Annotated in this window: 52 protein-coding genes and 2 riboswitches (1 of these 54 running past the window's edge); of the genes, 25 read left to right on the top strand and 27 right to left on the bottom strand. The window is 26.4% G+C overall.

The features are described 5' to 3' along the window. The 9 genes from PWP28_RS04140 to PWP28_RS13805 form a co-directional block, all read left to right on the top strand. Positions 1-64: the end of an ABC transporter ATP-binding protein gene (locus tag PWP28_RS04140; RefSeq protein ID WP_109606105.1), read on the top strand. 701 nt of this gene lie to the left of the window's left edge; only the last 64 of its 765 coding nucleotides appear in the window; its start codon lies beyond the left edge, outside the window; the stop codon is at positions 62-64. Continuing rightward, the gene (locus PWP28_RS04135; RefSeq protein ID WP_308644302.1) at positions 51-1976 is read left to right on the top strand and encodes an ABC transporter permease; all 1926 of its coding nucleotides are present in this window, start codon (positions 51-53) and stop codon (positions 1974-1976) included. The genes PWP28_RS04140 and PWP28_RS04135 overlap by 14 nt, the downstream gene beginning before the upstream one ends. 207 nt (positions 1977-2183) lie before the next feature. Next, positions 2184-3473 (top strand): extracellular solute-binding protein, encoded by a 1290-nt coding sequence (locus tag PWP28_RS04130; protein WP_308644301.1) that lies wholly within the window; start codon positions 2184-2186, stop codon positions 3471-3473. 61 nt (positions 3474-3534) lie between these two features. Next, positions 3535-4443, top strand: a complete 909-nt coding sequence (locus PWP28_RS04125) for a carbohydrate ABC transporter permease (RefSeq protein WP_109606111.1) — start codon at positions 3535-3537, stop codon at positions 4441-4443. Positions 4444-4452: 9 nt separating this feature from the next. Further along, on the top strand, positions 4453-5307 hold the full coding sequence (locus PWP28_RS04120; RefSeq protein WP_109606113.1) for a carbohydrate ABC transporter permease: 855 nt from the start codon (positions 4453-4455) through the stop codon (positions 5305-5307). 23 nt (positions 5308-5330) lie between these two features. Further along, positions 5331-5903 (top strand): HAD family phosphatase, encoded by a 573-nt coding sequence (locus PWP28_RS04115; protein ID WP_308644300.1) that lies wholly within the window; start codon positions 5331-5333, stop codon positions 5901-5903. Positions 5904-5928: 25 nt separating this feature from the next. Continuing rightward, positions 5929-6381: a hypothetical protein gene (locus PWP28_RS04110; RefSeq protein ID WP_264149471.1), complete on the top strand. Its 453-nt coding sequence runs from the start codon at positions 5929-5931 to the stop codon at positions 6379-6381. Positions 6382-6442: 61 nt separating this feature from the next. Then, the gene (locus tag PWP28_RS04105; RefSeq protein WP_308644299.1) at positions 6443-7069 is read left to right on the top strand and encodes an ankyrin repeat domain-containing protein; all 627 of its coding nucleotides are present in this window, start codon (positions 6443-6445) and stop codon (positions 7067-7069) included. Positions 7070-7087: 18 nt separating this feature from the next. Then, positions 7088-7660: a type II CAAX prenyl endopeptidase Rce1 family protein gene (locus PWP28_RS13805; RefSeq protein ID WP_374045480.1), complete on the top strand. Its 573-nt coding sequence runs from the start codon at positions 7088-7090 to the stop codon at positions 7658-7660. A 26-nt stretch (positions 7661-7686) separates the two neighbouring features. Here the strand turns inward: PWP28_RS13805 and PWP28_RS04100 are convergent, their stop codons facing one another. Continuing rightward, on the bottom strand, positions 7687-8184 hold the full coding sequence (locus tag PWP28_RS04100) for a transcription repressor NadR (RefSeq protein ID WP_206050602.1): 498 nt from the start codon (positions 8182-8184) through the stop codon (positions 7687-7689). Next, positions 8185-9453, bottom strand: a complete 1269-nt coding sequence (locus PWP28_RS04095) for an MFS transporter (RefSeq protein WP_109606124.1) — start codon at positions 9451-9453, stop codon at positions 8185-8187. It lies immediately after the preceding gene. A 199-nt stretch (positions 9454-9652) separates the two neighbouring features. Here PWP28_RS04095 and PWP28_RS04090 point away from each other — a divergent pair, with 199 nt between their 5' ends. From PWP28_RS04090 to PWP28_RS04040, 11 genes are all read left to right on the top strand, one after another. Then, a complete protein-coding gene (locus tag PWP28_RS04090; RefSeq protein ID WP_109606126.1) occupies positions 9653-10105 on the top strand; it encodes a MarR family winged helix-turn-helix transcriptional regulator in 453 nt (150 codons plus the stop codon). Next, on the top strand, positions 10102-12312 hold the full coding sequence (locus PWP28_RS04085) for an ABC transporter ATP-binding protein (protein ID WP_308644298.1): 2211 nt from the start codon (positions 10102-10104) through the stop codon (positions 12310-12312). The genes PWP28_RS04090 and PWP28_RS04085 overlap by 4 nt, the downstream gene beginning before the upstream one ends. Next, on the top strand, positions 12312-14165 hold the full coding sequence (locus tag PWP28_RS04080) for an ABC transporter ATP-binding protein (RefSeq protein WP_308644297.1): 1854 nt from the start codon (positions 12312-12314) through the stop codon (positions 14163-14165). Before PWP28_RS04085 ends, PWP28_RS04080 begins: the two co-directional genes overlap by 1 nt. A gap of 58 nt (positions 14166-14223) precedes the next feature. Next, positions 14224-14287, top strand: a riboswitch (Fluoride riboswitch). 40 nt (positions 14288-14327) lie between these two features. Continuing rightward, positions 14328-15503, top strand: a complete 1176-nt coding sequence (locus PWP28_RS04075; RefSeq protein WP_264149478.1) for a sodium:proton antiporter — start codon at positions 14328-14330, stop codon at positions 15501-15503. A 129-nt stretch (positions 15504-15632) separates the two neighbouring features. Further along, positions 15633-17099 (top strand): ABC transporter substrate-binding protein, encoded by a 1467-nt coding sequence (locus tag PWP28_RS04070; RefSeq protein WP_308644296.1) that lies wholly within the window; start codon positions 15633-15635, stop codon positions 17097-17099. A gap of 9 nt (positions 17100-17108) precedes the next feature. Beyond that, complete coding sequence (locus PWP28_RS04065; RefSeq protein WP_308644295.1) at positions 17109-18044, top strand: ABC transporter permease; 936 nt, start codon at positions 17109-17111, stop codon at positions 18042-18044. 8 nt (positions 18045-18052) lie between these two features. Continuing rightward, a complete protein-coding gene (locus PWP28_RS04060; RefSeq protein ID WP_308644294.1) occupies positions 18053-18856 on the top strand; it encodes an ABC transporter permease in 804 nt (267 codons plus the stop codon). A 4-nt stretch (positions 18857-18860) separates the two neighbouring features. After that, on the top strand, positions 18861-19829 hold the full coding sequence (locus PWP28_RS04055) for an ABC transporter ATP-binding protein (RefSeq protein ID WP_308644293.1): 969 nt from the start codon (positions 18861-18863) through the stop codon (positions 19827-19829). Beyond that, a complete protein-coding gene (locus PWP28_RS04050; RefSeq protein WP_308644292.1) occupies positions 19822-20778 on the top strand; it encodes an ABC transporter ATP-binding protein in 957 nt (318 codons plus the stop codon). Before PWP28_RS04055 ends, PWP28_RS04050 begins: the two co-directional genes overlap by 8 nt. A 3-nt stretch (positions 20779-20781) precedes the next feature. Further along, a complete protein-coding gene (locus PWP28_RS04045; protein ID WP_308644291.1) occupies positions 20782-21591 on the top strand; it encodes a metallophosphoesterase in 810 nt (269 codons plus the stop codon). Between the two features lie 76 nt (positions 21592-21667). Beyond that, positions 21668-23050, top strand: a complete 1383-nt coding sequence (locus tag PWP28_RS04040) for an MATE family efflux transporter (RefSeq protein WP_158274891.1) — start codon at positions 21668-21670, stop codon at positions 23048-23050. Here the strand turns inward: PWP28_RS04040 and PWP28_RS04035 are convergent. The 6 genes from PWP28_RS04035 to PWP28_RS04010 all read right to left on the bottom strand — a co-directional run bounded on the left by PWP28_RS04035 (position 23047) and on the right by PWP28_RS04010 (position 29083). Continuing rightward, positions 23047-25188: a BglG family transcription antiterminator gene (locus PWP28_RS04035; RefSeq protein WP_308644290.1), complete on the bottom strand. Its 2142-nt coding sequence runs from the start codon at positions 25186-25188 to the stop codon at positions 23047-23049. The two genes, PWP28_RS04040 and PWP28_RS04035, sit on opposite strands and share 4 nt — an antisense overlap. Before the next feature lie 62 nt (positions 25189-25250). Next, positions 25251-25688: a PTS sugar transporter subunit IIA gene (locus tag PWP28_RS04030; protein WP_308644289.1), complete on the bottom strand. Its 438-nt coding sequence runs from the start codon at positions 25686-25688 to the stop codon at positions 25251-25253. Positions 25689-25720: 32 nt separating this feature from the next. Next, entirely contained in the window at positions 25721-26665 is a 945-nt protein-coding gene (locus PWP28_RS04025) for a transketolase C-terminal domain-containing protein (protein WP_308644288.1), read from the bottom strand. 12 nt (positions 26666-26677) lie between these two features. Beyond that, on the bottom strand, positions 26678-27475 hold the full coding sequence (locus PWP28_RS04020; protein WP_109605975.1) for a transketolase: 798 nt from the start codon (positions 27473-27475) through the stop codon (positions 26678-26680). Between the two features lie 38 nt (positions 27476-27513). Then, positions 27514-28782 (bottom strand): PTS ascorbate transporter subunit IIC, encoded by a 1269-nt coding sequence (locus tag PWP28_RS04015; RefSeq protein WP_308644287.1) that lies wholly within the window; start codon positions 28780-28782, stop codon positions 27514-27516. Positions 28783-28798: 16 nt separating this feature from the next. Then, entirely contained in the window at positions 28799-29083 is a 285-nt protein-coding gene (locus PWP28_RS04010) for a PTS sugar transporter subunit IIB (RefSeq protein WP_109605951.1), read from the bottom strand. Positions 29084-29418: 335 nt separating this feature from the next. Between PWP28_RS04010 and PWP28_RS04005 the strand changes: the two genes are divergently transcribed. Genes PWP28_RS04005 through PWP28_RS03995 form a run of 3 tightly spaced genes read left to right on the top strand, consistent with a single transcriptional unit; the run spans position 29419 to position 33948 of the window. After that, positions 29419-30396 (top strand): AraC family transcriptional regulator, encoded by a 978-nt coding sequence (locus PWP28_RS04005; RefSeq protein WP_308644286.1) that lies wholly within the window; start codon positions 29419-29421, stop codon positions 30394-30396. Between the two features lie 14 nt (positions 30397-30410). Continuing rightward, a complete protein-coding gene (locus tag PWP28_RS04000; RefSeq protein WP_308644285.1) occupies positions 30411-32216 on the top strand; it encodes an ABC transporter ATP-binding protein in 1806 nt (601 codons plus the stop codon). Further along, a complete protein-coding gene (locus tag PWP28_RS03995; protein WP_308644284.1) occupies positions 32209-33948 on the top strand; it encodes an ABC transporter ATP-binding protein in 1740 nt (579 codons plus the stop codon). Before PWP28_RS04000 ends, PWP28_RS03995 begins: the two co-directional genes overlap by 8 nt. 166 nt (positions 33949-34114) lie before the next feature. Here the strand turns inward: PWP28_RS03995 and PWP28_RS03990 are convergent, their stop codons facing one another. Both PWP28_RS03990 and PWP28_RS03985 read right to left on the bottom strand, forming a co-directional pair. After that, positions 34115-34318 (bottom strand): hypothetical protein, encoded by a 204-nt coding sequence (locus tag PWP28_RS03990; RefSeq protein WP_308644283.1) that lies wholly within the window; start codon positions 34316-34318, stop codon positions 34115-34117. Between the two features lie 14 nt (positions 34319-34332). Further along, a complete protein-coding gene (locus PWP28_RS03985; RefSeq protein WP_308644282.1) occupies positions 34333-34515 on the bottom strand; it encodes a hypothetical protein in 183 nt (60 codons plus the stop codon). Positions 34516-36407: 1892 nt separating this feature from the next. On the opposite strand from PWP28_RS03985, the gene PWP28_RS03980 reads away from it, so the two are divergent. Beyond that, positions 36408-37022: a hypothetical protein gene (locus PWP28_RS03980; protein ID WP_308644281.1), complete on the top strand. Its 615-nt coding sequence runs from the start codon at positions 36408-36410 to the stop codon at positions 37020-37022. Positions 37023-37156: 134 nt separating this feature from the next. Here the strand turns inward: PWP28_RS03980 and PWP28_RS03975 are convergent, their stop codons facing one another. From PWP28_RS03975 to PWP28_RS03915, 13 genes are all read right to left on the bottom strand, one after another. Further along, the gene (locus PWP28_RS03975) at positions 37157-37921 is read right to left on the bottom strand and encodes an ABC transporter ATP-binding protein (RefSeq protein WP_308644280.1); all 765 of its coding nucleotides are present in this window, start codon (positions 37919-37921) and stop codon (positions 37157-37159) included. After that, positions 37918-38970: an iron ABC transporter permease gene (locus tag PWP28_RS03970; protein WP_308644279.1), complete on the bottom strand. Its 1053-nt coding sequence runs from the start codon at positions 38968-38970 to the stop codon at positions 37918-37920. Before PWP28_RS03970 ends, PWP28_RS03975 begins: the two co-directional genes overlap by 4 nt. After that, positions 38967-39902: an ABC transporter substrate-binding protein gene (locus tag PWP28_RS03965; RefSeq protein WP_308644278.1), complete on the bottom strand. Its 936-nt coding sequence runs from the start codon at positions 39900-39902 to the stop codon at positions 38967-38969. The genes PWP28_RS03970 and PWP28_RS03965 overlap by 4 nt, the downstream gene beginning before the upstream one ends. A 120-nt stretch (positions 39903-40022) precedes the next feature. Further along, positions 40023-40154, bottom strand: a riboswitch (cobalamin riboswitch). Between the two features lie 92 nt (positions 40155-40246). Further along, on the bottom strand, positions 40247-41059 hold the full coding sequence (locus PWP28_RS03960) for a mechanosensitive ion channel family protein (RefSeq protein WP_109605934.1): 813 nt from the start codon (positions 41057-41059) through the stop codon (positions 40247-40249). Positions 41060-41126: 67 nt separating this feature from the next. Beyond that, the gene (locus tag PWP28_RS03955; protein WP_308644277.1) at positions 41127-43379 is read right to left on the bottom strand and encodes a glycosyl hydrolase family 65 protein; all 2253 of its coding nucleotides are present in this window, start codon (positions 43377-43379) and stop codon (positions 41127-41129) included. Positions 43380-43388: 9 nt separating this feature from the next. Next, positions 43389-44030: a beta-phosphoglucomutase gene (gene pgmB / locus PWP28_RS03950; RefSeq protein ID WP_308644276.1), complete on the bottom strand. Its 642-nt coding sequence runs from the start codon at positions 44028-44030 to the stop codon at positions 43389-43391. Positions 44031-44044: 14 nt separating this feature from the next. Continuing rightward, the gene (locus PWP28_RS03945) at positions 44045-44935 is read right to left on the bottom strand and encodes a carbohydrate ABC transporter permease (protein ID WP_305081650.1); all 891 of its coding nucleotides are present in this window, start codon (positions 44933-44935) and stop codon (positions 44045-44047) included. Between the two features lie 11 nt (positions 44936-44946). Continuing rightward, the gene (locus PWP28_RS03940; RefSeq protein WP_308644275.1) at positions 44947-46116 is read right to left on the bottom strand and encodes a sugar ABC transporter permease; all 1170 of its coding nucleotides are present in this window, start codon (positions 46114-46116) and stop codon (positions 44947-44949) included. 47 nt (positions 46117-46163) lie between these two features. Next, positions 46164-47375 (bottom strand): ABC transporter substrate-binding protein, encoded by a 1212-nt coding sequence (locus PWP28_RS03935; RefSeq protein WP_308644274.1) that lies wholly within the window; start codon positions 47373-47375, stop codon positions 46164-46166. A gap of 15 nt (positions 47376-47390) precedes the next feature. Then, positions 47391-48347 carry a LacI family DNA-binding transcriptional regulator gene (locus PWP28_RS03930; RefSeq protein ID WP_109605922.1) on the bottom strand — a complete coding sequence of 319 codons (957 nt, stop codon included), beginning with the start codon at positions 48345-48347 and terminating at the stop codon, positions 47391-47393. A 284-nt stretch (positions 48348-48631) separates the two neighbouring features. Then, positions 48632-49588, bottom strand: a complete 957-nt coding sequence (locus PWP28_RS03925) for an ornithine cyclodeaminase family protein (protein ID WP_109605920.1) — start codon at positions 49586-49588, stop codon at positions 48632-48634. A 21-nt stretch (positions 49589-49609) separates the two neighbouring features. After that, positions 49610-50491 (bottom strand): sulfite exporter TauE/SafE family protein, encoded by an 882-nt coding sequence (locus PWP28_RS03920; RefSeq protein ID WP_308644273.1) that lies wholly within the window; start codon positions 50489-50491, stop codon positions 49610-49612. A 105-nt stretch (positions 50492-50596) separates the two neighbouring features. Further along, a complete protein-coding gene (locus tag PWP28_RS03915) occupies positions 50597-51412 on the bottom strand; it encodes a helix-turn-helix domain-containing protein (protein WP_308644272.1) in 816 nt (271 codons plus the stop codon). A 219-nt stretch (positions 51413-51631) separates the two neighbouring features. Between PWP28_RS03915 and PWP28_RS03910 the strand changes: the two genes are divergently transcribed. Continuing rightward, positions 51632-52306, top strand: coding sequence for a hypothetical protein (locus PWP28_RS03910; RefSeq protein WP_109605915.1), 675 nt, complete (start codon positions 51632-51634; stop codon positions 52304-52306). Between the two features lie 14 nt (positions 52307-52320). Here PWP28_RS03910 and iadA read toward each other — a convergent pair whose 3' ends face one another. The 4 genes from iadA to PWP28_RS03890 form a co-directional block, all read right to left on the bottom strand. Next, positions 52321-53484, bottom strand: coding sequence for a beta-aspartyl-peptidase (iadA, locus tag PWP28_RS03905; RefSeq protein WP_308644271.1), 1164 nt, complete (start codon positions 53482-53484; stop codon positions 52321-52323). A gap of 146 nt (positions 53485-53630) precedes the next feature. Beyond that, positions 53631-55028: a PTS fructose transporter subunit IIBC gene (locus PWP28_RS03900; protein ID WP_308644270.1), complete on the bottom strand. Its 1398-nt coding sequence runs from the start codon at positions 55026-55028 to the stop codon at positions 53631-53633. Between the two features lie 2 nt (positions 55029-55030). Then, complete coding sequence (locus PWP28_RS03895) at positions 55031-55492, bottom strand: PTS sugar transporter subunit IIA (RefSeq protein WP_109605909.1); 462 nt, start codon at positions 55490-55492, stop codon at positions 55031-55033. An 18-nt stretch (positions 55493-55510) separates the two neighbouring features. After that, positions 55511-57409 carry a PTS sugar transporter subunit IIA gene (locus PWP28_RS03890; RefSeq protein WP_109605907.1) on the bottom strand — a complete coding sequence of 633 codons (1899 nt, stop codon included), beginning with the start codon at positions 57407-57409 and terminating at the stop codon, positions 55511-55513. Between the last annotated feature and the right edge of the window lie 262 nt (positions 57410-57671).

Genomic DNA, 57671 nt, shown 5'->3' with positions numbered 1-57671 from the left:
GTTTTTTCATAAGATTCTAGATGTTCTTTCAGTAATTGGCGGTGAATCAAATGACATTATTTGACATAGCCATAAAAAATATAAAGAAGAATTTTTATAATTATTTTGTGTATTTCTTTTCAATGATTTTTAGTATAGTTATATACTATACTTTCGTTTCTTTACAGTATAATCAGCAAGTGGCGACTGCTTCTGCTGCATCGGCAACAGTTTTTTATTCTTTTCAATCATCAGCAGTTATTTTAGCTATTTTTTCAGCTGTATTTATATGGTATTCTAATTCATTTTTTACTAAAAAACGTAAAAAAGAAGTTGGATTATATTCTTTATTTGGATTGAGAAAAAGACAGATAGCAAGGATGTTATTTTATGAGAATATAGTTATGGGAATACTCGCACTTATATTTGGAATACTGTTAGGAACTCTTTTGTCAAAACTTTTTTCTATGATTCTTTTAAATATGATGGGAACTTTTGTTTATATAAAATTTGAAATAGTACCAAAGGCAATAATTCAAACTACTATAGTATTTTTAATATTTATTTTCATAGCATCTATACATTCTTATTCATTAATATATAGATTTAAACTTATAGATCTTTTTAAAGCAGATTCAAAAAAACAAAAAGAGCCGAACCCTTCATTGTTTTTCACTTTTTTAGGTATTTTAATATTAGCTTTATGTTATTATGTGGCTATAAATGCTGGGGTTAAATTAGAATTTATGTCAGCTTTTTTTGGTTCTTTATTTCTTGCAATTTTGGGTACATATATCTTTTTTAGGTCGAGTTTAATTTGGTTTCTTAAGAGAAATAAGAAAAATAAGAATAAATTTTATAAAGGTACTAATATAATAAGTACGAGCCAAGTACTCTACAGAGTAAAAACCAATGCAGTAACTCTTGCAACATTAGCTCTTTTAAGTGCTGTTACTATAACGGCTATAGGAACTGTTTTTAGCTTTGTTTATATGTCAGATACGGCTGCAAAAATAGCTTCTCCATTTTCATTCACTGTAGATTATAAAAATGAAAATGTACAAAATGATTTAAAAAATATAATAAAAGATAATAATCATAAGATTTTAAATAGTGTAGAAGGATTGGAAATATTAAAATTAGAAGCAAAATTTAATCCTAAAAATTCAAGTGGTTTTTTCTTCTTTCAAAATAAAAGTGATGTACAGCTTATAAAACAAAGTGATTATAATAAAATAGCTGATATAAAACATTTTCCAAAAATAAATTTGAAGAATGATAAAGATACTATTTTATTTGATGGTTATTATATTGGATTCGGAGATTTTTCTTTTAAAGATACTGATGTAACTTTGATGCCTAATGATAGAAATATAAATTTAAAAATAATTGAAGATCCTTATAAAAGATTTGTTATAAGTGCTTCATTTGCCGATAGAGTTTTAGTGGTAAAAGATGATATGTACGAAAATCTTAAAGATAGTTCTAAAATAATAAAAACATCTTCTTATGATATATCAGATCAAACTAATAGTGAAAAATTGACAAATGAGCTTGTAGAATTTACGAAGAATAATAATATCAAATTCGTTGATTATTATAGACCTTATAAGGGTACAATGGAGAGTAATGGAGTTTTAATATTTAGTGGAACATTTTTAGGTTTGGTTTTTTTATTGAGTACAGGAAGTATAATTTATTTTAAACAGTTAAATGAAGCCAATGAAGATAAGATGAGATATAAAATAATATCTAATATAGGAATAAGTTTTAAAGATATAAAAAAATCTATATCTTCTCAAATACTTACTATTTTTTTGAGTCCACTTATAATTGGACTTATACATAGCACTGTTGCAATAAGTAAATTATCTCAATTGTTGGGATTATCACTTGTAAAACCTTATTTGATAACTTCAATTTCATATTCGGTAATATATATAATTTTCTATTTTTTAACTGTTGCAACTTATACGAGAATAATAAAACAAAAATAAACAAGCAGATTATAAATCTGCTTGTTTTTTTATAATAAAAAAATGTTAAAATAATGACTTTATTTAAGATTTTGATAATTAAATAAGAGTATATACCCTTAAAACGCATTAATACTAAGTTTGAAGATTTAACAATAAAGAAATATAGTACTATAATATATTTAATCAATATGATTCTTTATTATAAATCACTTGGGAGGGATAGTTATGAAAAAGAAGTTTTTTATTATACTATTATTTGTATTTTTATTATCAGTTATGGGATTTTCAAAAAAAATAGAACTAATGTTTTGGACACATGAAGATCCTAATAGAAAAGAAATAGAGTTAAGGTATATAGAAGAGTTTCAAAAGGTTTATCCTGATGTTGAAATAAAAAGAGTTGAATATTCTTCTACTAAAATTCAAGAATTAATTTTAACAGCTTTTGCTGCAAAGCAAGGACCAGATATATTTAATATGTCAATCGAAGACGAATATGCATATATAGTTAATGGTAGGGTTTCTCCTGTTGATTATAAAGCTGCTGGATATAAAAATAAAGATGATCTTTTAAATTCTTATATGGAAGGAATGCTCGATCCTGTTACTTTTGATGATGAAGTTTATGGATTACCTCTTGAAATAACTAATTGGTGTATCTTCATAAATAAGAAAGTTTTTAGAGATGCAGGTCTTGATCCAGAAAAAGATTATCCAAAAACGTGGGAAGATATTGTAAGTTTATCTCAAAAAATAGCTATAAAAGATGGAGAAATAGTTAAAAGAAGAGGCTTTGATTTTAGATATCCTTATTATCTTGTAGAAATGCTTCCTTTGGTTGAACAGTTAGGTGGAAAGCTTATAAGTGACGATGGAAAAGAAGTAATAGTTAATGATGAAGCATGGTTAAAATTTTTAGATTATATGGCTGAATTTGGTCCATCGGGATTAAATTTGGGTTCGCCAACGAGTACTGCAGCAAGAAAAGTCTTTAATAAAGACAATAATGATATAGCTATGTGTTCAAGTGGACTTTATCAAATAGCAAGAATAAAAGCAGAAAATCCTGATTTTTATAATAGTAAAGAATGGATGGTAGTACCATTCCCAAAATTTGAAAATGCAAAAAAAGATGTTCCAGCAAAATATTATGGTCATTATTATATGGTTAACTCCCAAAAACCTAAAAAAAATCAAGAGATGGCGTGGAAATTTGTTTCTTTTATGTTGAGTCATCCAGAAGAATATCTTGAAAAAGTTGCTATTATTCAACCAAAAAAAGAATTATTAGAATCATTCCTCTTTAAATCTTATCCATATTCAGATGTTTTTTTGAAAGATCTTGAAAAGGCTGAAGTTGTTTTTTATCAAGCTAATTCAGCTAAAATACAAAAACATATGGAAGAAGCCGTTCAATCTGTTATGTTTGGAACAAAAACATCAAAAGAAGCCTTAGAGATATTGAAAAGAAAAGTTGAAGAATCTTATAAGGAAGGATTAGATATGATTTATTAAAAATTTAAGATGCTGTCTAATTTAATTAGATGGCATCATTTAAATAATAGGGGGAAAGATCATGAAAAATAGGGTTTATGGAATTGAAAAGAAAAAAGCCAAATGGGGATGGATTTTTGTATTTCCATCTTTGATTTTTTTTGCACTGTTTAGCTTTTATCCCATAATAAATGCAGCATATACAAGTTTTTTTAAAAAAAATTTATTATCTTTAAGACCTCCTAAGTTTGTTGGATTTGATAATTATAAATATATATTTTCTTCTCCAGATTTTTGGAATTCTTTTAGAGCAACAATAATTTTTACTATTGGTACTTTTGTTCCCATAGTTATAATAAGTTTATTGCTTGCTACTTTCATAATGTCAAGAAAAAAGTTTCAAAAATTTTTTGAAATGGCTTTTTATTCACCTGCTGTTTTGTCATCAGTTACAGCGGCAGTTATATGGTTGATGATATTTGAACCAAGGGGTCTTGCAAATCAATTTATAAATTTTATAACAGGTTCAAGTGGTAAAGATTGGAGATGGCTCTCATCAGGAGGAATGGTACAGCTTGCTACTATAATAGTATACTTTTGGAAGTATATAGGGTATTTTACAATAATCTTTATATCAGGACTTGCAAGTATACCTCAAAGTGTTCATGAAGCGGCTAAAATTGATGGAGCAACATCTTATCAAGATTTTAAATATATAACATTACCCTTATTAAAATCTACAACGGTATTGGTTTCAATTATGTCAATGCTTCAATGTCTTAAAACTTTTAGTACACAGTATTTATTTACTCAGTCTGGAGCACCTACAGAACCAATAAATGTAATTACTTTGAATATTTATAATACTGCAATAAGAGACCATTCTATTGGTAAAGCATCTGCTATGAGTATAGTTCTTTTTTTGTTGATGCTTATTTTAACTATAATACAATTTAAAATTTCAAAAAATGATGATGTAGATTTTAATTGAGGTGATTATATGAATTATAAAAAAAATAATTTTGGTGAAAAACTATCAGATACTTTAATATGGATATTTTTAATTGTTTTTGCAATAATAATAATTGCTCCAATAATATTTATGTTTAGTGCTTCATTCATGAAATCAAATCAAATATTAAGAATGCCTTTTAGTTGGATTCCGGAAGAATTTTATTTTCAAAATTATCAAAAAGCAATTGCTGGAAATTCTGGTAATTATATATATATAAGAAATATTTTGAATTCAATTATAGTTTCTACTGTAGTAACTATATCTACTATATTTTTATCTGCAATTGCTGGATATGGTCTTGCAAAATTTCCATTTAAAGGGAGAAATATAGTTTTTATATGTATAATGGCTACAATGATGATTCCTTTTGAAGCTATAATGGTTCCTTTATACTTAGTAATAACAAAATTAAATCTTCAAAATACTTATATGGGATTAATAGTACCTTTTTTAACAAATGCTTTTGGAATATTTATGATGAGACAATTTTTAATTACATTCCCAGATGAACTTTTAGATGCAGCAAGAATAGATGGAGCGAATGAATTTAAAATATTTTGGAAGATTGTTTTTCCAAATAGTCTACCTGTAATTGCAACACTTGGAATATTGACTTTTAGAGCTCAATGGGATAATATGTTATGGCCTTTACTTGTAATACAAAGTGAAGAAATGAAAACAATACCTCTTTATATAGTAAAATTTACAGCAGAAATGAATACAGATGAAGGGGCTATGATGGCAGTTGCTGCGATAGCAAGCATACCAATGTTTATTTTATTCTTTACTTTATCTAAATATTTTTTGAGTGGTGCAAATTTGCACTCTTCAAGAAAATAAAATATATTTTAGAGGTGATCATTTTGAAACTTTTTATTTTTGATATGGGCGGAGTTGTTGTAGATAATTTTAATGTTAGGTCTAAAATTGCAGAATTTTTTGGAAAAGATGAAAGTTTTTTTAAGGATAAAAAATTTCATGAGCTTTTTAATCTTATAATGGCTGGTAAAATATCAGAAGAAAATTTTTGGATAGAATTTTGTGATATTGCAAAACTTGAAAATAAAGGTAATATATGGGGAAAATTTTTTAAACCAATTTTAAAAAAAGATACTATAAATTTGATAAAAGATCTTAAGAAAAATTATAGAGTAATATGTGGAACTAATACACTACAAGCTCATTATAATATACATAAAAATAATGGAGATTATGATATTTTTGATTATGTTTATGCTTCTCATATAATTCATCTTGTAAAACCAGATAAAGAATTTTTTAAATATATTCTAAATGAGGAAAATATAGAAGCTAAAGATGTTTTTTTTATAGATGATTATGAAGAAAATGTTCAAAGTGCATCTGAAATTGGAATAAAAGCTATTCATTTTGATAATGCCAAAAATGTTAGACTTAAGCTAAAAGAGTTTATATAATTTAAATAATCTTTTAAGAGAGTTGGTGATCAAATTAAGAAAATTACTTTTTAGTTCATTTATAATGCATATTTTTGTTGGAATAGGTGCATTAATCGGGGGAATAGTAACTATTATAGATCCTGAAACCCCTTTTGGAATTACAACAGAAATTTTAAAAACAGGACCTTTTAAGAATTTCTTGATTCCAGGACTTTTTTTGTTTTTTATTTTAGGTGTTGGAAATATTATATCTGCTATTTGTATTAAATTAAAACGATACTATTATCCATATATTAGCTTTGTTTTTAGCATAATATTACCTTTTTGGATAATAATTCAATGTTTAATTATAAATACTGTAGATAAAATTCATATTGTATTTTTTATAATAGGAATATTACAAACATTCTTTTCTTTTTTAATGATATCAAAATCAGAATTATTTCCTTCTAAAATTATAAAAAGATTTTTTGAGATATTTAATGTTAAACTTTGATTTGAACCAAAACAGAGACAATAAATATAATTTATTGTCTCTGTTTTTTTAATATAATTATTTGATTGTTTTTTTTATAAAAAATAATATTAATACTAAACAAACTTATTGGAGGACTGATTTTAATATATCTTTTTTGGCATCTAATATAAGAATAATGAATTTAAATACATTAAAAAAATTTTTAAAATATGATGAAAAATTAAATATAAAAAATGAAAGTTTAGATGGTAAAAATTTATTATTTTATGTTTTAGACCAAGAAGTTTTTGATTATCTTGTAGAAGAAGGATTGAATCCTAAAAAGTTGGATAATAGTGGTAATAATATATTTATAATATATATATTGAATCTTAACGACGCAAAAATTTTAAAAACATTGGAAAAATATAATTTTGATATAAATTTTAAAAATAAATATGGAATAACTCCTTTAATAGCATCGGTTTTATCTAATAATAAATCATGTTTTAATTATATCAAAGAAAAGGGTGATCTTAATATTAGAGATAATGATGGTAAAACTGCTTTGATATATGCTGTCTTATGTAATAATAAATATTTTGTTGAATCTTTGTTAGCAGAAGGAGCAGTTAAAAATATAAAGGATTTTAAAGGAAAAACGGCTTATGATTATTCTAAAGATTTAGGTCTTGATGAAATACAAAAAATTTTAAAGAAAATATAGATTAGAAAGGTTTTTATTATGAAGTTTTCTATAAATTATTTATATTTGTCATTTTATATTATTTCTGTTTTTATGTCGATTTATTTGAACAATATATTTTATTTGATCATTATGTTATGTTTTACAATTTTTTATATGCTTAAAGATAAAAATTATATTGAATTGTTTAAATGGAATAATAAGCATTATAAAGAAAATACAAGATATATAATATTTTTTTTTGTATTATTAATATTTAGTGCTTGTTATGGATATAAAAGTTTTAGTCTTAATTATATTAAATATAAGTTTTTTGAGTTTCTATTGATAGTTTTTTTAGTGCCTTTTATTGAAGAGTTAATTTTTAGAGTGATATTATTTGAAAGTATCAAAGTAAATGAAGAATTTCATTTTATACTTTTGAATTCTTTTCAAACTTTAATTTTTATTATGATTCATTTTATTGTGAATAAAGGTTATTATGGCATATTGGTTATTAATCTTGCATATATTAATGGTCAAATTTATTTTACAGAAAAAAATTTTTTAAAAATGTATGGACTACATTCTATTTATAATTTTATAACTTTAATTTTTACAATTCAGTGGTAAAGATTTTTAAAAAGGATTTCTTCATATTATAGAAGAAATCCTTTTTTATTTAATTCAGTTATTATTTTTTTATATTGTTTTTCATCATCTACTTCTATCTTATGTAGATGAATTCCATAGTTTAATGAAGATAGTGGCTTTGCATTATTTATTTTTTTTAAAAAGAAGTCTACATCCATTTTATCTTCAACATCTAATGTTGCAGTTATTTCTCCATATATTGGATGTTCAACACTCACATCAAGAACTTTTCCACCATTTTCTACTATTGTTAAAAGTTCAGAACCTATTTCTTCAAAGGTATGTTTTACAGCAATGGTTCTTATTATTCTATTTTTTGTGCTTATATAATATCCTCTTGAATTGGATTTGATATCTTTTCCTGCAGCTTTTAAAATTGCTATGTCTTTTACAATGACTTGTCTTGTCACTTCAAACATATCTGCAAGATTGCTACCAGAAATAGGTTTGGGTGATCTGTTTAATATTTCTATTATCTTTTCAAGTCTTTTTTCTTTGTTCAACTAATTAACCTCCACATTCTTTGTCTCAGGTAAAAATATAAAATTTAAAAATCCTGTTATTATAAATAATATTGCTATTCCTATAATACCAGAAAAAATTATATTTTTTTCAAGAAAAAATGCTGTGTAATAAGGAGCTATAAAACCTGAGAATCTTGTCACTGCACTTGAAGTACCATTTGCTGTGCCTCTATATTGAGTTGGATATAATTCCGGAGTATATGCATATGTTAATCCCCAAGCACCAAGTGTAAATATTGAAACTATTAAACTCATCAATAATACAATTGTGTTCTGGGAACTATAAGCAAAAGCTATACTTGAAATTCCAGTTCCTATCATAAAGAATAATACACTTTTACGTCTACCAATTTTTTCTATAAAATATGCTGCAAGTAGATAACCAGGAAGCTGAGCTATATACATATAAAAAGTATACCAATCAGCTTTTACAAAGTCTATACCTTTATTGAAAAGAATGCCTTTTATCCAAATAAATATTCCATAATATCCGAAACTCATAGTAAACCATTGAAGCCAAACGAGTATTGTTCTTTTATAGTATTTTTTGGATAATATATTTTTTAAAGAAGATTTTTCTTGCTTTTTGAATGATATATCTTTTAAATCATATTTAAAAAGTTTTTTAAATTCTTCTTTTTTATCTTTTATTAATAGGTATTTTGGAGATTCTGGAACGAATAATAATAATATTAAAGGCAATAATCCTATTCCCATAAATATAAAATCATAATTCCAACCTAAATATCTTCCAAATATCATATGTATTATGGCCATATATATACTACCAAAAGCCCAACTTGCTTCGAGTAATACTAGATATTTTCCCCTTATGCCAACATTTAAAAATTCTGTTAAATAAGTATTTAAAACCGGTAAAAGTCCTCCAAGTCCGAATCCTGATATTACTCTAAACATTATAAAATTAAATGGAGTTGTTGCAAATCCATTTGCAAATGAAAAAAGAGTTGCAATAGTTAGAAAAAGTATTGAAGTTATTTTTCTACCAAATTTATCTGAAAGGAGTCCAGCTATTAAAGCTCCTAAAAACATTCCGATAAATCCGGAACTACTCAAAGAGGCTGCAAAGTTTCTACTTAAATTCCATTCTGTCATTACCATTGGTTGAGCGAAAGGCATTATCATAACACCTGCGGCAACATAAGCCCATCCCAAAGAAGTTATAAATAATAATAATTTTCTTTTTCCTGAACTTATACTTTCATCTATTACTTTATCAAGAGTCATTTTCTCACCTCTAATTTATAATTGTATATACAGTATATACTATATTAATAGTATAATATAAAAAACAAAATTGATTGTTAAAAAACAGAAACTAAATTTATATATTTTGTAAACATAGGGAGAGTAAAATATATTTCGTACACGAAATATTAGTAAGCGAAATGTTAGGAAGCGAAATATATTTCAAAGGAGAATATTTATGGATGAAAAATCTAAGGGGATTTTAATTTTAAAACAGATGAAAAGGATAATGGATTTATTTCATAAAAATATGAAAAATGAATTTGAAGAAATCAATTTAACGAGACCTCAAGGGATGTTAATTGGTTATTTGTTTCAAAAAGGAGAATGTAAAATAAGTGATTTAAGTGAATATATGGAACTTTCTAATAGTACTGTTTCTGGGATAGTTGATAGACTTGAAAAACAGAAAATAGTAGAAAGAAATAGAGATGAAAAAGATAGGAGGGTTGTAAAGGTAAGTATTACTGAAGATTTTAAGAAGAATTCTAATACACATTACAAAAAAATAGAAGGAAGATTCTCAGAGATCTTTGAAAATGTTGAGGAAAAAGATTTGAAATTTATCTTAAAAGGATTAAAAAAGTTGGAGAAGATAATTGAAATCAATACTGAGGAGAGCAAAGAATGATAAAACTATTAAAATATTTAAAACCGTATACCGTATTTTTATTAGTCGCTATCGCATTACTTTTTGTGCAGGCTATGAGTGAACTCGCTTTACCAGATTATATGTCTAGAATAGTTAACACTGGAATTCAACAAGGAGGAATTATTGACTCTGTTCCAGAAGTTATTAGACAAAGTTCTTTTGAAAAAATCAAATTGTTTATGACTAATGAACAGAGTAAAAAAGTTATAAATAGTTATGAATTGATATCTTCTGATGATGTTGAATATCTTAAAGATTATCCAGCGTTGAAAGATGAGGATATATATTTATTGAAAGATATTGATGAAGAATTAAAAAGCGAATTGAATATAATAATAGGAAAAGCTTTTATAACTGTTTCAGGTATTCAAAAAGCAAAAACTGAAGCTAAAAATGGATTTATGGAACTCAATGGTATGAAGATCCCAGCTAATATAGATATATTTAATATTATTAAAACTTTACCAGAAAATCAAAGAATTAAAATGATGGAAAATGTTGATAAACAAATAGAAGCTATGGGTACAAGTATGATAAATCAAATGGGTGTAGCAGCCGTTAAAGAAGAATATATGGCTATTGGTATTGATACTGATAAGATACAGAGTTCATATATAACTAAAACGGGGTTATATATGTTATTAATAGCTTTTTTAAGCGCTGCAAGTACTGTGATGGTTGGACTTTTAGCAGCAAGAATAGGTGCTGGTTCGGCAAGAGACATAAGAAGAGATGTTTTTACAAAAGTAGAGAATTTTTCTAATTCTGAATTTGTAAAATTTTCAACAGCATCACTTATTACAAGAACGACAAATGATATAACTCAGATACAATTAGTTATTGTGATGATGATAAGGATGATATTTTATGCTCCTATAATGGGTGTTGGAGGAATAATAAGAGCTTTAGACAAGAGTACATCTATGTCATGGATAATAGCTCTTGCAGTTATAATACTTCTTGGACTTATTATGATAGTATTTTCAGTTGCACTTCCTAAATTTAAAAGGATTCAAAAGCTCATAGATAAATTAAACTTAGTTACTCGTGAGAATCTTTCTGGATTGATGGTTATAAGGGCATTTAATACTCAAAACTTTGAAGAAAATAGATTTGATAAAGCCAATAAAGATGTTACAAAGACTAATCTTTTTGTAAATAGATTGATGGTTGTTATGATGCCAGCTATGATGCTTATAATGAATGGAATAACACTTTTAATAGTTTGGGTTGGAGCACATCAGATTGCAGAATCAAGTATGCAAGTTGGAGATATGATGGCATTCATGCAATATGCTATGCAAATTATATTTTCATTTTTGATGATGTCTATTATGTTTATTTTAATTCCAAGAGCTTCAGTATCTGCAAATCGTATACATGAAGTTTTAAAAGTTGAACCAGAGATAAAAGATATTGATAATCCTGTTCATATAGATAAAGTTGATGGAGAAATTGAATTTAAAAATGTTTGTTTTAAATTTCCTGGTGCAGAAGAAAACATGCTTAAAGATATTTCATTTATTGCAAAACCAGGTCAAACTACAGCTATAATTGGATCTACAGGTTCCGGGAAATCAACACTTATAAATATGATACCAAGATTTTATGATGTGACTGCAGGAGAAATTCTTTTAGATGGTGTTGATATAAGAAAACTCAATCAAAAAGAGTTAAGAGATCAAATAGGTTATGTGCCTCAAAAAGGTATATTATTTAGTGGAACAATAGAATCTAATTTGAAATATGCAGATAAAAATGCATCTCATGAAGAAATTTTAAAAGCTTCAGAGATAGCCCAAGCTATGGAGTTTATAGATGAAAAAGAGGAGAAATTTCAATCACCTATTTCACAAGGTGGATCTAATGTTTCTGGTGGTCAAAAACAAAGGCTTTCTATTGCAAGAGCTATAGTTAAAAAACCAAAAGTATATATTTTTGATGATAGCTTTTCAGCTTTAGATTTCAAAACAGATTCTATGTTGAGAAGAAAATTAAAACAGGAAACTTCTGATAGCACTTTTATAATAGTGGCACAGCGTATTTCTACTATAGTTAATGCAGATCAGATTCTTGTCCTTGATGAAGGAAGTATAGTTGGAAAAGGAACTCATAAAGAGTTGATGGAGAGTTGTAAAACATATCAAGAAATAGCTTTATCCCAATTATCAAGGGAGGAATTGTAATGAGCAAAAACAAACAAAAAAATAATAATGAAGGCTTTGGACATGGACCTGCTGTTATGAGAGGTGGTCAAAAGGCTAAAGATTTTAAAGGAACTATGAAAAAGCTTTTAAAATATATGAGTGATTATAAAGTTTCGATTATTGTAGTTTTTATATTTGCGATGGCAAGTGCTATATTTATGATAATAGGGCCTAAAATTCTTGGTAAAGTAACTACTAAACTTTTTGAAGGTATTATGACTAAAATAACTGGAACTGGTAGTGGTATTGATTTTGTATATATAGGGAATATATTACTTATGCTTGCTGGAATTTATTTAATAAGTTCTATTTTTAGTTATATCCAAGGATGGGTAATGTCTGGAGTTTCTATGGATATAAGTTATAGATTTCGTGATCAAATCTCTAAAAAAATTAATAAACTTCCGCTTAAATATTTTGATAACACAAATCAAGGTGAGGTATTATCAAGAGTTACCAATGATGTTGATACTATAAGTCAAACACTTAATCAGAGTCTTACACAATTGATTACTTCTATAACTACTGTTGTAGGTGTTTTATTTATGATGTTTTCTATAAGTTGGCAGATGACATTAGTAGCTCTTGCAATAATTCCTATTTCTATGATTTTAATAGCTTTTGTAGTTAAATATTCTCAAAAATATTTTAAACAACAACAAGATTATCTTGGTAATGTTAATGGACATATTGAAGAAATGTATGGTGGACATGTTGTTATGAAAGCTTTTAATGGTGAAGAGGAAAGTATAAAAGATTTTGATAAGTTTAATCAAAAACTTTATGGTGCAGCATGGAAATCACAGTTTTTATCTGGAATGATGATGCCTATAATGAATTTTGTTGGTAATATAGGTTATGTTGGAATAAGTGTTTTAGGAGGTTGGCTTGCAGCAAAAAGAATGATCGAAGTTGGAGATATTCAAGCTTTTATACAATATGTAAGATCTTTCACACAACCAATAGCACAGCTCGCTAATATTTCTAATATATTTCAGCAAACAGCAGCTGCGGCAGAAAGAGTTTTTGAATTTCTTGAAGAAGAAGAAGAAAGTTTGGATACTTTAAACCCAGTTAAGCCTGAAACTATAGAAGGAAATGTTGAATTTAAAAATGTACATTTTGGATATGATTCAGATAAAATAATAATAAATAATTTTTCTGCAAATATTAAGGCTGGTCAAAAAATAGCTATAGTAGGTCCTACTGGTGCAGGTAAGACTACTATGGTGAAGTTGTTGATGCGTTTTTATGATATAAATAGTGGAGAAATTTTGATAGATAATAATAATATAAAAGATTTTACAAGAAAAGATTTGAGATCTTATTTTGGAATGGTTCTACAAGATACATGGCTTTATAATGCATCTATAAAAGATAATATAAGATATGGTAATTTGAATGCAACTGATGAAGAAGTTTATGAGGCATCTAAAGCTGCTCATGTCGATGGCTTTGTTCATGCTTTACCAGATGGATATGATATGGTTTTAAATGAAGAAGCTTCAAATATATCTCAAGGACAAAAACAGTTGATAACAATTGCAAGGGCTATACTTGCAAATCCAAAAATATTGATACTTGATGAAGCGACAAGTTCTGTAGATACCAGAACAGAAGTTCAAATACAAAAAGCTATGATAAATCTCATGAAGAATAGAACTAGTTTTATAATTGCTCATAGGCTTTCTACTATAAGAGATGCAGATTTAATTCTTGTAATGAATCATGGTGATATTGTTGAACAGGGAAATCATAAAGAACTTCTTGAAAGAGATGGTTTTTATGCAGATCTTTATAAGAGTCAGTTTGAAGCACCAGTAGAAGGATAATTTTTAATATATCTTAATATTGTTTCAATCAATTTATACTATAATTCTTTTAAATGAATATATTTTAGGTGATGGAGTTCGCCTTTAACCGCAATTAAAATGCTAATGACTCCTGTCTATATTTAAATGGACAGGAGTTTTTTCATTTAAGGAGGAAAGTTTATGGCACTTAGTATAGCTACTGTAATAATTTTGGGATTGATTTTTAAATGGTTATTTGAAAAAATTAAACTTCCTGGCATACTTGGAATGCTTATACTTGGAGTTTTAATAGGGCCATATATGCTTGACTGGATAAGCCCTGAGATGATGAATATTTCTACAGATTTAAGGAAAATAGCTCTTATAATAATACTTTTAAGAGCGGGACTTGGAATATCGAGAAGTACGCTTAAAAAAGTTGGAAAAGAATCTGCAAAACTTGCATTTATTCCAGATCTTATTGAAGGATTTGCTATTGCCTTTTTTTCTATGAAGATATTTGGCCTTTCATTTATAGAAGGCGGAATGCTTGGATTCATAATAGCAGCAGTTTCTCCAGCAGTAGTAGTGCCATCTATGCTTGAATTAATTGAAAAGGGAAAAGGTGAAAAGAAAGCTATTCCAACTATGATACTTGCAGGTGCTTCTATTGATGATGTTGTAGCTATTACAATGTTTTCAACTTTTTTGGGACTTTATGGTGGAAAGAATGTAAATATACCTGTAAAAATAATTGAAATTCCAATTTCAATTATTTTGGGAGTTGCAATAGGGGCTGTTGTAGGTTTTATATTTGTTCGTATTTTTAAGAAATTTCATATACGAGATACAAGAAAAGTTTTATATATAATAGCCATATCTATATTTTTGACAACTCTTGAAGATGTTTTAAAATCTTATATACAGATTGCAAGTCTTCTAGGGGTTATGACTATAGGTTTTATATTACTTGAAAAAAAACCAGATGCCGCAAATAGAATAGCAAAGAAATTTGAAAAAATATGGGTTTTTGCTGAAATAATATTATTTGTTTTAGTTGGTGCGCAAGTTAATACAACAGTTGCTTTAAATTCAGGTCTCAAAGGCCTTGCTTTGATAACTATAGGTCTTTTATTTAGAAGCTTAGGTGTTTTTATATCTTTAATGGGATCTGATTTGAATGGAAAAGAGAAAATTTTTTCTATTATAGGATATATTCCTAAAGCTACTGTTCAGGCAGCTATAGGAGCTGTTCCTTTGAGTATGGGTGTTGAAAATGGAGATCTTATTCTCGCAGTTGCAGTTTTATCTATAATATTTACGGCACCAATAGGAGCATTTGGTATAAAGTATTTTGGAGATAAATTATTGGACTAAAGATAATAAAAATAGACTTATCGTTTGATAAGTCTATTTTTTTATATAATTTAATATTTCTAAAAAAAAGAAAAATAATCAAGAAATATAATTTTTATGAATTGAAAATAAAAAGGAGTGGATTATGATATGAAAAAAGTATTTTTATTTATATCGGTTTTGAGTATAATGATTTTTTCTTTTTCATCGAATATAGTTATAAGAGTTCCACAAGATCCAGATTTTCTTGACCCACATAAAGCTGCAGCTTCCGGAACATATGAAATGATGTTTAATGTTTTTGAAGGCCTTTTAAAACCAAGCCCGGATGGTAAAGTTATACCAGCTGTTGCTGAATCTTATACTGTAAGCGATGATGGATTAGAATATACTTTTAAATTGAGAAAAAATATTAAGTTTCATAATGGTGAAATAGTAACAGTAGAAGATGTTTTATATTCTTTAAACAGACTTAAAGGTAATGATAAAGATTCTGCTTTATCTTCTGATTTTCAAAAGTATGTTGAAAGCATAGATTCACCAGATTCTCAAACTATTAAAGTCAGATTAAATACAAGAAATTCTGATTTTTTAGTTAAGTTTGTGGCTGCAATTGTACCTAAAAAGGTTAATTTATTGAATGATAATCCAATAGGTACAGGACCATATTCTTTTGTAGAATATGTACCAGGTCAAAAACTTGTATTAAAAAAATTTGCGGATTATTGGGGAGAAAAAGCTCATATAGATAATGTTGTTTTTAAAATAATTCCTGATGAACAAACATCTTTATTGAGTTTTCTTTCTGGAGATATAAGAATGTATCCAAGAATAAATGATATTCAAGCTGAAATGTTAAAAGATAGATATAATGTAATAAAAGGTGAACAGAATATGGTACAACTAATGACTATGAATAATAAAGTCAAACCTTTTGATGATAAAAGAGTGAGACAAGCTATAAACTATGCCATTGATAAGGATGAAATAATTCAATTGGTTGCAAATGGTAATGGAACTAAACTAGGTTCTAATATGTCTCCTATAATGAAAGAATATTATGAAGAGGGACTCGAAGATTATTATAAAACTGATTTAAAAAAGGCTAAACAACTTTTGAAAGATGCAGGATACTCTAATGGGTTTAATACTACAATAACGGTTCCATCAAATTATAAATTTCATGTAGATACAGCTCAAGTTATAGCAGAACAACTTAAAAAAATTGGAATTAATGTAGATATAAAGCAGGTTGAATGGGGTGTATGGTTGGATGAAGTTTATTCAAAAAGAAATTATGATATGACTATAATAGGTCTTACTGGTAAGTTAAGTCCATATGATATATTGAGAAGATATTTAAGTGATTATCCAAAAAATTTTTATAATTATGAGAACTTAGAATATGATGAAATAATAAATAAAGCTATATCTGAAACAAATGAAGATATAAGAGCAGCACTTTATAAACAAGCACAGATAATTTTAACAGAAGATGCAGCAGCTGTTTATATAATGGATCCTCAACTTACAGTAGTTACTTATAAAGAAATAAAAGGATATACTATGTATCCACTGTATGTTCAAGATATTTCAAAATTATATTACGAAAAATGAGGTATTTAAATGTTTTTTAAAAAAATATTATCTATGATTATAACCATATTATTCATAACCCTTATAACTTTTTCTGTTTTTGAAATTATACCTGGCGACCCCATACTTTCAAAGTTAGGCATGGATGCCGATGAGGCACAAATTGAAGCTTTAAAGAGTGAATTGGATCTTGATTCCCCATTTCCAGTCAGATATATAAACTGGCTGGAATCTCTTTTTAAAGGAGATCTTGGAAAATCTATAAGATATGAAAAACCTGTTCTACAGATGATAAAAGATAGAGTACCAGTAACTTTTTCAATGGCTTTTATGTCTATAATAATAATAATTTTAATAGGTGTACCTCTTGGAATAATAAGTGCAAAGAATAATAATAAATTTATTGGAACTTTTATATCTTTTATAACTCAGTTTTTAATGTCAATACCTTCTTTTTGGATTGGTATAATACTTATTTTTTTGTTTGGTCTCATTTTTAGAATATTTTCAACGGGAGGATATGTTCCATGGTCACAAAATCCTTTTGAAGCTTTTAAAGCTCTTTTTTTACCTTCATTAGCTATATCTATACCTTCGATAGCTGTTATAACAAGATATACAAAAAATACTATTATTGAAGAAATGAACAAACCTTATACTTTAACAGCATATTCTAAAGGAATACAGGCCAATAAAGTTTTACTGAAGCATAATTTAAGAAACGCCCTCATTCCTGTTATAACCATTTTGGGAATGATAATAGGTAATATACTTGGTGGAAGCATAATTATAGAACAAGTTTTTTCTTTACCTGGAATAGGAAGACTTTTGATAAATGCAATTTCAACAAGGGATATTCCTTTAGTACAAGGACTTGTATTGTATTTAGCTTTTATAGTCGTTTTTATAAATTTTATGATAGATATACTCTATGTGTTGATAGATCCAAGAGTAAAAACAAAATAGGTGATTAGATGAAGAATATAAATTTAATGATAGGAATAATTATAATTTCTTTTATAGTTTTAATAGGTATTTTGAGTTTTTTTTATACTCCGCATGATATAACTCAAATGAATGTGACTAAAAGATTTTCTTCACCATCATTTGAAAATATACTTGGAACTGATAATTTTGGTAGAGATATATTGAGTAGAATAATGGTTGGTACACAAACAGCTTTATTTGTTGGATTTGTATCTGTTGCAATAGGTCTCGTATTTGGAGTTTTTATAGGAGCGTTATCCGGATATTTAGGTGGGATATTTGATGAAATAATTATGAGATTTATGGATGCGATGCTTGCTTTTCCTGGTATATTATTCGCTTTGATGTTTGTATCGATTTTTGGAGTGGGAATAAAAAACACCATAATTGCGATAGGAATTATGTCTATACCAAGTTTTGCTCGTATAACAAGAAGTGGTGTTATTCAACATAAAAATTTTGAATATGTGAAGAATGCAAAAATAAAAGGTGCAGGTAGTTTAAGAATAATATTTTTTCATATACTTCCAAATATACTTTCTCCAATACTTGTTGCAGGATCATTAGGTTTTTCCAGCGCTATACTTTCCGAAGCTGGTTTGAGTTATCTTGGACTTGGAGTTCAACCGCCGTATCCAAGTTGGGGTAGGATGCTTAATGAATCACAAATATTTATAACTATATCTCCATGGTATGCTATTGCTCCAGGATTGATGATATCTTTAACTGTTTTAGGGTTTAATTTTCTCGGAGATGGATTGAGAGATCTTCAAGACAAAAGGAAGAAGTGATTTTATGGAATTATTGAGTTTAGAGAATATTTCAATAGGATTTAAAAATAAAAATTATTTGAGTTCGGCTGTTAAAAATATAAGTTTTAAAATAAAAAAAGGTGAAATACTTGGAATTGTTGGTGAATCGGGATGTGGTAAGAGCATAACCTCTCTTTCTATAATAGGACTTTTACCTGATAATGCTGTAATAACTTCTGGTAAGTTGATATTTGATAATAAAAACTTATTATCTTTAAAAAATAAAGAAAGAATAAAAATGATGGGTGAAAAAATTTCTATGATCTTTCAAGAACCAATGGTATCTTTGAATCCTCTTATGAAAATAGGAAAACAAATAGAAGAAAATATAGTTCAACATAGAATTATAGATAAAAAGACTTTAAAAGAAGAAACATTAAATCTATTAAAAAGTACGGGAATACCAGATGTTGAAAGTTCTTATAATAAATATCCTCATGAATTATCCGGTGGACAAAGACAAAGAGTTATCATAGCAATTGCAATTGCTAATCAACCTGATTTAATAATAGCTGATGAACCTACAACAGCATTAGATGTTACAATACAGGCTCAAATAATAGATTTATTAAAAAATATAAATAAAAGTAGAGAATCTTCTATTTTATTTGTATCTCATGATATAGGCGTTATAGATGAGATATGTGATTCTGTAGTTGTTATGTATTTTGGCGAAATAATAGAAAAGGGAAGCAAAAAAGAAATAATAAATAACCCTAAACATCCTTATACTGAGGGGCTTTTAAAATGTTTGCCTTCTGATGATTTAAGGGGTAAGAAACTTTATAATATAAAAGGAAAAGTTCCTGATATAAACTCAAAAATTGATGGTTGTCCATTCAAAGATAGATGTGATTTTGTTATGGATATTTGTAAAATTGAAAATCCAAAAGAATTTAAGATTAATGAAGAACATTATGTGAAATGTCATAAGGTGATAAATAATGGATAATATAGTTGAAATAAAGGGATTGGAGAAAAGTTTTATTAATAGAAATAATTCTTTATTTAAAAAAAACAAAAAAATAAATGTTTTAAAGGGTGTAGATTTAAAAATAAAAACTGGAGAAGTTTATGGACTTGTTGGAGAATCCGGTTGCGGTAAAACAACTACTGGAAATATAATAACAAGACTTTTAAAAGAAGATTCAGGAGATATCTTATATAAAAATGAAAGAATAAATGATATAAAAAATAAAAGATTAAAAAATTATAGAAAAGAAGTTCAAATGATTTTTCAAGATTCATCAGGATCAATAAATCCCAAAAAGACTATAAAATGGATACTTGAAGAACCTTTAAAAATACATGGAATATATGATAAAACTTCTAAGGAATATTTAAATGATAGATTAGAAGATGTTGGACTTGGTAAAGAACATCTTAAAAGATATCCTCATGAATTATCTGGTGGACAAAGACAGAGAATAAGTATATTGAGTGCTTTAATATTGAATCCAAAGTTAATAGTTGCAGATGAACCAGTTTCTTCATTGGATGTTTCAATACAAGCACAAATATTGAATCTTTTAAAAGATTTACAAAGTAATTATAACTTGACTTATTTATTTATTTCTCATGATTTGAATGTAGTCAGTTATTTGAGCGATAGAATATCGGTTATGTATATGGGAAAGATAATTGAGACAGGGGATGTAGAAAATATAATGAAAATGCCTGCTCATCCTTATACAAAAGTTTTAATATCTTCAGTTCCAAAAATAAATAGAAAGAATAATAGAATAATTATAAAAGGAGATATTCCGAAGTATAATAGTGATATAGGATGTGATTTTTATTCGAGATGTCCCTATGCTATGGATATTTGTAAAAAAAATGATCCTGATGAAATAAATTTGGAAAAAAATCATACAGTAAAATGTCATCTTTTTGGGAGGTAATTTATGAAAATTGGAATAATTTCAGATATTCATGTTGATATCAGTAATAAAGAAGATGAAAAAATAGAAGAAATATTAAGCGATTATTTAAAAGAAAAAGAGGTAGAAGTTCTCATAATAGCTGGAGATATTTCTGAGAATTATAATACAACGATCGAAGTTTTGAGAAAAATAGAAGAATTATCAAAATCGAAAGTTCTTTTTGTACCTGGTAATCATGATCTTTGGAATATAAAAAATAAAGAACTTGAAACATATAATATATATGAAAAATTAAAAACCTTTGAAGGAAATCTTTGTGATAATCCTTATGAACTAAATGAAGAATATGTAGTTATAGGGGATGTTTTATGGTATGATTATTCTTTTGCAGATAATAGTTTTTTTGATGAACAACTTGAAATGAAAATGTATATGGGAAGAACATGGAAAGATAGTCAGTATATTAAATGGGGAAAACTTGATAAAATTAAAAACATAGAATTTATAGAAAAATTAAAAGAACAAATAAGTAAATATAAAAATAAAAAAATAATACTTGTAACTCATATGATAACGCATCCTGCATTTAAAGTAGAATATAATGATTTATGGAAGTATTTTAACGGTTTTCTTGGTACAGATAAACTATTGCCAATAATCGAGGATAATAATAATATAAAGTATATTATAATGGGACATGTTCATTATAGAAGAGAATTTAAAGATGGTGAGAAAAATTATATATGTAGATGTTTAAACTATAGAAATGAGTGGGAGAGTGAAGATATTAAAAAGGAGATAAAAAACACTTTGAAAATATTAGATTTATAAAAATATTATGAAAAAAATTGAATATTATGAGATATAATAGTATGGAATGCTAACAAAATATGGATGGTGTATTATCATGGATTATGAAAAGAAAAGAGATATGATACTTCATGGGGATATAAAAAAAGCCCTTTTAAAAATGGCAATTCCATTACTATTATCAAATTTGAGTCAAACCCTTTACAATTTGACAGACACTTATTGGGTAGGCAAGATTGGTTCATTGGAGGTGGCGGCCGCTTCATTTGTTTGGCCGGTTTTATTTTTTGTTATAACTATAGGTATAGGAATATCTTCAGCTGGAACTTCATTGATGTCTCAATATAATGGACTAAGAGATAAAGATAATGCTCGATTAATAGCTGGACAGATATTTTCTCTCACTATAGTTTTTTCTATTGTCATGACTATTATAGGTATAATTGTTTCACCATATGTCTTGAGATGGATGGGTGCAACTGGAGAATTATATGATAAATCATTGACTTATTTGAGGATAATGTTTTTGAGTACACCAGTGTCTTATACTTATATGGTTTTTAATTCTGTTAAAACATCAGAAGGAAATACTCTTACGCCTATGATAATAAGTTCTTTGGGTGTTGTTTTAAATATGATTCTTGATCCACTTTTTATAATCAATTTTAGAATGGGTATAATCGGTGCGGCTATAGCTTCTGTAATTTCTCAAGGAGTATTTTTGATTTTAATTTATCCTCTTCTATTTAGAAAAAAAGATGGTATATATATAAAAAAATGTAATTTAAAATTGAGAATGGATAAGGTTATTAAAATATTTAAAATAGGATTACCCTCAACTATAGGGACTTCTATGGAATCTCTTGGTTTTATAATATTGAACAGTTTTATAGTTACTTATGGTAATACAACTCTTGCTGCATACAGTGTAGCTAATAGAATAAATTCTATGGTTTTTATGCCTGGAATGGCTATTGGTGGTGCTATAGTTTCTATAATAGGCCAAAATATAGGTGCAGATCAAATAGATAGGGTAAAAAAAGCTTTCAAAACAGCTGCATTGTATTCATTTACTATATCTATGACTTTGGGTATTATTTTGTTTATATATGCCGAAAATGCTTTAAAAATATTTTTACCTTTAGAACAAGATCTTCCAACTGTTATTGAAGGTACTGAGTATATGAAATTAATGGCTCTTTCATTATTCCTTGTAGGTATGAATGATCTTTTAAATGGAACATTTCAAGGATCTGGTCATACATTGTATTCTATGATGATTTCTATGGGAAGACTTTGGATATTCAGAATACCTATGATAATAATATTCCAAAATTTTACAGATCTTGGTTCTACAGGAGTTTGGTATGCTATGGTTTTGAGTAACTTTTTAACTACTATAATGGGATTTTTATTCTTTTTCTTTGGAAAATGGGAGAGAAGAGTTGTTGAAAAATCTCCTGTGTATGATCAGGATTAATTTTTAGTATAATCGTAATTTTGTATATACTTTAATATTTCATTAGTATTTTTAAAAGATATCATATAATTTATAAAATTTTTGTCATTTAAAAGTTTTAAAATATCTGTTATAGCTTTTAAATCTTCATTTTTATCTTTTGCACAAAAAGTAAAGACAATTTTAACGGGGTCATTTTTTGAATTAAATTTGACTCCGTTTTTTATTATCAACATAGAAATTCCAGGTTTTAACACTCCATCTTTTGATGAAGCATGTATTAAAGCCACATGTTTTGATATAACAGAATAAGGACCATTTTCTTTTATTATTTTTATACATGTTTGTATATATTCTTTTACTATAAATGCTTCTTTTAAAAGCAATTCTCCAGACTTGAATACGGCATCTTCCCAATTTTTTATGGTATTTATTTTTTTTATTAATTTTATATTTAAAAGATTTTTAAGGGTTAATTCATAATTATTAGTTTTATTATAATTTTCTTCTTTTATTATATTTTTTATTTTAATATAAGTATTTTCATCATCTATATTATTCTTTAGTATTTTTAAAAGATCATTTTTACTTATTTTTTCATTGAAACTTATATTTTTCTTTCTTATATTTAACATATTTTTTCGTTTTATAATTATAGATCGAATTTTTGATATGTCTTCATTTGAAAGTAAAGGAGATACTTTTAAATTTGGAAAATTATTTTCATGTATATCAAATGTAGATAAAATTAAGTCAATATCTTGTTTATAATATTTATTTATCTCCCTCACTGGAACGGTATTTATTATTTTTATATTATTAAATTCATTTAAAAGCCTTGATTTTAATATATTTGTTGTTCCTATACCACTTGAACAGACTAAAATCACTTTAAGAAAATTACCTTCATTTTTGTAATTTTTTTCTATTGAAGCACCAAAATGTAAAGCTATATAACCAATTTCATTTTCTTCTACATTTTTATTTAAATAAGCCATAAAAATCTTTGAGGCTATAATAGAAGCTTCATATATTTCTGAATATTTGTTTTTTATTTCTGGCAATAATGGATTATGAAGTGGTAAATTAAACTTTATTCTATTTGCTGCAGCCATCAAATGTATGGCGAGTCCTTTTATTAATTCATTATCATGTATTAAATTTATTTTAAAATAATCATCAACAATTTTACACATTTCTTTTGCAAGAAATAAAAAATCTTCATTTACTCCATCTTTATTTAAAGGAATTATATCTTTTTTTGCACCTAAAAGATGAAAAGCTAAGAAAAATCTTTCTTCTTGAGGTATAGATATTTCAAAAAAATTTTCAGAATCATCAGAAATTTTATTTATTATTTCGAGTTCTTTTTTTGTTATTAAATCATTTATCATAGAATTTTCATATTTTATTATTTTTCCATTCTTTATTCTTTTTATAGAAAAACATAAATGTATTATTAAACTCGCATAATCATCAAATGATATATCAAATTTATATTTTTTTATGTATTTTTTAATTATATATTCAACTTCAAATATATCAATCCCATTTATTAATTCATTAAAAAAATTCAGAGTATCATTTTTTAAAAATTTTTCTTTTATATAATCTTTATTTAAATTGTTTAAAAGTTTTATTATTTTTTCATTTTTCCCAGTTTCATATATCAAAGAAGTAAAAGCATGCCTTATATCATTTTCTTCACCATCGATTAAAATTCCAAAATTTTGTTTTCTTATAAGATTTATTTTTTTATTCCTCAACCAATATTCAACTACATCAAGATCATTGGATATAGTTGATTTGCTTACTTTAGTAATTTCTTCAAGATCGTTTATTTTTATTGGTTCAAAAGTTTGAAATAGTTTGAATAGTATTAAAAACACTCTATCTGTTTTTTCTATAGATAGATTTTTATCATCAAAATTTTTAATGAATTTATTTAATGAATTTTTATTTTTTATATAAATACCAACACCTTGTTTAGATATTAGAGCAAAATCATATTTTTTTGAGAGAATTTTTATTTCTTCCAAATCATATCTTATAGTTCTTTTACTCACATTAAATTTTTTTGATATTTCAGCTATTGTTATAGGTGTTTTTAAATCATGAAGAAAAATCATTATATCTATAATTCTTGTTTTTATATTCATATAAAAAACCTCACATTTAATTTGATGAAAGAAGAATAGAGGATATAAATCCTCTTATTCTCCTATTTGTTTATGAAAGTATAAATTTCTTCCGATTTATTTATATTAGTTATCTTTTTGTAAAAATCTTTATTATCCATTATTTCAGATAATTTTGAAAGAATTTTTAAATGAGATTTACTTTCTTTAGCCGAGAATGATATTATTATTTTTACAGGATCATTTGCTTTATTTCCAAATTTGACAGCATTTTTCAATATGATCATAGAAATATCATTTTTGAGAACATCATCAGAAGATTCGGCGTGAGCCAAAGCAATTCCAGGTGATATAACTATATATGGTCCATATTTTTTTACATTTTCAATCATTTTTAAAATATAATTTTCTTTTATACTTTTATTTTTTAAAAGAAGTTCACCTGAAATTCTTACAGCTTGTTCCCAATTTTCAGCATTTATATTTGTTTTTATATTTTGTAGTGGAATTATTTCATTCAAAAATACCGCCTCCAAATAATGTTTTCCAGACATCATAATCCTTTGATAATTTCTAAAGCCTTTTCCACTACTTTTTCACTTGAAAGACCATATTTCTTTTTTACATCAGATGTTTTTCCTGATTCTGTAAAAGTATTATTTACACCAACACATTTTACAATGATATTGTTTTTAGACTTTACGATTTCTTCTGAAATAACTCCATTTAATCCTCCACTTACATTATGATTTTCTACTGTTACTATTCCTTTTACTTTTGAAGAAAGTTTATTTATTAATTCTGAATCTATAGGTTTTATACTTCTTATATTTATTAATTTGTTTTTATAACCCAATTCTTTTAAAGATAAAAATCCTTCATAAGCTTCTTTGGAAGAACTTCCTTCGAATATTATAGCTATATCATTTCCATCATCTTCTAAGATTTCAGCTTTACCAGTGTGAAAAGAACAATTTTCATCATGTAATACTGGAACTGTATCTCTTGGAGTTCTTATATAAACAGGACCGTTTATCTTTAATGCTTCTTCTACACATGCTTTTAATTCATTCATATCTGATGGAGTGAATACTGTCATATTAGGAATTACTCTTGATAAGGCAATATCTTCAAGTGCATGATGAGTTGCACCATCAGGACCATTATCCATTCCAGGATGACTTCCAATTATTTTGAAATTAAAATTTGAATAGCATGCTTGTCTTAATTGAGTCCAAACGGTTCCAGTTACAAAAATTGAAAAATTCACATAAATAGGTATAAATCCTTCCATGGCAAAGCCACATACAGAACTCATACTACTTTGTTCAGCTATTCCCATTTCAAAAAAATTATTTGGATAAACTTCAGCAAATTCATTCGATTTTACAGATGAAGCTAAATCACTATCTATTACTACTAAATTTTTATGTTTTTTTTGCATTTCAATAAGTACTTTTCCTATATAATCTCTTGTTGAAACAAGTTTATAATTCATAAAAACACCTCTTTAATTTAATTCTTCTATAGCTTTTTTATATTGTTCATCGTTTAATCCACCACTATGCCATTTAGGATTATTTTCCATGAAACTTACACCTTTTCCTTTTATCGTATTTGCAATTATAAACTTAGGTTTATCTGTTATTGAATCTATTTTTTCAAGTACTTGTAAGATTTCCTCGATATCATTTCCATTTATTTCTTCTATGTGCCAATTAAAACTTTTTATTCTATCATGTATTGGTTCAAGATTCATAACTTCATTACAATTTCCTTTAGATGAAAGTTTATTATAGTCAAGAAATACTATTAAATTGTTTAATTTATAATGTGCCCCTTCCATAAGAGCTTCCCATATTTGACCTTCATGCATTTCACCATCACCTATTATTACATATACATTATGATCATTATCATTTTTTAATTTCTTTGCAAGTGCAGCTCCCACTCCTATTGAAAGACCTTGGCCTAATAACCCCGTATTGGCATCTATCTCTTTAATTTTATTTCTATCAGGATGACCTTGAAGCCTTGAGTTTATTTGTCTGAATGTATTTATTTCAGATTTTTCTATATATCCTAAATCCATAAAAACACTGAATAATGCAGGAGTTACATGGCCTTTAGAAAGTATAAGTCTATCTTTGTTTTCTTCTGATCTATCAATTCTTGTGTTGTATAGTACATTTAGTATATCTATACAAGATAAAGAGCCGCCTGGATGACCAACTTTTGCTTTATAAATCATCTCTATTATAGTTTTTCTGTATAATTTAGATTTGTTCTTTAATTCTTCTATGTTTATAGTATTAGACTTCACAAAAATGACCTCCGATTAAATTTTTATCTTACGAATAATTTTCCTAAATAGTACACAACAAGTCCAACAGCAACAAAATCTGTTTCAGGGAATGTTGTACCTGAAAGTCCTATCTTACCCATTATTGGATATAATAATGCAGGACCAACAGCTATTAATATTCCAGTTACAAATCCACCTGCTATAGCACCTTTCCATCCACCAGTGGCATTACCAAATACTCCAGCAGTAGCTCCTATGAAAAAATAAGGTATTGCAACTGGTATTATTACAGTTACTCCCATCGCAGCAAATATAACCATACATAGTAATCCACCAATATAAGCCGAGATAAATCCTATTACAGTTGCTGTAGGTGCATATGGGAAAACAACTGGACAGTCTAATGCAGGTTTTGCATTTGGTATAAGTTTTTCTGATATTCCAACAAATGCTGGAACTATTTCACCCAAGAACATTCTTACTCCGGTTATTATTATGTATAAAGCAGCGGTAAATGTAAATGCTTGAAAAATTGGATATACAAGCCAATTAACTCCACCTGAAAGAGTTTCAACTGCCTCTTTACCAGCAGCAATTGCAGATATATAATAGAAAGCTCCTATTGATATACTTACAGAGACTACATAATCTTTAAATATTGATAACCAACCAGGTAATTTTAATTTTTCTGTACTTTGTTCTGGATTTCCAACTTTTGAACCAATCCAACCAGATAAAGCATATGCAAGAGTTACATAATGTCCCATAGCTATTTCATCATTTTTCGTTATTTTTCTCATATATGGTTGGGCAATTGCTGGAAATATTGCAGCAGCAAAACCAAGTATTATGGAGCCTATTAATATAGTTATGGCGTTTCCAAGACCGAGTGCTTTTAAGACAACTGTTAAAAGAGCTGCGAGATATAAATTATGTTGACCAGTCAAAAAAATGTATTTAAACTTTGTAAATCTCGCAACAAGTAAATTACAAATAAATCCAATAAACATGATAAGAGAAACAACAGTTGCAAATTTATTTTGAGCAAGTGCTGTGACAGCTTCAGCAAGAGGTAAGATTCCAGTTAATCCAAACCCTTTAGCAAAAAGTTGTTGAAAACTATCTAAAGCAGTTACACCGAGAGCTGCTCCACTTGAAAATATCAAAAAACCAACTATTGTTTTTATAGTTCCAGTTATAACTTTTACGGCAGATTTTTTTTGAATTAGCAAACCCATTAAAGCCATAAGACCTACGAGAATAGGAGCTGAACTTAATACATCAAAAACAACAACTTTCAATAATCCCATAAAAATCCCCCTAACTTTATAATTCTTCTAATTTTTTTAAATAATTCATCAATTTTGATTTTATTTCTTCTTTGTCCATAATATCGTTTATGCCCACTACTTTTACTCCATCTGATTCTAATTGTTCAACGAGATCATTCATTGTAATTACAAAATCTACATCATAATTATTTACAGCACTTAAAACATCATGTTCTATTTCTAAAGGTAAATCATTTTGAGATATTACTTGTTCGAGTTTGAATTTTAACATCATACTACTTCCCATCCCCGTACGGCATACCACTAAAGCTCTTCTCATTAAAACACCTCCAATTTATATATCTCTTGATTAAATTTTAAAGTATTAATTATTATTATTCAATATGAATAAGAGTTATTTTATACCTTTAAGTTGAGGCAATTTTTAAATAAAAAAGGATATTATAAGTTTTTTTATGTTTTGAGTAGTGAGGAGTAGTTTTTTTAGTTTAATTAAAATTAAATTAAACTCTTATGTTATTTTTTGATAATAATAATTATTTTTTATGTTTTGGATTTTTTTTTATTTTTTGGAGTAGAAAAAATCTAGTTTGAGTGATACTATAAAAATAGTAATAAGTTTAATTAACTACTATTTTTAGGAGAGGCTAAATTATGAGGGAGAAAAATGTTTGTAATCTCATGGATTTGAATTTTATATTCACAGATAAGAGTAATTTAGTAAAAGATGGTGATTATTATTGTAAATTTTATGAAGAGAATCAAGATGAATATATTTATAGAGTACAACCATATTTGTTGATGCCAGGAATAATAATTTTTTTTATCGATTATTTATGTAATAAAGAATATATAAAAAGTGAGATAAAAAGAAGTGATGATTTCTTTGCTATACATTATTGTAGGAAAGGAAGATACGAATGTGAACTTGAAAATGGTTATTCCATATTTATGGGCCCTGGAGACTTTGCGATTCATAATATGAAGTATAAAGTGTTAAATCCATATTTTTCAGAAAGAAAATATGAAGGAATATCTGTATATTTTGACACTAAAAGAATGGAAAAAGATTTAAACAATTTTTTCAAAGTTTTAGGTATTGATACATTTGAATTGATTAAATATTTAAAGAAAATAGATCTTACACTTGTTGAAAGAGGAAATGAGTTTGTAGAAGGTATATTTGATGATATTTATAAGTATAAACAAAATAATATGATGGAATCTATTAGTTTAAAGATAATAGAACTTTTATTCTTTATTTCTAATAAAAAAACTTTGCACTATTCAAAAAATGATTATATTCCTCAAACACAAAGATTAAAAATAAAATCTATAAAAGATTATTTGACAGAAAATCTTTCGCAACACATAAAAATAAAAGAACTTTCTGTTAGATTTAATATTAAAGAAAATAAAATACAAAATATTTTCAAAGAAATATATGGACAAACTGTATATTCATATATAAAAGAATATAAGATGACAAAAGCTGCATATTATTTGAGAAATTCTGAGTTTAATATAAGTTCTATAGCTTCTAAACTTGGGTATGTAAATTCGAGTAAATTTTCAGCAGCATTTAAATCAAAGTATGGTGTTACACCAAGTTTTTATAGAAAAGGGATTTAATAAATTAAGGAGGATTGAATGAATTGAATAAAGATTTTAGTTTAATAGGGAAAATAAATGAATATACTGGAAAGTATAAAAAATATTTTATTCTTTCTTGGATTTTTTCGGCTATTTCAGGTATTTTTATGATGATGCCATATGTATTTATTTATTTTATAATGTCTGAACTTATAGATTTTTTTAAGTCTGGTGGAGAATTAAACTCTTCATTACTTCTAAATTATGGTTGGAGTATAGTTGGAATAACTGTTTTGTCTTTTATATTATATTTTACGGCTCTAATGCTTTCGCATACGACAGCTTTCAATGTTAGAAAAAATATGATTCTTAGTTCTATCGAAAAAATTCAAAGTTTTAATATGGCATTTCATTTAAACAATACCAGTGGTAAATTAAGAAAAATAATAGAAAAGAATACTGCTGATACAGAAACATTTATAGCACATTTATTACCAGATCTTTCACAATCTTTTGTTATTCCAATAGCCATACTTATTTTGATCTTATCTTTTGATTATAGATTGGGTATAGCCTGTCTTATTCCTATATTAATAGGTTTTTTTCTTCAATTTGTTTCTATGGGTGATAAAAAAACTAAAGAGTTTAATAGATTATATCAAAATGCTCTTGAAGAAATGAATAATTCAGGTGTTGAATATGTGAGAGGTATTTCTGTAGTTAAAGTTTTTAATCAATCAGTATATTCTTTTAAAAATTTTTATAAATCAATCATAAATTATAAAAATTTTGTACTCAAATATACTTTAAATTTTGAAGTTCCATTTTCTTTATTTAATACTATGATAAATGGTATTTTTTTCTTTATAATTCCAACAGCAATAGTAATTTATAATCTTACAGTAGATTATAAAGCTTTTATATTGAGTTTTATTTTTTATATAGTTTTTATGCCAGCTATCACAACAACACTTTTGAAGATATTATATATTGCAAATCATGCAAGTGTGACTAAAGAATCTATAAGAAGAATAGAAAATATGCTTAATTATGATGACTTGAAATATTCCAAAAAATCTATTTCGCCAAAAGATTATGGTATAAGCTTTGAAGATGTATCTTTTAAATATTCAAAAAATGAAAAATATGCTTTAAAAAATATATCTTTTAATATTCAACAAGGAGAGGTAATAGCACTTGTAGGACCTTCTGGAGGAGGTAAAACTACCATAGCTAATTTGATTACAAGATTTTATGATCCTGAAAAAGGATCTATTAAAATAGGTGGAGTTGATGTAAAAGATATATCTAAGAATGAATTGATGGATATTATAAGTTTTGTTTTTCAGGAAAACAGATTATTTAAAGAAAGTATTTATGAGAATGTTAGATATGGAAAACTCGATGCATCTAAACAAGAAATAATGAAAGCTCTTGAGAAAGCACAATGTAATGATATTATAGAAAAATTAGAAAATGGTGTTGATACAGTTATTGGCAGAGATGGGATTTATCTTTCTGGAGGAGAAATGCAGAGAATAGCTATAGCAAGAGCATTGTTGAAAAATGCTCCTATAATTATTCTTGATGAAGCTACTGCCTTTACAGATCCAGAAAATGAATTTAAAATTAAACAATCTTTTGATGAATTATTGAAAGGGAAGACAGTTATAATGATTGCTCATAGATTATCAACAATAAAAAACGTAGATAAAATATATTTAGTAGATGATGGTGAAATAATAGAATCAGGAAAACATGAAGAACTTTTACAAAAAGAGGGAAAGTATTTGAGAATGTGGAATGAATTTACGAATAGTATAAACTGGAAGTTTAAAGGTGGGGTTAATAATGCTTAAAAATTATTTTGCCCTTTCAGACAAAGGATATAAAAATTTAAAACAATCTATTTTTATAGGTGTTATTTATAATATAAGTCTTATGTTACCAGTAGGATTATTAATATACCTTTTGAATTCATTTATAACCCCTTTTATAAATGATACTGAGAAATCATCTATGAATTTTTGGATCTTTTCTGGTATAGCTCTTTTGCTATTTATTCTACTTTATATAATTGAGAAAATAAAGTATAGATTGAGTTATATATCTGCTTATGAAGAGAGTGCCAATACAAGAATAAATCTTGCCGAAAAGATCCGTACATTACCATTATCATATTTTGGAAAGAAAAACATAAGTGATTTAACTATGACACTCATGGAAGATGTCACAACGCTTGAACACGTATTATCTCATACGGCAGGTGAAATGGTTTCAGCAATGATAAGTATAGTAATAATAGGTGTATCTCTAATGTTTTTTAATTGGAAAATGGCAGTTGCTTTGTTAGCTTTTGTACCTATCGCAGTTATTATGATTTTGGTTACAAAAAATATTCAACATAAAAATAATAAGATGGTTTCTAAATCAAAATTAAAAATATATGATTCTATACAAGAAATATTAGATAATATAAAAGTTATAAAAGGATCGAATCTTGAAGACATTTATTATGATAAATTAAAGGGAAAACTCGATGATTCTATAAAAAAAGCTTTAAAAGTAGAATTTTCTACCGGTTCAATAATAATGTCAGCTCAATCAATTTTAAGACTTGGTTTTGTAACTGTTATAATTGCTGGAATTTATTTTATAATGAATGGTCAAATAGATTTGATGACTTTCTTGATATTCATGGTGATTGCTTCGAGAATATTTGATCCATTATCAAGTGTTTTCATGATGCTTGCAGAGGTTATACATTCAAGAAGTTGTGTTGAAAGAATGCTTGAAATAGAAAATTATGAAATTCAAAAAGGTTCAAAATCAGTAAATCTTTCATCATATGATATAAATCTTGAAGACGTATATTTTTCTTATGAAAAAGAAAGTGTTATAAAGGGAATAAATCTTGAAATAAAACAAGGTGAAGTAACAGCTTTAGTAGGGCCTTCAGGATGTGGAAAAAGTACTATAAGTAAACTTATAGCAAGATTTTGGGATGTAAATGAAGGAAGTATAAAAATAGGTGGAGTTGATATAAATACAATAGATCCTGAAGAACTTTTAAAGAATTTTTCAATAGTATTTCAAGATGTAGTTCTTTTTAATGATACCATATATAATAATATAAAAGTTGGAAATATGAATGCTTCAAAACAAGAAATAGAAAGAGTTGCAAAACTTGCAAGATGTGATGAATTTATTAATAAACTTTCAAACGGTTATGAAACTGTTATCGGAGAAAATGGATATACATTGTCTGGTGGTGAAAGACAGAGAATTTCTATAGCGAGAGCCTTATTAAAAGATGCTCCTATAATTCTTTTGGATGAAGCAACGGCATCTATAGATCCAGAAAATGAAACTTTAATACAAGATGCAATTGGAAAACTTATAAAAGGAAAAACAGTTCTAATAATTGCTCACAGACTTAGGACAATAGAAAATGTGGATAAAATAGTTGTTATTAATAATGGTAAAGTAGTGGAACAAGGAACAAATGATGAACTTCTGGAGTTAAAAGGCATGTACAGTAAGATGCTTTCCCTTCAAAAAGAAAGTGCTGAATGGGAGATAAAGCAATAAAAACTGTCTGTTAATGATATGACCTCCAAAGTAGACACGTAATTAATAAAAATTACAAAACTGCTTTGGAGGTATATTTATAATATTTACTTTGTTGATTATATCATTTTTAATTTAAAAAAAGAAGATGATTTTTATTCATCTTCTTTCAATTTTTAATCATTTGTCATAACTCTGTAAAACCCATTTTAATCAATCTCGAAATATCTTTCTGATCTTTAGCAACAATAACTTTAAAATTATAATCATTCGAAATTTTATTATAAAAAGCTGGAGAAATTTTTATACCCAATAAAATAGAATTATCATATTTTTTTGTAGTTCTTTTAGTAATAAAGTTAATCTTAACTTCAAATTTTGTTTTATACAAAAGATTTTCGTTTTTTATTTATGTCTCAACGTAGCTTTTGACAAAACAAATTCTTTGTCTTTGTACAATTCTATAGCATAACTATACATGCTCTTTGCAGTGGAAAAATAATTTAAAATTTCATCATCATCATCATAATTACCTTTAATAATATCCTTCAATTGCTTTTCATTAGAAACAATACCTTCAATACTCAAAGAATGTCTTGTATCATTCTTGATTAAATAAAGCCATAAATCACCTCATTATGTCCTTGTTAAAGTTAATATTAAAAACAAAAATCTCTATAATAGTTATAATAAGAGAACTATAATCAAAATCCTAATAATCTTAATATATCGAAAAGGACAAAAATCATCAATAATATACTATTATACCGCATAATATGAATAAATTATAATAAAAAAAGAAAAAAATTAAATCCCTCTATAATAAAGAACTTTAGGAATAAGTTATGTAATTCTTAAGAACAAATATATAATTTAGAAATCATATAGAAATATATGGAAATATAATATGTATAACCTCATACACATCAGATAAAGACTATGTATTCAATATAAAAAACTACAAACAAAAAGGAGAATACATGGAATTAGCGACAAACATGTACTATCCGAGTTAGTACTATGAAAAAAAAGAAAAAGAGAACAATTTCTTCAAAAATATATTCTTTTACTCTGGAAAAGAAATAATAAATAATCCATATGAACCAATATTAGGACAAACATATTAAAAATACTATATGCAAACAGAGACAAAGTAAATATAGGAAATATACTATTAGTGAATGAAGATGAAACAAAATATGAATTTGAAAAATACAAGTATAATTTAAAAGAAATAAGTATGTACGAATTAGAAAGACTATTTTAGAATCATCTAAACAAATTAAGAAAAGAAAAAATAGAAAGAGTGTACACAAGTAAAGACTATGAATAGACATACCATATATGCAACAATATAATATATAGACTAACAAAAAAAGAAATAAACAAAGAAAATTATAAAGAAAATATAATAACATTATTAGAAACGTATAAACAACTAATAAAATATTATGATATAGATATAATAAACTATTTATTTGGAATAAAAATAGAAATATTCAAACATATAAAAGAATATTAGGAAAAATACACAAATAAAATAAAAACAATAAAACAAGAACATGAAAGATACTTAAATAACTATATAGGAAATATAAACACATATTTAAATGAATTAAAATACAAAGGATATGAAATAAATGAACAAATGAGAGATATAGAACCATTCCAAAAGACATATCTTGTAAATGATAGACTACATATAATATAGAACAATATAACAACAAACATAAACAAAATATAGACCCAAATAAACGTATATGGAAAGAAAGTAAAATACAACAACAATGGACTGATGTATAATCTATTCAATAGTAAATCACAAAACATAATAAATATACAAGGAGAAGAATATGTATGTACTAAATAGTATTTAGACAATGATATACCCCGATATGCAAATAAAAAGAGAGATTATTATGATGATAATGCAGGAATAAGTTAGGTAGCAAAAATAATATAGGCAAATAAATTATCTGAACATATGAGAGAATACTATGATGGAAATATAACAATAATAGGAAATACAAAAATAAAACCATATGATAATTTAGATATATAGGATAGATATACAAATATGATTGGAAAAATAGAAGTATAGCAAGTAATAACAAAATATGATAATGAAGATGGTTTCATAACAACAGTAGTACCAAACATGCTAACAGATACATCAATACCCCATAATATAGGAAGAGCATGGAATGTGATGATGAATGTAAACACAATGATAGTATACATAGCAGGTTAGGTAGTGGGATAGACAGCTTTCAGCGGATTACCACATTTTGACCATTTTGTATATAATTCTTTGGGTTAGTTAGATATTGTTTTGGGTGATTTTAATATTGGATTAAATATATTTGGAGAAGAAATAAATGATTAAAATTTGAAAGAAGATGAATAAAAATCATCTTCTTTTTTTAAATTAAAAATGATATAATCAACAAAGTAAATATTATAATAAGTGGGGGTAAATGATGAAAAAAATGAGGAAAATAGTATTAATAATAATGTTAATGATAATATTAGTAGTTGGAACTATGTTAATAAAGACATTAATAGATTTTCATGAAGAAGAGAAGATTAGGAATGATAAAACAAAGGGAATTATTAATAAGAGTGAAGATATAGATAAAGATATTACTGATCAATCTACAGAGACTATTATACATGGCCCTATGTATATTAAGATTTATAATCATTTGGAGAATCTCTATTATGATGATGTTAAAAATGTTATAAAACATGATCAGAATTTAATTAGTTATTATTTTATAGATAAAGAAACTGATAAAAGAGTTATGTTTACTGTGAATAGAAAAAATAGACTTTTTTATTTTATGTTTGAAGCAAAAAGTGATGGTTTAAATGAAAGATTAGTAGATAAAATGGTGTATGATGATTATACTCCTTATGGAAAAGATGTTCAAGAATTATTAGTTGGAGGTATAGTATTATCTTTTGAAAAATCTTTAAAAGGAAATTATTTAAATCATCATAAAGTTTCAATATTTGATTATTCCATTCATATAACTTTTGTTGAACAAGAAAATTATTATGCTGTATTTTTTATAGATGATATCGAACAGTAGCCAATATTTTTGAAAATATAATACAAAAATTATTATAAATAATGCATGGTTAGTCTAAGATATAGAAACCATGCATTTTTTGTTTAATATCTCCAGTACCCAGATTCACGAGGGATATACGCAGATTCAAAGATTCATGGGATATAATGGATGTTTAATTTTTTAGTGTATTCACTTTTATTTATTTTGGCATTTACTTCAAAAACTTCTTTAAACATTTTTTCTGTCAAAACTTCTTCTGGAGTTCCCATATTATAAATTTTCCCATCTTTCATTATTATTAAGTAATTACAATAATATGCTGCTAAATTCATATCATGTATTGCTGAAAATGTTGTTTTATTTAATGATTTTAATATATTCATTATTTGAATTTGATATTTTATATCGAGATGATTTGTTGGTTCATCGAGTATTATGAACTCACTTTGTTGAACTATAGCTCTTGCTATGAAAACTCTTTGTTTTTCACCACCAGATAAGCTGAAGAAACTTCTTTCTTCATAGCCTTTTAAACCAACTATCTCTAATGCTTCATCTACAATTTTTTCATCTTCTTTTTTATTACTTTCAAATAATTTTTTATGAGAGTATCTTCCCATGAGGACTATATCTTTTATTGAAAAGTCAAAATCAATTATATCATTTTGAGCGACTACTGAGACAATTCTTGCGAATTTTTTTGAGGGTAAATTTTTTATATTTTTTTCTTCTATATATATTTTTCCATTGCTTGGAGTTAGTACTTTGTAAATATTTTTTAAAAGTGTTGATTTTCCACATCCATTTGGTCCGATTAGTCCTACAAAACTCTTTTCTTTTATTTTTAAGTTTATATTTTCTATTATTTTTTTATTGTTTATATTATAATTTAAGTTTTCTATTTTTAATTTAATCATTTTTTGCCTCCAAATGAATAGGAGTTTTTTCTTAATAGATATAAAAAGAAAGGAGCACCCAAAAATGAAGTTATAACTCCTATAGGTATTTCTTCGGGAGTGAATGCAGTTCTTGCGAAGGTATCTGCCCATATTAAAAATAATCCTCCACTTAGAATAGAAAAGGGTATTAATTTTTTGTGAGTAGATCCTACAGCTTGTCTTGAAATATGCGGTATTATCAATCCTATGAATCCAATGATTCCTGTTAAAGATACTATAAATCCAGTTAATAATGTGCTTATTATTATTATTATTTTTCTTATTAATTCAGTGTTTATTCCAAGAGTTTTTGATGTATCTTCTCCTATAAGTATTCCATCGAGTTCTTTATTGAATATATACATTATTGTTGTAGATATTATCAAGAGTAAAAAAGGTAATAAAATATTATTCCATTTAGCTCCTCCAACACTTCCAACCATCCAGAACATTGCAGATCTTAATTTTGAAGAATCTTTTGCCGTATATACCATAAAAGTTGTCAATGATGAGAACATGGCTGATACTGCAACTCCTGTTAAAACGAGTTTGCTCGATGAATATCCAGAACCAGAATGAGCTATTTTGAAAACTATTAGTGAAGATAAAATAGCCCCTAAAAAAGCCCCTATTGAGGGGCCTAAATAACCTAAAAAACCAAATATTCCGAGTATTATGGAAGCAACTGCTCCTGCAGAAGCTCCTGAAGATATTCCCAGAATATAAGGATTGGCTAAAGAGTTTCTCGTTAATGCCTGCATTAAAACGCCAACAAATGAAAGAGTTGCTCCCGTTATAAAAGCCATTAAAATTCTTGGGAGTCTTAGATTCCAAACTATTGTTTCTATAGATTTTGCCCATTGTATTTGAAATATTTCTTTGTTAAAAGTATTATTTATTATTATTTTCCAAACATCTAAAGGATTTATTTTTACTGGACCTATAGTTATTGTTATGATTATTGATAGTATGATTATTAAAATTAATGCCATTATGGAAAATAAAAAAGTGCTATTTTTTATTTTCATTTTTTGAAAATCTCTGGATAGAAGCCTTTTGTCATAGTTGTTATAGCATTAATATTTCTTATTCCAGGAGATAAATCGGCTAAACCTATTTTTACAAATTTATTGTTTTTTACTGCATCTAAATCTTTTGTTGCGGGATTTTCTTTTAGGAATTGTACTTTTTGTTCATAAGTTGTACTTCCATAGTCTACTATTAATACTATATCTGGATTTGATTGAGCTACTTTTTCCCAAGATACATTTGCATATGCTTTTTGTATATTACCAAATATATTTATACCTCCGGCTTCTTGTATTAAAGAACCACCAAGACCAGAACACACTACAAAGGCTGAATCTTTTCCAGAGTCATATGCCAATACTTTTACTTTTTTTACATTTGATGGAACTTTTTTTCTTACATCATTTATTTCATTTTGCATACTTTTTACGAGTTTTTGAGCTCTATCTTCTATATCAAATATTTTTCCTATTGTTATAAAGTCTTCGTATACTGTTTCTAATGTTGCATCTGGTTCTACTGATTTTATTATTAATGGTTTTATATCCATTTGAATGAGTGTTTCCACTGATCCTACATTTTTATCTGTTAAAGCTGAATGCCATCCAGTAACAAAATCTGGATTTACAGATAAGAATATTTCTTTTGAAGGGTATCTATCAGAAAGTATTGGTATTTTGTCATAGGCTGTTTTTAATTCTGGTAATATTTCATTGTCTGCCCATGCAGTTCCAGCCATTTTTTCTTCAAGATTTAAAGCAAGAAACATTTCTGTTGTGAAATGTGAAAGAGTTACAGCACGTTCTGGAGATTTTGTATAAGTTATTTCATAATCTTTTCCTTGATGAGTAAAATTGACTGTAACTGGTTCATAAGCTAATACTAAAATTGAAAATAATAAACAAAAAATTAGACTTAAAGTTTTTTTCATATAACACCTCTCATAATATTTTTAGCATAAAAATAAAAAAACACCTTCAAGAAGAGGTGTAGGGACATTAAATAATCTTATTAAATTAATAATGTCACTCATACCATCCTCGTGATATAAGTAATATTGTTTATTTTTGGCTGGTAATCTGACTTAGGCTTTATGCCATTACAGTAGCGGGACTGTGTCGGATTTTCACCGAGCTTCCCCATTTGAAAAACAAATAGTTTTACCAAAAATAAGTGTTTATTAACTTTTATGCATAGATTATTATATCAAATTTATAGTTAATAAGAAATGTGTTTATTATTAATATTAAAATAATCGGAGAGATAACTCTCCGATTATTGTATATTGCCATCTTTTATATGAAGATCTAATTGATTGAAAGGAATTTCTATATTATTTTCATCAAATTTTGTTTTTATAATTTTTGCTATTTCTGTTGTTGAGGTTATGTAGTTTTCTCTTTCTGCCCAATATCTTATTATGAAGTCTATTGATGAAGAACCATAACCAGTGAATAATATCATAGGTTTATGAGAATCATCTGAATATAATTTTTCATAAGAGTTTACAGATTCTTCGAGTATTTTCATGGCTTTGTTTAAATCTGTATCATAAGCTACTCCAACAGATATTTCATTTCTTCTTATGTTTTCAGGCCAGAAATGTGTAACTGTTGATGACCAAACGGATTTACTTGGTATATTTATTAATTTTCCATCCCATGTTTTTAATATGACATGATTTAATTTTATTTCTGATATAGAACCTGAGTTTCCGTTTATTTCGACTGCTTCACCTTCGATTATTAGTTTGTTTACCATTATTAATATTCCACATATTAAGTTTTCAAAAGGTTCTTTTATAGCAAAACCTATTATTATACTTGATGCACCCAATCCAGCCAATACAGGTGCAAGATTTTTAAATAAAACTGAGACTATTATAAAGATTGCAAGTGTATATAATCCTATATCTAAAAGTGTTTTCATGGTTTTTTTGTACTGAAGATTTATTTTTGAGTTTTTTTCAGATAGTTTCAGCATAGTTTTATATATTATTCCAGAAAGCATTTTTGCCACTATAAATATTATAAAACTTATGCCAATTCTTACAATCCAGCTTATTATTGCTGCGGTTGTTTCATTCATATTAATCCCCTCCTAATAATATATGTTTTTTTATTCATATATATTATATAATAATTTGGGAGATTTTTTAATTTAAATAAAATTTATTTGTACCTTTTTTTAATTTGTGAGGTTTATTTTTAATTTTTATTTCAATTTCTCTTTCGGAATTTATAATTATTGTATTTTCTGTTATGTTTATATTTAATATATTATTTTGCCAATTAATTTTGTAATTTAGGCTTTTCCATTTTTTTGGTATCCATGGATTAAAATTTGGAATATTATTTTTATCTATTGAAAATCCTCCAAATCCATAAACTATACTTTGCCATGAACCGCCAGTAGAAGCCGCATGTAATCCAAGTGCTGTATTTTTTTGATTATCTTGTATATCTGTCATTATGGTTTTTATAAAATAATTATAGGCATTATGTGTATCTCCAATTTTTAAACCCATTATTGAATACATAGATGGACTTAAAGAAGATTTATGCATTGTTCTTTTTTCATAATATTCATAGTTTTTTCTTTTTATTTCTTCTTCGAATTCTTCACCTAAAATTAATAATAACATTATTACATCTGGTTGTTTTATTAATTGTGTTTGATTTAGTTTGTCTAATTCTATGTTTTCTGGCCATAAAGGCATTTCATTTTCATCATATTTTTTTATTTTATAATCTTTTAAATTGAAGTAGCCTTCAAATTGCTCTATTATATCGTTTTTTGAAGATAAAAATATTTTTTTATAAATATTTTTCCAGTTTTTTATGTTTTTTTCTGATATGTTTGTCTTTTTTATCAAATCTTCGTATTTTTTAGGGGATTCTATTTTATATTTTTCTATTATTTCACAACATTTTTTTATATTCCATTTTGCGAGGTAATTTGTATAGAAATTATTGTCTACGTGTTCATGGAATTCGTCAGGACCTATTACTTTTTTTATTTCATAATAATCTTTATCCTCATTGTGAGTTAATCGAGATTCCCAGAATTTTGTGGTTTCAATAAATATTTCATATCCATAATTTTCCATAAACTCTTTATCATTTGTTGCTTTGAAATATTGCCAATATGCAAGAGCTATATCTGAACTTATATGAAATTCTTCATCTCCAGTCCATATTCTTACGGGATTACCGAGATAGTCTATTCCCCATTTTGGAGTTTCTTCAAGGCCTATATCTGCTGATTCCCATGGGAATTGTGCACCATTATAACCATTATTTTTTGCATTTTCTTTTGCACCTTTTAAAGTGTTGAATCTATAGAGTAATAGAGATCTTGCAATTTCTGGATAAGTATATGTAAAAAATGGTAACATAAATATTTCTGTATCCCAAAATATATGGCCTTTATATCCTTCGCCATGTAATCCTTTTGCACCTATACTGACTGTTGGATCTTTTTGATATGCACATGATATCAGATGGAATAGATTAAATCTTAAACCAGTTTGTGCTTTATCATCACCATCAATTGTTATATCTATTTTTTTCCATATTTTTTGCATTTCTTTTATATGTTTTTTGAATTCTTCTTCAAAGCTTGAATTTTTATATAATTTTATATCATTTAATATATTTTCTTTTGGAGTTTTAGAATTTCTTGAAGTATGTATTAAACAATTTTTTTGTATTTTATAAGTCCTACTTTTTTTTACATATATTTCGTATACTTCTTCTACGAGTGTTTCTAAATCATAAAATTTTCTGTTTTTTATATTTTCTGAATAAAGTCCTGTCCATTGAGAAATAATTGATTTACTATCATTTGTTTTGACTTGTAAATATAATCCATTTTCTAAATCTTTTATTTCATCGGTTTTATAATGTTTTGATTTATTTATAGGATCGAATTTTGAATTAGTTATATTAGAGTTTATTGTATTTTGTATTGTCAGTTTCCCATCAAAATTTATTGGGGTTATTTCATATTTTATCATCATTAAATGTTCATCAAATCTGCTTACGAATCTTTTTGATTTAATATTTATTATCTTGCCTTTTGGAGTTTTTAATTCTGTTTCTAAATTTAGAGTTGCTTCTTTCATGTTTAGATATCTATCATATTTTAATATTTCTGTTGAATCTAAAGTTATTATTTCATCTTCTGAATATATTTTAAATTCTAAAGGATCTGGAAGATTTACTATTTCTTTTACTTGGGCATTTGATTTATCAAATATTCCAGCTACAAAGTTTCCTCTATTATCAAATGAAGAGAGTTCATTATAACCTCTTATGCCTCTATATCCATTTGCAAGGGTAAATAATGTTTCATATTTTTGTACATTTTTTAAATTATATTTTTTGTCATGTATTTCCCAGTTCATTGTATCCTCCTAAAATTCTAATATTTTTAAGTCTGTATTTTTGAATCCATTTATTATTTTATCGGCTTCTTTTAATGTTTGATGGTTTCCTACACCAATAGTTTTCATTTTTCCTATTTTTGCAGCTTGTATACCAGCTATAGAATCTTCAAAAACGACACATTCTTCAGGTTTGACATGCATTTCTTGTGCTGCTTTTATGAATACTTCTGGATCAGGTTTTGCTTTACTCACTTTATTTCCATCTATTATGGAATCGAATATATCTATCAAATTTAGTCTTTGAAGTATTGTAAGTGCATTTTTGCTCGCCGATCCTATAGCTATTTTTAAATTATTTTGTTTTAATTGATTTAAAAAAGTTTTAACCCCTGGAAGTATTTCATTTTCTTCCATTTTTAATATATATTCTCTGTACCATTTATTTTTTTTGTCTGCGAATTCTAGTTTTTCTGATTCTTTTAATGTAATATTTCCGATTTCTAATATTATGTCTAATGATTTCATACGACTAACGCCTTTTAATCTTTCATTATCTTTTTCATTAAAGTTTATATTCAGTTCTTCTGCAAGTCTTTTCCAAGCAAGGTAATGATATTTTGCAGTATCAACTATTACCCCATCTAAATCAAATATACATGCTTTTATCATTTTGTTTCCTCCTTTTAGCCTTTTATTGCGGATACCTTTCCTGTTTCTACAAATTGTTTCTGAAAAGATAAAAATATTATTATCATAGGTATTGTCATTAAGATAGAGCCAGCCATTAGGTATTGCCAAAATGTATAATAAGATGACTTGAAGAAGTTTAAACCCATTGTTAATGTATACATTTCTTTTTGAGAAGTTATTATTAAAGGCCATTGGAAATCATTCCATGCTCCTAAAAATGTATATATTGATAATGCTGCTATTGCCGGTTTTGAATTTGGAAGTACTATTTTAAAGTATGTTTTTAATATACCAGCACCATCTATTCTTGCGGCTTCTTCAAGTTCTTTTGGAAAACTTAAGAAAAATTGTCTCATCAAAAACAATCCAAAGATATTTGATAATTTTGGTATTACAAGTCCTGGATAGGTGTTTACAAGATTTAATTTGACCATAAGATTATATTGAGGAATCATAGTTACTTGTGATGGAATCATCAATGTTGCAAGTATCATAGCGAATAAGAAATTTTTAAATGGGAATTTTAATCTTGCAAAAGCATATCCTCCAAGAGTATCAAAAATTATATTTCCTATTGTTAATAGTACTGCATATAGCACTGTATTTATTATCCACCTTCCATATAATGGAACAACTTCAAATATTTTAAAATAATTTTGAAAGCTTAAAGGTGCTCCAAAAGCTGAAGGTTCAGAACTAAAAAGATCTATTTTTGGTGGCCATTGCATTATATCTACACCACGCTCTACATTTTGGGCATCTGTATAAGTTAAGGGTGTCATAGATACTATTATTGCCCAGAAGAATGGAAATAAAGATATTATTGCATATAATATTAATATTATATATGAAATGGTTCTTGCCGTTTTCCACTTATTTTTCATATTTTCACCTCTCAATACTCTTCTTTAAAGAATTTTTTTTGAATGAATGTTATTAATAGTATTATTCCAAAGAGTATAACTGCAAGAGCAGAGGCATAACCCATATTTCCATATTCAAAAGCATTTTTGTATATGTAATATGAGATTGTTATATTTCTCATATTTTTTATCAAGAAATATATTTGGTCGAATACTTGTAAACATCCAATAGTTCCCATTATCATTACAAAAAGTATTTGGGGTTTTAGCATTGGCATTGTTATTTTCCAGAAAATTTTTCCATCTTTTGCACCATCAATTTTTGCAGCTTCATATATCGATGGAGATATATCTTGTAATCCCGCTAAGAAAGTTATCATAAAATATCCAGCAGTTGTCCATATATTCATTATCATTATTGCAAATAAGGCAGTATTAGGTTCGTTTAACCAATCAATTGGTTGATATCCGGCCCATCCAAAAAAACTTGTTAATAATCGATTCAATACTCCAGGTTTAGAATATATTAACCAAAAAATCATTGAAATAGCCGCTGAAGAGGTTATTGAGGGTATAAAAAATGTTGTTTTAAAAAAACTAACGCCTTTTATTTTTGAATTTGCAGCAACTGCAAGTAAAACTGCCAGTATAGTTTGAACAGGTACAACTATTAAAGCATATAATATTGCGTTAAATAAAGAGATTGTAAAATATGGATCTGAAAACATTTTTTTAAAATTTTCAAAACCTATAAAGTTTGGAATGTATTTTTTAAATTTATTAGAATCTTTCAGCATATATTCAGACATAAATGTTGAAACTTTTATTTCATGATTTAATTGTTTATTTTTAAAATTTTCTAATAATTTTTGTGTATCAAAATACTTTTTTATGCTTGTTTTTGATTCTTCATCGAGATTGACACCAACATCTAATTCTATAAAGGTTAATATATCAAAATTTTGTTTTAATTCTTCTAAACTCACATCATTTAATTCGTCTGAAAAATATCCAGTATTAAATTCTAATGCTTCTTGAGGATTGACTAAATTATTAAATTTTTGAGCTTCTAATGGTTGATAATTAGTAAAACTATAATAAAACACTGCAATTATTGGATAGAATGTAAATATTATAACTGTTAATAATATTGGAGCTGAAAATATATATCCTGTTATGGCTTCTTTTGTAGATCTTTTCATTTTTTCACCTCTTTTAAAATATAAGGGGGATTTTTATCCCCCCTATATTAATTAGAACTGTTCCATTCATCATATTTTTGGTTTATTATATTTTGAGCTTCTTCTATAGTTATTTTATTATAGAATAGGTCCTTTAATAAGGAATTTATTTGATCATTTGCTCTTGAAAATATTCCGGTTTTTGTTGGAACTGTCCAAGGTATTCCATATTCAACGGAATCAAAAAATACTTTATTTGAATTATTTTTTATATTTTGAGCTAATGATTTTCTTGATGGTAGTATACTTGTTCTTTCTGTAAAAACCTTTTGCCCTTCTGTTGTTAGGTATTTTAGTACTTCCCAAGCTTCTTGTCTGTTTTTTGTTTGTCTGTTTATTGACCATGATACTGTATATATCATACTTGCTCTTTTTTTACCAACAGGTAATTCTACTACTTTTATTTTATCTTTCATGTCTGGGTATTGTTCTTCTATAAATCCTTTTGTCCATGGACCAGACATTCCCATTGCTACTTTTGAGTTTGCTATTGCTTCTCCAATCCATCCAGATCCAACATTTGAAGGTTCAAACCCTACTCCATATTTGTTTATTAGATTAACATAAAATTCGATTCCCTCAATAGATTTTTGAGAAGTTATTGCTGTTGATAAATCATCATTTACTAATTTTCCATCATTTCCAATTATGAAAGGTATTGCTCTATTGAAGTCTGCGGCTAAAACTAAAGGTGTTTCATATCCATTCTGTTTTAATTTTTGAGCTTTCGATAAAAAATCTTGCCATGTATCATTTGATGTAGGATATTCAACATCGTATTTATCAAAAATTTCTTCATTGTAGTACAATGCAAGTGTTGAGAAGTCTTTTGGAATTCCATATAATCTGTTGTTTGATGTGAATCCATCTATTAAGTTCTCATAAAAATCATCTATATCATAATTATCTTTTTTTACATATAAATCTAAAGGTAATAAGACATTTTTATTTGCGAATTCTTGAAAATAACTTATGTCTATATAAAATATATCTGGAGCTGTTCCTGCTGATAGTCTTGTTAAAAGAGTTTGTTTATAGTCTCCTGGAATTGGGTCCCATACAACTTTAATATCTTTGTGAGTATTATCAAAATTTTCTACTACTTTCATCATGGCTGTTTCTTCATTTGGATTGCCAGGCCATCCAGAAATTTTTATTTCTACCGCAGAAAATGCAGTTATTATTGAAATGAGTATGAATAATACCAATATTTTTTTCATTATTTGTTCCTCCTCTTATAAGTTAGTGCTTCCCCTTTCAATTAAATCTGTTGGGATTATTATAGAATTTATTTTTTGTCCTTGAGACAATTTATGAAGATTCTTGGCTGCATTATATCCAATTTCAAAAATATTTTGATTTATGGTTGTGAGATCAAAATATTTTGAAAGCATTATATTATCAAATCCTATCATGGGTATTTCAGGTTTTTTTATTTCATTTAAAATTTTAATAGCCATTTTATCTGATTCAAAAAACATACCATCGTATTTTTCTTTATTTTTTAAATATATCTCAAATGCTTTTTCTTCTGAAAAATCAGAGTATAGTATATCCATATTTATGTTATGTAGTTTTGAAGCTTTTAAAGAACCTTCAATTCTTTTATCAACAACGGGATTATTTTTATTTCCTGCTATGTGAAGTATATTTTTACAATTTTTTTGATATAAATGTTCTATTGCTGTGAATGCCCCTGATTCATTGTCTGAATCTATATAATTAAAATTATTTTTTGAATTTCTTCCTATCACTATATATGGAAAGTTTTCAGAGTTTAAAAAATCTATCCTTGGGTCATTTTCCCTTAAATCAAGAATTACGAAACCATCTACAATTTTGCTATCTATTATAGATTTATAATAATTTATTAGATCTTTTTGATTTCCATGAGTATCCACTATTAATTTTAATTCATGTTTTGAAAAGTAAGATAAAGCACCTTGTACAAGTTCTTGAGAATAATCGGCTTCAAATATTTTATCTGTGTTAACCGAAAATATTATGCTATAGATGCCTGTTGATTTTTTTCTTAAAGATTTTGCTATAGCATCTGGTTTGTAATTATGATCAGAGATCACTTTTAATACTTTAATTTTTGTACTTTCTTTTACAGAATTGGAATTATTTATTACTCTTGAAACTGTTGCGACTGATACATTGGCCAATTTAGCTATTTCTTTTATATTCATTTTGAAAACACCTCTTTTGTAATCGATTACAATAAAATTATATTTCTAAATTCATCGTTTTTCAACTTCTAAATACAGCTATTTTATAAGATTATATCATATTATTTGTGAATAGAGATTTTTTTCATTATATCATGTTATCACATTGAAAAATGTAATCGTTTACAAAAAATAATAAAAAGAGAAGAACTAAAAAAAGTTCTTCTCTCATAAATAATATGATAAAATATGATTGATTGATTATTTTTTTGGGGATGCCATTTTCTTAATATTTTTAGGTATCCTCATTTTTTTAAAGTTTTTTCATATATTTTTTTTGCCATTACTATGTCTAGAATAGATATTCCTACGGATTTAAAAAGAGTTATTTCTTCTTTATTTTTTCTACCTTCAATCTTATTAATTAAAACTTCTCCTATATCACCTTTGAAATCGTGTTCTGATATTATATGTTTTTTTAATGGGATTATTATATCTCCAGATTCGCTTAGAACAGCTGATTTTGAATCGAAATATATTTTGTCTGCATTTTTTATTAGATTTTCATCTATTTCTTGCATTTCAGGAGTATATGAACCTATGGCATTTATATGAGCACCTTTTTTTATATCTTTAAAATCGAATACCGGTTTTTTTGATGTTGTTGCTGTTGTTATTATATCCGCATTTTCTACAGTTTCTTTTGGAGTTTTGCAACTTTTTACTTTTATTGAAAATTTCTTTGCCATTTCTAAACAAAATGAATTACATCTTTCTTCATCTATATCAAATACTCTTATTTCTTCGAGATTTCTTGCAGTTAACATGGCTTCGAATTGACATTCTCCTTGACCACCTGTTCCAAACAATGCTCCTATTTTTGAATCTTTATTTGAGAGTATTTCTGTTGCAGCTCCAGCTACTGCTCCAGTTCTTATTTGAGTTAAATATGTTCCATCTAATGTACTTAAAACTTCTCCTGTTTTACCACTTAATAAAATCATAGTAGAGTTTATTGAATTTTTTCCTAATTTTATGTTTTCTGGAAATACAGAAACTATTTTTATTCCAGATATGTCTAAGCTTTCTATATATCCTGGCATAAATAAGCTTTGTCCTTTAAATTTTGGTATATCTATATTAGTTCTTAAAGGTATTATTCCTTCGTTTTTTGAATGAAGTATAAAAGCTTCTTTATTTGATTCTATTGCATCTTTCATATTAAATATTTCTTTTATTTTTTCTTTTGATATATTTATCATAAAATACCTCCATTAAAATTTTTATATATTTTGCTTTGTCTTAGGTTTTTTAAGTTCTTCAAGAATCATGCTTATTGCAGTATATAGTATTACGGCTACAACTATCCATTGAACCATTTCTAAATTTAGACTTTTGACTATAAAAACTGCTATTAAAACACCTATTATTCCGAATATGGATGTAAAGAAGGTTATTTTTCTTGAGTATTCTCCAAGTCTTACAAATTCTATACTTCCAAGAGGGACAGAAAATGTACAAGCTCCCATCATTATTGGAAAAGCAATTCCAGGATTTAATCCAAGTGCATAAATTACTGCCATTGTTGGTGCATATGAACCTATTCCTATATTATTTAATGCCCCAAAAACAAATAATGAAATCATAGCTATTATTAATTTTATACCTCTTAATCCTGTTTCATTTCCACCAGATGGTAATATATTGAATTTTCCTGCAAGTATGAAAAAAGCCGCTATTATAAGACCTATACTCATAAATCTTCTTATCGCTTTTTCAGAGAGTTTAACTACAAATCTTGGGCCAAGATAAGCACCTATCATTTGAGAAATAATACACAATATTAGAGTTAAAACATCTACTTTTATTACAGAAATATAAGACAATGCCATTATTGCAACTGGTATAACGCATTGAGTGTTTAATGTGCCTGGAAGTTTTTTATCTGTTACCAATCCACTTTTTCTGTATAAAACTGTTGAAAGTGCAAAATCGGATATTCCAAATGTTGATAGAAAATATAAAACTATAGACCAAATAGATAAGAATAAACCATTTCCCTTTTCTTTAAATGCTTCATTTTTATTTTTTATGAAGTCTTTGAAAAATGTAAATCCAAAAAATCCGTTAACAACAACTATCAAAATCAAAAGTATGCTTACCATGCTTCTATACCTCCATAAAGAAAAATTTTATACTATATTGACCTCCTTTCAAAGAATTATTTATAATTTTATTAATTATTTTTTGAGGTATAGCTTTTTGAAACTCTATTTAATTTCTAACTTTTCAAATATGTTTCTAAAATCTTTATCAGAATAGTGATACTCTTCTTCTAAAACTTTTCCAAATTTTTCTATTATTTTTAATGTATAAGCATCATGTTTTATATATTCTTTTGCCAGAAATATCAAAGAATTGCTTTCTGTCCATATTACTTCAGCGTTTTTAGTATTTTTTATATGGCCAAATATTACTTGATTTGAATCTGATACTATATTGATCCATCTACCGCCGAATTCTTTTTCTTTTTCATCTTCAAAACCATGTGGGTAATAATTTTTTATGTTTAGTTTGTAATTATGATTTTTACTATAAAATATTAATAGAAGTTTTTTTCCACTACTTTCAAATTTTTCTAAATCTTCTTTTATTTCTTTATAATCTTCTTCCCAAATTTGTAAGTAAAGTTCATTTTTTGTGTTTTTTATCATATTTCTACATTTGTTAAATGTATTTTCGTACCCTTCTATATGCCACATATTATCCATATCAACTTTTCTGTTGTATTCATTTAATTCATAACTTATATTTTCTAAAGCTTTATTGTATTTGTATTCTAAGTTTTTTATTAATTCATTTATTGGAATTGCATCATAATAGATAGGATTTGTATTTTTTGTGTGAACTATACATCCTTTTTTTATTAAAATTTCAAGTATGTTATATACTTTGGATCTTGGAACTGAAGAATTTTTACTTATTTCATAACCAGATGATTTTCCCGTTTTTAAAAGAGTTATATACACTTTTGATTCATATTCTGTGAATCCGAACATTTTTAATGTGTTTAAAATATTTTCCATTTTATCAACCTCTATTTTAGTAGTTACTTTCGGTGACTATTATAACATATTTGTTATTAATTTAGCAAGCACTTAATTTATACATATTTTCATTTTTTGGTTGATAAATGCTTCTAAATAGTAATAATTTGTTTTTTATTAAAAATATTGTTTTTTTTAGATTTAGAGTTATAATTATAGTATACTAAAGTATTAAATGGTTTTTATGGGGGGATAAAAATGGATAGAAAAGTTTGGAATGCTCAGTTGAAGTATCTCAGAAGTATTATATTAAAAAAGAGTTTTTTTAATGAGAGTATTGATTTATGTTTAAAGCTTCATGCAATGGTTCATTCTTCAAATATAAGCGATATAGGTTTAGAAACTTTTGAAGATGATTTATGGAAAGATCTCGATGAGTTGACTTTTAAAAGAGCTGTTCAAAAGAAAGGGAGAACCATAGCCTATGGTATTTGGCATTCTACAAGAATAGAAGATATTACTATGAATATACTTGTGAATAATGATCAACAGGTTTTAGTTTCTTCTGGTGTATATGAGAGGTTGAATTCTAAAATTACTGATACCGGTAATTCTTTGTCTGAAGAAGAAATACTCCATTTTAGTAATGAAATCAATATGATTGCTCTTAAAGAATATAGAGATTTGGTTGGAGAAAAAACAAGAGATATAATTAAAAAATTAAAATTTGAAGATTTTAAGAGGAAGTTTTCAGAAGATAGTCTTAAAAGAATTATAGATGAAAAAGCTGTTTTAGAAACAGAAAAATCTGTTTGGTTGATAGATTTTTGGGGTAAAAAAAACGTTGCCGGTATCATTTTAATGCCAGCAACAAGGCATAATTTAGTTCATCTAAATGAATCTATGGAAGCTAAAAAAAGAGGTATTAAATAGTTAAATTAATTTTTTTATATGAAAGTGTTTTTTACTTTTATTTTTTTATTTTCTATCATTATTTTTCCCATTGATATCACTGTATTTATTTCTAAATCTTTGTCTAATATGACTATATCGGCATCTTTTTGTTCTTCTATGGTTCCTTTATTTTTTAATTTTAATATTTTTGCGGGATTTTCTGTTATAACTTTTATTGCTTTTTCTATAGGAATATTTTCTTTTATTATCGCATTTTTAACTTCTCCGTATAAAGAAGATGATTTTCCTATGTCGAGTCCAATAAAATTTCCTTTTGAATCGAATTTTGGTAAGCTTCCCTGTCCATCAGAAGTAAAGGTTATATTTTCTATTGGAATGTTTTTTTCAAGTGCTATTTTTAAAGCTTTAGAACATTTTGTTTCTCCATTTTCTAAAAATTTATGGGTTGTACTCGTTGTAAAGTCTATATAGCCACCTTTTTTCGCATATTTTAGAGCTTCTTCAAAAACTTTTGGGTTTCTTGTACAATGTGTTGGTAAAAATTGTGTTATAGGAATTTCTGTATTTTCAACAACTTGTAGTATTTTAGAAAAATTTTCTTTTCCATCTCCTAAATGAATATTTATTATTCCGGCTTTATTGGAGAGAATTCCACCAACTCTTGCTTGTGAAGCTACTTTGACTAAATCTTCTATTGATGGATGCGAAGATCTATGATCCGATAATGCCAATTCTCCAACTCCTATTATCTCTTCTATTAATATTATATCGTCTTGTATATTTTGAGTTAATGTTTTTACTGGAAATTGATAAGATCCAGTATAAATATAGCAACTTATTCCTTCTTCCTTTAAACCTTTTGCTTTTGCTATTAAATTGCTCATAGTTCTTGTTGTTCCGTCTGTACCAAGACAACCTATCACCGTTGTTATTCCATGTTTTGTTAGATCTGTTAGAGTTATTTCAGGTGTTCTGGTTTTATATCCACCTTCACCACCACCACCTAAAATATGTACATGTGAATCTATAAATCCAGGTATTAATATTTTATTTTTTCCATCGATAACTTTTATTTTTAAGTTTGTGTTTAATGATATTTCATTACTTATTTTATATATTTTGTTTCCTGTTATTAAAACGTCTTTTTCTCCAATTTTTTCTGGAGCATATACTTCTATATTTTTAATTAGAATCATTTCATCATCTCCTTTTATTAATTATATTTTATATTATATGGAGGTTTATATACAAATTAAGTAATGATATGAAATTAAAAATAATGGAAGTTTATAGAATAAAAATACATCCAAATAGTTTTATTTAACTATTTGGATGTATGGAGTTAAGATAATTTTTTTAATTTTTTATTTTTTAGAATTACTATCATCATTGCAGATACTAAGCTACCTATAGCAATACATGTTAAAAATAATGGTAGATTATTTGTTGCACCAAGAAATCCTACTATAGGACCACCATGAGGAACATTGTCTGTTATATTAAAGATCATTCCAAGCGATGAAGCTACAGAACTACCAATAATTATACTCGGTAAAACTCTTTTTGGATCTGCAGAAGCGAATGGAATAGCCCCTTCTGTTATTCCTATTAAACCCATTAATAATGCTGATATTCCAGATCCTCTTTCTTCATCTGTAAAAACATTTTTATTTATTAAGGTTGCAAGTCCCATTGCTAGAGGTGGTACAGGTATTGCACAGGCAACAGCTCCCATTATTTGAGGGTTTCCTTCTGTTATTGAAGCAACACCAAATAAAAATGCAACTTTATTGAAAGGACCTCCCATATCTATTGCTACCAATGCTCCAAGTATTATTCCAAGAAGTATTCCAGTTGAGGAGTTTTCAGATAATGTTCCCAAAAATATGTTTAGATTTGTCATTAACCATGCTACCGGTTTTCCAAGTATTAATATGAATGCCGAAGATATTATTCCTACTCCAAGCAAAGGTATTACAAATATTGGCATTACTGGTTTAATTGTTTTTGGAACTTTCCAGCTATTCATAAATTTTACAAGATATCCTGCTGCATATCCAACAACTATACAACCTAAAAATCCAGTTCCTGCTTCTGTTCCAAGAATTTCAGGAGATACTGCAACTTTTGCCGATATCATTGCTGGTGCTAATGAAGCTCTTCCCGATATTGAAAATGCTATAAACCCTGCAAGTATGGGGTACATTAAATCAAAACCAAGTGCTCCTATTTGATTTACTTTGTTCCAAAAAGTTGATTTTATTATCATTCCTTCTGATGTGGGAATTCCACCAATCGCAAGTGCTAAAGCTATGAAAAGTCCTCCCACAACAACAAATGGTATCATATGTGATGCACCATTCATCAATTGTTTTATGGCATTTGAGTTTTTTGCTGAATCTTTATTTACTTGGGTGTTTTTTTCTTTATAAAGAATTGAAGAATTTTTTAAGTTTTTTATTATTGTGTCTGAATTTTTTATTATATTTTTTATAGATATTTCAGTTATGTATTTTCCATCAAATCTTTCTTTTTCATCTATTGCAACATCGGCAGCTATTATCACATAATCTGCATTTTTTATTTCTTCAGAAGTTAATTTGTTTTCTGTCCCTTGAGAACCTTGTGTTTCTACTTTTACTTCATAGCCCAATTTTTTTGCAGTTTGTTCGATTTTTTCAGCGGCGATATATGTATGAGCTATTCCAGTAGGACATTTTGTAACTCCAATAATTTTCATATTTATTCCCCCAGTTTTTCTATTATGTATTTATATAATTTTTTACTATCTTTTTCTTTTATTAATTTGTTTAAAAAATCTTCATTTACAAGATTTCTTGCAAATTTTGATATTATTTTTAAATGCATATTTTGTTCATCAGAATATGGCATTACTAGAGCTATTGCAACTTTTACTGGTTTTTCATCTATTGAATTCCAATTTATTTCTTCTTTGAATCTTATTATAGATATCATAGGTGATTTAAGTTTTTTTATTTTTGCATGAGGTATTGCAATGTGATTGCCAAAGCCTGTTGAGTCAATTTTTTCTCTTTTTAAAAAACTTTTACTTAGTTCTTTTTCGTTTAGGGGTTGTTTTTCTGAGCATATTTCGCTAATTTTTTTTATGGCATCTTCTTTAGTCTTTGATGGGATTTCTACATCATTTATTATGTATTCTGGTTTTAGCATTTGTTCTATCATATTTTTAATCCTCCATTTTTAATAGTTTATTATTTCAGATAAATATCTTCTGAATTTTTCATCATCATATTTTATTATTTGTTGTATTTTTTCTTCTATCTCTTTTTTTGATAGATTTTTATAAAAAGTAGATAATAATAAAGGATTTAATTTTACTGTTTCTTCGCTAGCGGCAAATAAAAAAATTATATTTACTTTTGAATCATTCCATATTATGGAGTTTTTAAGTCTTAAAATTACCATTTTTGTTTCCTTTACAAATTTTGGATTCCCATGGGGTATAGCTATAGTATTTAAATTTGTTGAAGAGATTTTTTCTCTTTCGAGAACAGAATTTAAATATTCTTTTTTTACATAATTGTTTTCTATTAAATATTTAATGCCTTCTATTATTATGTTTTTTACATTTTTTTGATTTGTGTTTATTATTTTTGATTCTAATACTTTTATCGTGAGAATATTATTTATTTTTTTACAGTTTATTACTTTTCTTATTTTGTTTAATTCTTGTTCTAAGAGCATTGGAGTTACATAAATTAGGGGGATTTTTTCTTCAATGATTTTTTCAGTAGTTATTATGAAATCATATTTTTCTTTTTGTATTTGATCTTTCATTTTTTTATATTCTTGTATAGTTAATACTTTTTTTATTTGTAATTCTGGAAATAATCTATTTAATTTTAATTTTATTAATTCTGAAACTGAAATTCCATAATGGCATATTATTATAGTTTTTACTTTTCTTGTTTTTTCTTTAGACCTTTCGAGTGCTGATTGAAAGTGTATTGTGAAATATACTATATCTTCTTGAGATAAAGAAATATTATACTTTTTTTCTATGAATTGAGCTGATATTGTCGCCATTTCATAAGCAAGTGGATATTGTCGTTTAAACTCCTTAAAGGTATTTTTTACATCTATTAATTCTTGAAATTTTATTTTTTCTATTAAAGATGTATAAACATGTGTAGAAAAATTTTTTATCAATATTTGATCATTTTGTAGGTTTATTCCAACTGTGTTTTTTATTATTTCTAATATTTCTGTTATTAATGGTGACATTTTTTTTATCATGTTTTCTTTATTATTTAATTCTATTTTTTTTGAATTTTCTAAAATATGTATTATATAATTTTTTTCGTCTTTATTTAAATTGATTATTTTCTGTATATTATTTATTATTATTTCATATTTAGAATTTTTATCATATTCTTTTATTATGGGATCTTTTATGTATTGAATATTGTTTTCTTTTTCATATATTAAAAGTAAGATAGAGAGAAAAATTTTATTGGTTGATTCATCGGTGTACATTTCAATTTTTAATATTTCTTCTATTATTTTTATAGTATTGTTTATGGTTTTTTCATTTAAATAATTTAGTATTGGAAAATGTATTTCATTAAATTTTGATATTTCTTTTTTAAAGTTTATTCCAGAAAAATATGGAAATAATAAATTTATAAAAATGTTTCTTTTTAATAATGTAGAGCCTTTGAATATTATTCCATGTCTTCTTTTGGAATATATATTTTGATTTTTTTTAATTATTTTTTGCATATGTTTTTCTACGAGTGAACGACTTGTATATAATTCATCTGCAATATCTTGCAAAGTTAAATAGTTTTTTTGTAATATTATTAAAAGTATTATTTGATTATCTATTTCAAATTCATTTAAGTCTTCTGTTTCTTTTAGCATTTTTAATATATTTTCATGTCCATATAGTATTATTTCATTTTTATTGTTTAGATAAATTTCTATTTCATATTTTATGAAAAGTTTTTTTAAATCTTGTATTTCTTGTTTTACCGTTTGAGGGCTAACATTCAATAGATCAGAAATTTTATTTATGTTTATATTTTCATCGTTTAAAAGAATTTTTAAAAAATCTGATTGCCTTTGTGTTATTTTCATTTATATACCCCCTTTTTATAAAGCTTTCAAAATAATTATAGCTTAATATATTTTTTAGTAAAACATATATTATTTTTAGTTTTTTATAAAATAATGTGTTTTAATAAAAAAAAGAAACCGTATTAAAAAATAACGATTTCTTTTTTTGTTTTTATGCTTAATATTTGTTTTTATATTTTAAATAATTTAATTTTTTGAATCAAATCTTCAGATATTTTAATGAGGTTTTCAGAGTTAGAATTAACACTTTCAGCAGTTTGAG

Origin of the sequence: Oceanotoga sp., assembly GCF_030445905.1 — a bacterium.
Classification (GTDB): domain Bacteria; phylum Thermotogota; class Thermotogae; order Petrotogales; family Petrotogaceae; genus Oceanotoga; species Oceanotoga teriensis.
Note: the sequence above shows the minus strand (reverse complement) of the source record. Positions and strands in the feature narration are given on the sequence as shown.

What these genes read in the sequence shown, in the direction of transcription:
- PWP28_RS04120 (WP_109606113.1), top strand. Translation starts at nt 4,453, where the DNA reads ATGAATTATAAAAAAAATAATTTTGGTGAAAAACTATCAGATACTTTA.
- PWP28_RS04130 (WP_308644301.1), top strand. Translation starts at nt 2,184, where the DNA reads ATGAAAAAGAAGTTTTTTATTATACTATTATTTGTATTTTTATTATCA.
- PWP28_RS03980 (WP_308644281.1), top strand. Translation starts at nt 36,408, where the DNA reads ATGAAAAAAATGAGGAAAATAGTATTAATAATAATGTTAATGATAATA.
- PWP28_RS04055 (WP_308644293.1), top strand. Translation starts at nt 18,861, where the DNA reads ATGGAATTATTGAGTTTAGAGAATATTTCAATAGGATTTAAAAATAAA.
- PWP28_RS04070 (WP_308644296.1), top strand. Translation starts at nt 15,633, where the DNA reads ATGAAAAAAGTATTTTTATTTATATCGGTTTTGAGTATAATGATTTTT.
- PWP28_RS03965 (WP_308644278.1), bottom strand. Translation starts at nt 39,902, where the DNA reads ATGAAAAAAACTTTAAGTCTAATTTTTTGTTTATTATTTTCAATTTTA.
- iadA (WP_308644271.1), bottom strand. Translation starts at nt 53,484, where the DNA reads ATGATTCTAATTAAAAATATAGAAGTATATGCTCCAGAAAAAATTGGA.
- PWP28_RS04080 (WP_308644297.1), top strand. Translation starts at nt 12,312, where the DNA reads ATGAGCAAAAACAAACAAAAAAATAATAATGAAGGCTTTGGACATGGA.
- PWP28_RS04015 (WP_308644287.1), bottom strand. Translation starts at nt 28,782, where the DNA reads ATGGGATTATTGAAAGTTGTTGTTTTTGATGTATTAAGTTCAGCTCCT.
- PWP28_RS04135 (WP_308644302.1), top strand. Translation starts at nt 51, where the DNA reads ATGACATTATTTGACATAGCCATAAAAAATATAAAGAAGAATTTTTAT.
- PWP28_RS04065 (WP_308644295.1), top strand. Translation starts at nt 17,109, where the DNA reads ATGTTTTTTAAAAAAATATTATCTATGATTATAACCATATTATTCATA.
- PWP28_RS03975 (WP_308644280.1), bottom strand. Translation starts at nt 37,921, where the DNA reads ATGATTAAATTAAAAATAGAAAACTTAAATTATAATATAAACAATAAA.
- PWP28_RS03930 (WP_109605922.1), bottom strand. Translation starts at nt 48,347, where the DNA reads ATGAATATAAAAGAAATAGCTAAATTGGCCAATGTATCAGTCGCAACA.
- PWP28_RS04060 (WP_308644294.1), top strand. Translation starts at nt 18,053, where the DNA reads ATGAAGAATATAAATTTAATGATAGGAATAATTATAATTTCTTTTATA.
- PWP28_RS03915 (WP_308644272.1), bottom strand. Translation starts at nt 51,412, where the DNA reads ATGGAAAATATTTTAAACACATTAAAAATGTTCGGATTCACAGAATAT.
- PWP28_RS04050 (WP_308644292.1), top strand. Translation starts at nt 19,822, where the DNA reads ATGGATAATATAGTTGAAATAAAGGGATTGGAGAAAAGTTTTATTAAT.
- PWP28_RS03960 (WP_109605934.1), bottom strand. Translation starts at nt 41,059, where the DNA reads ATGAATGAAACAACCGCAGCAATAATAAGCTGGATTGTAAGAATTGGC.
- PWP28_RS04035 (WP_308644290.1), bottom strand. Translation starts at nt 25,188, where the DNA reads ATGAATATAAAAACAAGAATTATAGATATAATGATTTTTCTTCATGAT.
- PWP28_RS03970 (WP_308644279.1), bottom strand. Translation starts at nt 38,970, where the DNA reads ATGAAAATAAAAAATAGCACTTTTTTATTTTCCATAATGGCATTAATT.
- PWP28_RS03940 (WP_308644275.1), bottom strand. Translation starts at nt 46,116, where the DNA reads ATGAAAAGATCTACAAAAGAAGCCATAACAGGATATATATTTTCAGCT.
- PWP28_RS04005 (WP_308644286.1), top strand. Translation starts at nt 29,419, where the DNA reads ATGAGGGAGAAAAATGTTTGTAATCTCATGGATTTGAATTTTATATTC.
- PWP28_RS04090 (WP_109606126.1), top strand. Translation starts at nt 9,653, where the DNA reads ATGGATGAAAAATCTAAGGGGATTTTAATTTTAAAACAGATGAAAAGG.
- PWP28_RS04095 (WP_109606124.1), bottom strand. Translation starts at nt 9,453, where the DNA reads ATGACTCTTGATAAAGTAATAGATGAAAGTATAAGTTCAGGAAAAAGA.
- PWP28_RS03995 (WP_308644284.1), top strand. Translation starts at nt 32,209, where the DNA reads ATGCTTAAAAATTATTTTGCCCTTTCAGACAAAGGATATAAAAATTTA.
- PWP28_RS03945 (WP_305081650.1), bottom strand. Translation starts at nt 44,935, where the DNA reads ATGAAAAATAAGTGGAAAACGGCAAGAACCATTTCATATATAATATTA.
- PWP28_RS04125 (WP_109606111.1), top strand. Translation starts at nt 3,535, where the DNA reads ATGAAAAATAGGGTTTATGGAATTGAAAAGAAAAAAGCCAAATGGGGA.
- PWP28_RS04075 (WP_264149478.1), top strand. Translation starts at nt 14,328, where the DNA reads ATGGCACTTAGTATAGCTACTGTAATAATTTTGGGATTGATTTTTAAA.
- PWP28_RS04010 (WP_109605951.1), bottom strand. Translation starts at nt 29,083, where the DNA reads ATGAGAAGAGCTTTAGTGGTATGCCGTACGGGGATGGGAAGTAGTATG.
- PWP28_RS03920 (WP_308644273.1), bottom strand. Translation starts at nt 50,491, where the DNA reads ATGGTAAGCATACTTTTGATTTTGATAGTTGTTGTTAACGGATTTTTT.
- pgmB (WP_308644276.1), bottom strand. Translation starts at nt 44,030, where the DNA reads ATGATAAAAGCATGTATATTTGATTTAGATGGGGTAATAGTTGATACT.
- PWP28_RS03895 (WP_109605909.1), bottom strand. Translation starts at nt 55,492, where the DNA reads ATGATAGAACAAATGCTAAAACCAGAATACATAATAAATGATGTAGAA.
- PWP28_RS03955 (WP_308644277.1), bottom strand. Translation starts at nt 43,379, where the DNA reads ATGAACTGGGAAATACATGACAAAAAATATAATTTAAAAAATGTACAA.
- PWP28_RS13805 (WP_374045480.1), top strand. Translation starts at nt 7,088, where the DNA reads ATGAAGTTTTCTATAAATTATTTATATTTGTCATTTTATATTATTTCT.
- PWP28_RS03910 (WP_109605915.1), top strand. Translation starts at nt 51,632, where the DNA reads ATGGATAGAAAAGTTTGGAATGCTCAGTTGAAGTATCTCAGAAGTATT.
- PWP28_RS03890 (WP_109605907.1), bottom strand. Translation starts at nt 57,409, where the DNA reads ATGAAAATAACACAAAGGCAATCAGATTTTTTAAAAATTCTTTTAAAC.
- PWP28_RS03900 (WP_308644270.1), bottom strand. Translation starts at nt 55,028, where the DNA reads ATGAAAATTATTGGAGTTACAAAATGTCCTACTGGAATAGCTCATACA.
- PWP28_RS03935 (WP_308644274.1), bottom strand. Translation starts at nt 47,375, where the DNA reads ATGAAAAAAATATTGGTATTATTCATACTCATTTCAATAATAACTGCA.
- PWP28_RS04040 (WP_158274891.1), top strand. Translation starts at nt 21,668, where the DNA reads ATGGATTATGAAAAGAAAAGAGATATGATACTTCATGGGGATATAAAA.
- PWP28_RS04025 (WP_308644288.1), bottom strand. Translation starts at nt 26,665, where the DNA reads ATGAATTATAAACTTGTTTCAACAAGAGATTATATAGGAAAAGTACTT.
- PWP28_RS03925 (WP_109605920.1), bottom strand. Translation starts at nt 49,588, where the DNA reads ATGATAAATATATCAAAAGAAAAAATAAAAGAAATATTTAATATGAAA.
- PWP28_RS04045 (WP_308644291.1), top strand. Translation starts at nt 20,782, where the DNA reads ATGAAAATTGGAATAATTTCAGATATTCATGTTGATATCAGTAATAAA.
- PWP28_RS04085 (WP_308644298.1), top strand. Translation starts at nt 10,102, where the DNA reads ATGATAAAACTATTAAAATATTTAAAACCGTATACCGTATTTTTATTA.